The organism is Flavonifractor sp. An4 (genome assembly GCF_002161755.1).
GTDB classification, from domain to species: domain Bacteria; phylum Bacillota; class Clostridia; order Oscillospirales; family Oscillospiraceae; genus Flavonifractor; species Flavonifractor avicola.
Genome location: NZ_NFIL01000020.1, coordinates 1 through 57671, shown reverse-complemented (window position 1 = coordinate 57671; position 57671 = coordinate 1). Strand labels below are relative to the sequence as shown.

Genomic DNA, 57671 nt, shown 5'->3' with positions numbered 1-57671 from the left:
TGGGGCTGAGGCTGCTGCTCCCCGCCGCTCTTCCGGCGGCGGCTGCGGCTCCGGCGGGACTCCTGAGCGGGGGCGCTCTCCTCCTCAAGGGCCGCGCTCAGCCCGGCCAGGGCGGCGTTAACGCTGCCGGTCAGGGTGCGGGGCTCCTCCACGGGAGTCACCTTCCGCAGCTTTTCCAGCTCCTGGGCGGGAGGCTCCACATAGTCCTCCGGCCGCTTACCCTTGCCGTTGCGGATCACCCGCAGCTCACAGTGGTGGAAGCACTTGGGGGTCTCGGGGGCGCTGTCCAGCCGCACCTTCACCGTCTCCTTCAGCAGGTCCACCTGGCACACATTGCCCGCCCCCTCAGGGGTCTCCACAAAGGACTCGTTCTTGGGCATCCGGTGGACCGCGTCCTCATAGGCCTCCTGCTCGTACTTCAGGCAGCACATGAGCCGTCCGCAGGTGCCCGAGATCTTGGTGGGGTTGAGGGACAGGTTCTGGGTCTTGGCCATCTTGATGGACACCGGCTGGAACTCGTCCAGGAAGGAGGCGCAGCACAGAGGCCGGCCGCAGATACCCAGGCCGCCCAGCATCTTGGCCTCGTCCCGGACGCCGATCTGCCGCAGCTCAATGCGGGCGTGGAACACCCCGGCCAGATCCTTCACCAGGGCACGGAAGTCCACCCGGCCGTCGCTGGTAAAAAAGAAAAGGATCTTGTTGCCCTCGAAGTTGTACTCCACCTCCACCAGCTTCATGTCCAGCCCGTGGGCGGCGATCTTCTCCTGGCAGATGGTGAAGGCCTTCTTCTCCTTCTCGTGGTTCTTCTCCACCGTCTCCAGGTCCTTGTCGGTGGCGATACGCACCATGGGGCGGAGGGGCTGCACCACCGCTTCGTCCTCCACCATGGTGTTGCCCTGGACGCACTCGCCGTACTCCAGGCCCCGGGAGGTCTCGATGATGACCCCCTGGCCGGGCGCGACCTGCTCTCCCTGGGGATCGAAATAGTATTGCTTGCCTCCGCTTTTGAAGCGGACGCCGATGATTTCGGTCATGGTTACCTCCAAATTGGAAATATTGGGGCCGGATTTACCGGCACAGCTGGGCCAGGCCCGCCCCCAGCCAGCCGGCCATATGGCCGGGGCCCACATAGAAGCCGCAGGCGGTGCGAAGCTGCTCCGTCAGGGCGGCGGCCCCAGTCAGGGCCTTGGGGGACAGGGCCTTGGCCCCCTGTTCCGCCAGCGTCCGGCGGCGGGGGTCGCTCTCATGGAGGGCCCCGGCGGCACACACCAGGCAGTCCCGCACCAGCAGTAAAAACTCATCCAGCAGAGCGTTGAGGGAATCCCGGTCCCACTTGTCCCGCTCCAGTCCGGCGCAGAACTCCAGCAGGGCCAGCTCGTCCTTGGCACAGAAGCGATCCAGCAGGGCTGCCGCCCCCTCCAGAGCCTTGCCGTCGGCGGCCTTGCCCTCCAGCTGGTCCACCGCCCGGCCCAGAATGCCCTCGCATCGGGCGGCGGCGTTGGAGATCTCCGCCGGGGAGCGGTCGGGATATCGGGCGGACAGCCAGGTCTCCGCCTCCTGTACCGTCACCGGGGAGAGGGCCAGTACCTCGCACCGGGAGCGCACTGTGGACAGCAGGGCGGCGGCGTTGTCGGTGAGCAGGAGGAAGGCGGCGTAGGCCGGTCCCTCCTCCAGCAGCTTGAGCAGCGCGTTCTGGCTGGGGTCCTTCATGTTCTGGGCCCCCTCCAGGATGTACACCTTCCGGGGGGCCTCGTTGGGCTTGATGTAGGCGTCGTTCCGGATGGCCCGGATGCGGGCCACGTTGAGCTCGTCCCCCTCCCCTCCGGCGTGGATCACGTCGGGGTGGATGTGGCCCAGGGCCTTTTTACAGCCGGAGCAGGCCATGCAGGGGACCTCCCCTCCGCCGGTGCATACCAGGGCAGCGGAGAGCAGGCCGGCCAGGGTGCGCTTGCCCGACCCCGCCGGCCCGCTGATGATGTAGGCGTGAGACAGCCCCCGCCGGGCAGTCTCCAGAGAGAGCTGCCGCTTCAGGGGGGCGTTGCCCGCCAATAAGGACAGGTCCATCTTATACCCGCTCGAACCGCTCGATATCCACCACAAAGATGGTGGCGCCGCCTACCACAACCTCCACGGGCATACTGGGATAGTAGCCGTAGCTCATCTCGGTGGTGGTGGGGATCATCTGCTTGCGGGAGTGGGAGTGCTCCTTGATGATGTCAATGACGTTCTGCACCTTCTCCTCATCCACGCCGATGAGGATGGTTACGTTGCCCGCCATGAGAAAGCCGCCGGTGGTGGCCAGCTTGGTGGACGAAAAGCCCTTTTTCGTCAGGGCCTGAGTGACAGTGTTGGCGTCGTCGTGATTGATGATAGCCAGAACCAGTTTCATGGGTATCCCTCCTGCTCAAAGATGCCGGAAGTCCGGCGCTGAGGCCGCTTTTCACAGGACGGCCACAGAAACATCTTCCAGTGTATTATAACCTATTTGTTTCAAATATGCGATACTTTTTTTGTCCACCCGCTCCCCCGGCGCAATGACGGGAACCCCTGGGGGATAAGGGGCTACCTGGCAGGCGGCCACCTGTCCCTCCGCCTGTTCCAGGGGGAGGCTTTGCCGGGGCGCAAAGAGGGCCTGCCGGGGGGTGAGGGCCATCTCCGGCGGCTCCGGTGGGGCGGGATAACCGGGGCATGGCCCCAGATCCACCTGCCTCAGTGCCTCTTCCAGCCTCGCAAAGTCCGACCGGCTGTCGGCACAGGTGGGGATGAACACCACATGGCCCCCGTCGGCCATTTCGGGCCATACGTTGCGCCCCTCCAGGGCATCCTGGGCGGCGTAGCCGTCGGGGGCGCACACCACCAGCCGGGTGGGGTCCAGAGGGGCCACTTCCTCCGTGAGGGCGGGGAATGTATTTCGCAGCCGGGCCACTTCCTCCACCGTTTTGCGGTAGGCATCCGCCCCTCCCTCCAGCATATGGGCCCGGCACAGGTCCAGTGCGGCCATCATGGGATAGGAGGGGCTGGAGGAGCCGTAGATGCTGGCCGCCCGCCGCAGCCCGGCGTGGGAGAAGGTACCGTTTGAGAACAGCAGGGCGGTCTGCCCCGGGGCGGGGAGAGTTTTGTGGGCGGACACCACCAGCAGATCGGCGGCATTCAGCCCGTAATCCCCCAGAAAGGGCAGATGGGCCCCGTGGGCCCCGTCCACCACCAGTACGCCCCCGTGGCGGTGCATGATCTTCGCCAGAGCGGGCAGGTCGGACAGTACGCCATAATAAGTAGGAGAGGTGATGCACAGGGCCTTGATCTCCGGGTTGGACTCCAGCAGCTCCTCCACCCGTTCCGGGGAAACCGGCCCGGTCACCCCCGCCTGGGCCAGCCAGGGCCGGTCCAGATACACCGGCTTTAAGTCCAGCAGGGCCAGGGCGTTGTAGGCCGAGCGGTGGCTCCCCCGGTCCAGCAGCACCCTGTCCCCCGGCCGGCAGGCCAGGGTGAGGGCGGCCAGCACTCCCTGGGTGGAGCCGCCGGTGAGGAAGAGGCAGCTGTCCATATGCAATGCCTCCGCCCACAGCGCCTCCGCCTCCCCAATGGCCCCGCCTCCGTCAAACAGGTTGCCGGTGGGGGGCAGTTCGGTGAAGTCGATGGCGGCCAGATTGTCCAGTCCCAACAGAGGCTTGCCCTTATGGCCGGGCATATGCATCCGCAGGGGGTCCCGGGCCGCAAAGGCGGTCAGGGCGTCATACAGCGGTGTATTTTCCACAGGGTTTCCCTCCTTTGTGGAGCATCATCACATGGCCCCTTCGATCCAGGCCGAACCGGCCACGGTGTCCCCCAGATAGAACACCGCCAGCTGGCCCGGTGTGGGGGCACGAGCGGGGGCCTTCATCTCGATGCGCACCCCGTTTTCGTGGGGGTAGAGTACGCCCTCCGCCTGGGTGCGGGAGTGGCGCAGGCGGACGGACACCTCCAGAGGTTCCGTCAGCCCCTCCACTCCGATCCAGTTGGGGGAGGAGCCAAACACGGTGAACTTGCCCAGGTCGGAGCCGTCGGACAGCACCACCTCGCGGGTGTCGGGCCGCAGGGCGGTGACGAAGTACCGGTGAGGCCCCGATACCCCCAGCCCTCTCCCCTGGCCCAGGGTGTAGTGGTGGATCCCCTTGTGGCGGCCCAGAACCTTGCCCTCTTTGTCCACAAAATTGCCCGACCGTGTGGAAAACCCACGGCGGTCCAGCCAGGCGGCATAGTCCCCGTCGGGGATGAAGCAGATCTCCATGGAATCCGGCTTGTCGGCCACGGGAATGCCGAAGTTGTGGGCCAGGGCCCGAACCTCTGTCTTTTCGTAATTTCCGAGCGGAAAAATAACTCTCTGTAATTGTTCTCTGGTCAATCGGGCCAGCATATAGGACTGATCGTTGGCGGGTCTCCCCTTTTTCAGCACCCCGTTTTCCACATTGGCGTAGTGTCCGGTGGAAACATAGCGGGCCCCGATTTTGTCAGCCAGCCGGAAGAGGGCGGGGAATTTCACCGTGGGGTTGCACAGGGCGCAGGGCAGGGGCGTGCGGCCGCTCTGATAGGCGGCGGCAAAGGGGGCGCACACCTGCTCCTCCAGATCGGCCCGGATGTCGGCCACCTCGAAGGGGATGGACAGACGCTGAGCCACCGCGGCGGCGTCCTCAGCTCCGGTGCCACCCAGGCCGATGTCCAGATAGAGGCCGGTGACGGCAAAGCCCCCCTCCTTTAGCAGACTGGCCGCCACGGCGGAGTCCACCCCGCCGGACAGGCCCAGAACGATTTTTTCCATATAAACTCCTTATTTCTCCAAGGCCACCATCAGCACGGCAATATCCGCCGGGCTGACGCCGGAAATGCGGGAGGCTTGGCCCAGGTTCAAAGGCCGGATCTGGTCCAGCTTCTGCCGGGCCTCCAGCCGCAGGCCCTCCATGGACAGGTAGTCCAGGTCGGCAGGCAGGGGCTTGTCCTCCATCTTCCGCTGCTCGGCCACCTGCCGCAGCTGCCGGTCGATGTACCCCTGATATTTTACCGAGATTTCCACCGCCTCAGTCACTTCTGTGGATAACTCCGGCCGGTTGGGGTCCACCGCGGCCAGACTGTGGTAAGTATTCTCCGGCCGGCGCAGCAGGTCCACCAGACGGCCCTCCGCCGTGCCGGTGTGGGTGAGGCGCTTGATCTCACGGTCCACGGCGGCGTATTTTGCTTCCACCGCTGCCATTCTCTCATCGCTCACCAGCCCGATGGCGTGGCCGATGGGACACAGCCGCCGGTCGGCGTTGTCCTGCCGGTGGAGCAGCCGGTACTCGGTGCGGGAGGTCATCATGCGGTAGGGCTCGTTGGTGCCCTTGGTCACCAGGTCGTCGATGAGCACCCCGATGTACCCCTGGTCCCGCCGCAGGATGAGGGGGTCCCGGCCCAAAATCTTCAGGGCGGCGTTCACACCCGCCACAAAGCCCTGGACGGCGGCCTCCTCATAGCCGGAGGAGCCGTTAAACTGGCCCGCGCCGTAGAGACCCTTCACCTTCTTGTGCTCTAGGGTGGGCAGCAGCTCGGTGGGGTCCACACAGTCGTACTCGATGGCGTAGGCGGGCCGGGTCATTTCGGCGTGCTCCAGGCCGGGGATGGTGTGGAGCATCTGGATCTGCACCTCCTCGGGCAGCGAGGAGGAGAAGCCCTGAAGGTACAGCTCCTCGGTGTTCAGCCCCATGGGCTCCAGAAAGAGCTGGTGCCGCTCCTTGTCGGGGAAGCGGACGATTTTGGTCTCAATGGAGGGGCAGTACCGGGGGCCCACCCCCTCGATGGTGCCGTCGTACAGGGGGGAGCGGTCCAGATTGGCCCGGATGATGTCGTGAGTTTTTTGATTGGTGTAGGTCAGCCAGCAGATGGCCCTGTTTTCCGGGGGTGTTTTGGTCTCAAAGGAGAAGGGCACCACCTGCTGGTCCCCCGGCTGGACCTCCAGCTGGGAGAAGTCCACGCTGCGGGCGTGGATGCGGGGAGGCGTGCCCGTCTTGAACCGGCGGAGGGTGACCCCCAGCCCTTTCAGGCTGTCGGTCAGGGGCAGGGCGGCGGCCAGGCCGTCGGGGCCGGAGTCCCTCGTCACCTCGCCGATGATGGTGCGGCCTCCCAGGAAGGTACCCGAGGCCACCACCACCGCACGGACCTGATATTCTGCGCCGTACACCGTGCGCACGCCGGACACCTGGCCGTTTTCCGTCAGAATATCGGTGACCTCCGCCTGCTTGACCCACAGGTTGTCCTGGTTTTCCAGGGTGTGCTTCATGACCTCCTGGTACCGGCGGCGGTCGGCCTGGGCCCGGAGGGACCACACCGCCGGGCCTTTGCCCCGGTTGAGCAGCCGGTACTGGATGCAGGCCTGGTCGGCGGCTCTGGCCATCTCCCCGCCCAGGGCGTCCAGTTCCCGGACCAGATGGCCCTTGCCGGTGCCGCCGATGGCCGGGTTGCAGGGCATATTGCCCACCGCGTCCAGATTGACGGTAAAGCACAGGGTACGCAGGCCCAGCCGGGCGGCGGCCAGCGAAGCTTCAATGCCCGCGTGGCCCGCTCCAATCACAGCAATATCAAAGGTTCCAGCGTCGTAAGTCGTCATATTAGGTCCAAGTCCTTTTATTCCAAAATAAAATCGTGGGGACAGGCGTTACGCCCCGTATACGATGGTCACCGCCTGGTGGCAGTTGGCCACCTCCACCACCCGGTGATCCCCGCCGTACTCCCCGTCCAGGGTCCAGGCCAGATCCTGGTCGCTGATGATGCGCAATTTGTTGGCCCGGAAGCAGGTCACCAGCCCCTTGTCGTCGCTCTCCACATTGGTGAGGGCCTTCAAGATCCGCTGGAGCTGGAGCAGAGTCTTGGGCTGGCGCACCAGCATCACCTCAAACAGGCCGTCGTCCAGGGCGATGGGCCGGTGAGGATTGGCCTGGATACCGGCAATGGAGTGGCTGTTGGACACAAACCCCAGACAGTAGCTGCCCAGTTCCACCTTGCCGTCGTGCTCCACCGTCATGGAGTAGGGCTTGATGGACCCCAGCCGGGAGAGCACCCCCATCAGGTAGGCCATATGGCCGAAAATGTGCTTGACCTGCTGGGGGGTGTTGTAGGACAGGTCGGTAAAGGCCCCGAAGGCGGCCACATAGAGGAAATCCTGATCGTTGAACTTCCCCACATCCACCGGCCTGGGCTTCCCCGCTGCCGCCACCACCGCCAGCTCCTCCAGGGTGCGGGGCAGTTCCAGGTTTTTGGCAAAGTCGTTGGTGGACCCGGCGGGTATGTAGCCCACCGTGGGCCGCGCCTCGGGAGGCAGTTCCATCAGACCGGTCACCACCTCATGAAGGGTGCCGTCGCCGCCGGAGCATACGATGCGGTCAAACTCCCCCGCCCGGTCCCGGGCCACCGCCGTGGCGTCCCCCGCCCCACGGGTAGGATGGACGGTCACGTCCCACTCCGCCGTCAGCTCATCCAGAATGGGGGCCAGACGTCCCCGCAGGGTGCCCTTGCCCGCGTACAGATTGTAGATAAATAACAGCTTTTTCATCTCGCTCGCTCCAAAAATGGGACGCCGGTGGGTCCCAGCATAACATTGTTCCATATTATATACCGCCCCGGTGGAAAAACACAACTCTTTTACGCATAAACTGCCTATATTCCCTTAAAAACAGAAAAATCCACAGCCCCACTTGCTTTTCTGCGCTAAAGTGTGTAAAATATGGATTTAATCTCAGCGCAAAGGAAGTGTACGCTATGGACCGCAAAGCCCTGTCCGCCGCCTTTCCGGTGACGGTGCCGGTGCTGATGGGCTATCTGGCCATCGGCATGGCCTTCGGCTTTATGCTCCAGGCCGTGGGCTATAACTTTATCTGGGCCTTTTTCATGTCCCTCACCATCTATGCCGGGTCGGGCCAGTACCTGGGGGTGACCCTGCTGGCCACCGCCGCCTCCCTGGGTACGGTGGCCCTCATGACCCTGCTCATCAATTTCCGCCACCTGGTATATGGCCTGTCCATGCTGGAGAAGTTTCGGGGTATGGGCTGGCGGAAATTCTATATGATCTTCTCCCTCACCGACGAGACCTACGCCCTGCTCTCCTCCGCCCAGGCCCCGGTGGGGGTGAACCCCAGGAACTTCTATTTTGCCATCGCCCTGCTGGACCACAGCTACTGGATCATCGGCTCGGTGATCGGCGCGGTGGCGGGGGCCCTCATCCCGGTGGATACCAAGGGCATCGACTTTGCCATGACCGCCCTCTTTGTGGTCATCGCCGTGGACCAGTGGAAGGCCTACCGCAGGCACCTGCCCGCCCTGCTTGGATTTGGGGTGACCATCGTATTTCTCATCATTCTGGGCCAGATCTTCGGCCAGCAGCAGATGCTCATTGTCTCCCTGGGTGTGATCGTACTGCTGCTGCTTATCCTGCGGGATAAGCTGGAGGAAAAGGAGGAAGAAAAATGCTGACCACCGCCGGGGCCATTGCCGCCATCGCGGTCATGGCTGTTGTCACCTTTCTCACCCGGGCCCTCCCCTTCCTGCTCTTTGACCGGGGGAGCGCGCCCCCCAAGATCATCCTTTACCTGGGCCGGGTGCTGCCCCCTGCCGTCATTGCCATGCTCATCATCTACTGCCTGAAGGACATCTCCTTTGCCCAGGCCGGAAGCTGGCTCCCCCAGCTTATCTCGGTGGCGGTGGTGGTGGTGCTCCACCTGTGGAAGCACAACAATCTGCTGAGCATCTTCGGCGGCACCATCCTGTACATGGTTCTGGTCCAGGCCGTCTTTGTGTGAAGGCGGCCTTCCACAGGGCCGTTTTTCCACCGGCGGAAGGGCCGGGGTTAGCTTCGGCTCATTTTCCAACCTGCCAGATCATGATTGCCCCAACCCATTGGGGCACAAAGGTTTGAAAGAAAAACAGAAAGAAGGGGCGCCGTCCAGCGGCGCCCCTTCTATTTACCTAAGAAAAGAGTTTTGCACATTATCCACATGGTTTTCCACATAGGTTAATGAAGCAGTGCCTGGTACTCCTCCGCCTTGCCTACCCGGCCCACGGCGGACAGGGAGGCCTGGGACAGATCCATCAGCTCCTCCGCCAGCGCGCGCACATCCTCCCGGGTGACGGCGTCGTAGGCGGCGATGATCTCCTCCTCGTCCAGCACCCGGCCCACCAGCATCTCCCCCCGGCCCAGGCTGCTCATATGGGCCTGGGTGGATTCCAGCCCCATCAGCACATTGGCCTTGGACTGCTCTCTGGCCCGGTCCAGCTCCTCCTGGGTGACGCCGTGTTCGTTGAAGTCCCGGATGACGGCCAGAATGGTGTCCAGAGCCTGGCGTTCGGTCTCCTTGCCCAGGGCGGTGTAGATACCGAAGTACCCCGCGTCGTCGTGGCAGGTGCCGTAGGAATAGACGGAGTAGCACAGCCCCTTCTGCTCCCGCACCTGCTGGAACAGCCGGGAGGACATCCCGCCCCCCAGAATGGAGGACAGCAGCTGGAGGGTGAACCGCCGGGGGTCGGAGAAGGACAGTCCCGGGAAGGCCAGGGTCAGGTGGTTCTGCTCGATGGCCTTCTTCTTGACCACAATGCCGCTGCGGTAGGCGGCGGGCTTGCTGATGATGGGTTTGCGGGGTTCCAGCACCGAGAACCGGGCGGCCAGATCGTCCACGCCGGCCTGGGTGAACCGGCCCGACAGGGCCACCACAATGGACTCCGGGCCGTAGTGGCTGTCCTTGTACTGCCGAAGCCAGGCCCCGTCCATCTGTTCCAGGGTGGCTTTTTTGCCCAAAATGGGCCGGGCCAGAGGGGAACCCTGAAAGACCACCCCGGCCAGCCGTTCGGCGCACAGGTCCTCGGGGTTGTCCTCGTACATTCCGATTTCCTCCAAAATGACCCCACGCTCGGTCTCCACGTCGCCGTCGTCAAATTTGGAGTGGAAGAACATATCGCACAGGATGTCGGTAGCCATGGGCAGATGGGTGTCCAGCACCCGGGCGTGGAAGCAGGTGCACTCCTTGGTGGTGAAGGCGTTGACCTGCCCGCCGATGGCGTCCATCTCCTCCGCCAGCTGGGCGGCGGTGCGGGTGGCCGTGCCCTTGAAGAGCATATGCTCGATGAAGTGGGCGGCGCCTCCCTCCCCCGGCTTTTCGTGGCGGGAGCCGGTGCCCACCCAGATGCCCAGGCAGGCCGAGCGCACACCGGGCACCTGCTCGGTGAGAATACGCACCCCGTTGGGGAGCGTCCGTTTTTCATACTTCAAACAAAAGGACCTCACATTCATTTGTGTGGGGATCAACCCCGGAGGGCGATCAGGAGCAGTACCACCCCGGTGATCGCCAGGACAAGGGCCAGGTATCCGATGACTTTCATTTTCATGCTATGCCGCTCCTCTCCTCAGATTGCCCTGCACGGCATTATATCATACCTGAAATGGCTTGTCAGCCGAAAAACAAAGGGCCCAGGGGGCAAAATAGAAAATTCTGTGAAAATCGCCTCCTTTACGATGGGGCTGGAAACGAGTATACTGAGTTTAGTAATCACAGCCCCAGAGGCGGAAAGGAAGTTGGATTATGAATCAGGAAGCGCTGAAGGTACTGGAAGAGCGGCGCAGCTGCCGGGCCTACAAGCCGGAGCAGATCACCGAGGAGGAGCTGCAGGCGGTGCTGAAGGCGGGCACCTACGCCCCCACCGGCATGGGCAGACAGTCCCCCATCATTGTGGCCGTGCAGGACAAGGAGATCATCGCCGCTTTGAGCAAGCAGAACGCCGCCATCATGGGCAAACCGGATATGGATCCCTTCTACGGCGCCCCCACCGTGCTCATCGTGCTGGCCAACAAGCAGTTCCCCACCTGGTTCTATGACGGCTGCTGCGTCATGGACAACCTGCTCAACGCCGCCGAGGCCGTGGGGCTGGGCTCCTGCTGGATCCACCGGGCCAAGGAGGAGTTTGAGTCCGCCGAGGGCAAAGCTCTGCTGGCCAAGTGGGGCATTAAGGGCGACTACGAGGGCATCGGCCACTGCATCCTGGGCTACTGGGCCGACGAGAAGCCCGCCGCCCCCGCCCGCAAGGACAACTACGTCTATTATGTGCGGTAAAAGCCGTCAATAAGCAAAAAGCGCGCCGAAAGGCGCGCTTTTTGTGTTCTAAAGAAGTTGTGGTCGGTCCCGATTGGTGTTAATCAATCCATATTTTTTAAGCTTGTATTGCAGGGTGCGTCTGGAGATGCCCAAGGCGGCCGCAGTTTTTTCTCGGTGTCCGCCGTATTTTTCCAGTGCGTTAATAATGGACATCATTTCCTGTTCGGAGAGGGAAAGCTCCGGTGCATTAAGGGATGGGCACGGCTGGTTGACAAAGCAGCGGTCGGTTACATAAGTTGGAATGTCATGGATTTTGATATAAGGGCCTTCGGCCATGGCTACCGCACATTCTACCGCGTTTTCCAACTCTCGCACATTTCCCGGCCACTCATACTGGTGGAGGATAGCTACCGTTTCATCGTCAAACCCTCTGATATTCTTTCCGTTGAGTTCCGCATGGGTATGTAAAAAGCCCTGGGCCAGCTCATCCACGTCGCCCAGTCGTTCCCGCAGGGGAGGAATGTGGATTCGAATAATATTCAGGCGGTAGTAGAGATCCTCACGGAATTTTCCCTCCCGCACCTGGTCTTCCAGGTGCTCATTGGTGGCGGCAATGATCCTTGCCTTGACAGGCAGCTGAGCCACGCCGCCTACCCGGGAAAACTGCCGCTCTTGCAGGACTACCAGCAGGCGGGATTGCAGGCTGAGGGAAAGAGTACCAATTTCATCCAGAAAAAGGGTTCCCTCTCCGGCCAGTTCAAACTTGCCTTTCTGCTGGGTAACAGCCCCGGTAAAAGCGCCCTTTTCGTGACCAAACAGAATACTTTCAATCAGGGTAGGCTGAATAGAGCCGCAGTCCACATGAACAAAGGGTTCCTTGGCCCGATTGCTGGCAAAGTGGATAGCTTTGGCTACGACGCCCTTTCCAGTGCCGCTTTCACCGGTAATCAATACATTTGATTTGAGGTTTTTAATTTTTTCAATGGTGTTGCGGATTTCGTTGACTTGAGGCGAAGAGCCCCAAAAGGCTGGTGTTTGGTCATCTCCGATCCGCTTGTGAAGGACCTGATGGGAGGGAAGCAGCCGGTTGATCTTATTGAGCAGCTGGCTGACATCAAAGGGCTTTGTAATGTAGTCGCTGGCCCCCAGCTGCATAGCTTTTACCGCGCTTTCAATGCTGCCGTATGCAGTCATCATAATGATGACGGGCTTTCTCCGGACAGTTTTAAGATGATCCAACACCTGAAAGCCATCACACCCGGGCATCTGGATATCCAGGAGCAATACATCAAAGCTCTGTTCATCAAGGAATTGTTTGGTTTGCTTGCCGTTATTGCTGACTGAGACAATAAAACCCACTTGCTCCAACTCGTGGCGCAGAATATGACAAATTCCCTGCTCGTCATCCGATATCAAGACTCGCGTGTTCATTTGGCTCGCTCCTTTTTATCCGCCATCAGTCTGCTTTGAAACCGGCAAGCGGATCAAGCATACCGTTTTTTTGTCCTTTGAAGAAGTAATCGAGATTTGACCGCCATATTTCTCCAATGTTTGTTTAACAATAAAGAGACCCAGGCCGGTACCGGTGCGTTTGGTGGTTACATAGGGGTTGAAAATCTTGTCGCCCAGTTCCGCTGGGATGCCGCTGCCGGTGTCGGTAATGGCTACATTAATTATTTGCTGCTGGGGATCATAGCAGCTTTTTACATGGATCTCGCCGCTTTGCTGAATGGCCTGCATAGCGTTGAGCAAAACATTCAGGAAAATCTGCTGGATATGGATGCTGTTGGCACGGATTTTGGGGGTCGCCGGATCCAGATCCACATCAATTTTCACCAGACGATCAAACTTTTGACGCTCAGTCATAGTGACACAGGCAGAAATAGCGGCGTTCAGGTCAATATCACTTACCTGACTGCTCTCAATTCTTCCGTAGGAGAGCATTTGATCCACCACCGCGTCAATCCGGCTGGCGGAGTACTGAATGATCCGCATAGACTCCATACGGGTCTGCTCGGTGCAAGTGTTGGAGAGGGCGATTTTAGAACACCCCATAATGTTCATCAGGGGATTTTTAATGTCATGTGCCAGTCCCGCTGCAATATCGCCCAGTACACCAAATTGACGTAGCTGCTCCAATTCCAGTTCCATCATTTTTTGCCGGGTGACATCCTGTACCACCATAACAGCGCCGCTGATCTGCTCTTTACTGTTTTTCAGGGGCGAAATGACAAAATGAAAGATTTTCTGTTTGGTTTCATGATAAATGGTCAGATTTTTTCCGGTAGCGTCGCTTTTTCCTTCTGCCAGATCCTTGATGGTCTGTGCAATTTGGGTTGAGGCGGCGTCATCAAAGGAAGAGAAGAAATTAGTGCCTACATATTCCGTGGGCAGGTCAAACATATCAATGGCATATTGGTTGGAAAGAAGAAGACTTCCATCGGTTTGCAGCGCCAATACAGCAGAGGTGATGCTTTCAAAGACAGCGCCAATCAGTTCCTGGTTCTGGATAATCTCATTGTTGAGTCTGGTAATTTCCAGATTGACTTTGGAGTAGCTTTTCAGCCAAATAATATCTTTTTCGTCAAAAGGCCCGTCTTTTTTGCAATAGACGTTGTAACAGGCATACTTGTCGGTCTCTCGAAAACGGATCACCAAAATATAGACGCCGCGATACAGGATATTTTCCACCGATTCACCATTGCTGAGTCGGTGCTTATTTTTTTCCAAAAACTCTTCAGGGATCTGCCGGTCCACCCCGTTCAGGTCCTCCCAGGCATCAACATAAATGGTTCCGCGAAAAGAAATGGTGGTAATAGAGACCCAATCTGCTCCAATCAGACGATAAATCCCACGCTCTTTCAGTTTCAAAATAGTTTCATTAGCAATACAGGAAGGATCAGGGAACAGCATAATATTCACCTCGAAACAGTCAGTTTGTAGTAGACAAAACCTGCTTTAAACCCTTTTTGTACGGGAATTGAGATGATTTAACGGAGCTGAGGGCCGCCTTTTGATGTATATCGCTAGTATATCAGATTTATTTTCTCTGTACAATCCACACTTTTGCAGCGTCAAAGAAAAAAGAGTTGCACTTGAAAGAAAAAGAGGATGTGCAATTTGTGCAATTTCTTGTTTGGTGCACATGGCAAAGTGCAAATTTTTGCACAATATCTAAAGTGCACTTTTTTGACCTGCGGTTTTGTTTCCGGCCGGAACTGATTGCCGCACAGGGGCTGGCAAACTTTTTTCATGTAAAGTGCAGTCTTGGCACACCCATTGCAATAATACTGGGGCAGCAGACGCGATTTGTATGCAAGGTACGATCTGATCTGACTCAAGAGAGAGAAAAGGAGGGAACCTTGGGCGCGGGAAAAGAGGTAAGAGCCTTGTGACGGTAACGAAAGGGGTTGAATGACCATTAAAGCGAAGAAATTGATCGGCGGCATTTTGGGTGTTGTTTTGGCAGTGGCCATCTCACTGTGTCCCATACCTGAATTTTTAAGTGAAGTGCTGACCCGAAATTCCTTTATTGCGTTAGGTTGTCTGGTAGGCGCGGTTGTCTGGATGCTGCTGGATGTTTTGCCGGACTACCTGGCCACCACCGCAATGTGCGTGGCCTGGGTGGTAACGGGTGCGGTTCCGCTTTCCACGGCGTTTATCACCTTCAGCGGTTCCACCTGGTGGCTGCTGTTCGGCGCGCTGTGTATCGGCGTGGCAGCCTCCCAGTCCGGTCTGCTCAAGCGCATGGCGCTGCAAATGATGAACATTTTCCCGGCAAATTTCCGTGGCCAGTCCATTGCCATGGTGGTTTCCGGTATTGTGATCTCCCCCCTGATCCCCAGCACCGCGGCCAAATCCGCCATTGTGGCGCCGCTGGCCCGCAACATCAGCGAATCCATGGGTTATGAGCCCTGCTCCAAGCCGGCCAATGGTATGTTTATGTCCTTCTACACCGGCTACGTCTCCGCAGGCATGGGCTTCCTCAGCGCATCGTTTATCAGCTACTCCCTGGTGGGACTGATGCCCGAGGGACAGGAGATCGGCTGGTTCGACTGGTTCCTGTATTCCCTTCCCTGGCTGGTGGTAGCCATCCTGCTGATGACCATTGCCATTCAGATCATGTACCGGCCCAAAAATGATCAGCCCGTCTCCAAGGAGTCCATTATCTCCCAGCTGAAAGAAATGGGTCCCATGACGGGCAAGGAGAAGATCACTCTGGCAGTCATGCTGGTTTGTCTGATCCTGTGGATGCTGGAAAAGACCCTGGGGATTTCTTCCGCCATGGTGGCTGTTGCCGGCGGTCTGGTTCTGATCGGCGCAGGGGTCTTTGGCCGTCAGGAGTTCCGTTCCAAAATTGCGTGGGACAGCATGATCTTTATCGGTACGTTCCTGTGTATCTCCGATGTATTTGCCGCCCTGGGCATCAATGACGCTGTGAAGATTCTGCTGGGCGACTCCCTGGCGCCCCTGATCCAGAATCCCTGGATTCTCATTCCCTCTCTGTGTCTGCTGACCTTTGTGATCCGTTTTGTGGTTGTGTCCTGGACCGCTTCCGCCGTCCTGATCACCACCATTCTGCTGCCCCTGTGCTCGGTCTACGGCGTGCATCCCTGGATCGTAGCCTTTACCTGCTACTGCAGCACCAATACCTGGAACGTGATCTACCAGAATACGCCCTACATTGCGGCTCTTGTTGCCACAGACAACAAGCTGGGTACCCACAACCAGCTGCTGCCCTTCTCCGTGGTATATATGATTACCTCCACCATCGGCTGTATGGCCTGTATCCCTCTGTGGATGCTCCTGGGCCTGTGCTGAAAAACGGGAAACTATTATCAACTTAAGATCAAACAATTTGTAAGGAGGAACCTGTAATGGCGAAGAATTTCTTGTTTAATCCCAGTACCTATACCGGCGAGGGCCTGGACGCCAAAACTGTAGAGGTCATGAAGAGCACCATCGCCCGTCTGGAGCATCACGGCCTGCGGGAGATGAAGATGGACGATGTAAACAACCGCTATGCCGAATACTTTGTCAAGCACGAGAAGGACATCGGCGCCTTCGCCCTGATGCTCACTCCTAAGGGATACGGCAAGGACCCGGAAAACGCCATGTTCGACCTGCGCCGCATCACCGAATACAACGAGATGCTCAGCTTCTATAACCTGGCCTGCCGCTATATTTTCCAGGTGTCCATTCTGGGCCTGGGCCCCATCTGGATGAGCGACAACGAGTATATCAAGAACAAGGCTGCTCAGGACCTGATTGACGGGCGCGTGTTTGGCTTCGGCTGCTCTGAGAAGGAGCACGGCGCCGACCTGTATGCCAACGAGATGTGCATCACCGAGCTGCCTGACGGCAAGATGCGTACCGACGGCGAGAAGTACTATATCGGCAACTCCGATCGGGGCCTGATCTCCACCTTCGCTCGCTTTAAGGACAAGGACGGCAACTGGGGCGACTGGGCCTGGGTGCAGGCCGATCCCAAGGACATCCACTACAACGACAGAAAGCACATCAACGCCTCCTACCTCCACACCGGCTATGTGGGCGAGTACCTGCTGGTGGACTATCCCACCGATGAAAAGAACCTGATCACCCGGGGCCAGAAGGCCTGGGACGACGCTCTGGCCACCGTCAACATTGGCAAGTTCCAGGTGGGCGTCTCCCCCATCGGCGTGGCCACCCACGCGTTCTACGAGTGCCTGCACCACTCCTACAACCGCTGGCTGTACGGCCATCGCGTCACCGATATGCCCCACGTCCGCAAGATGTTCGTAGAGGCCTATCTGCGTACCGTCGGTATGCGTCTGTTTGCCTTCCGTGCCATTGACTACTTCAAGTCCAGCTCCGCCACCGACCGCCGCTACCTGCTGTTCAACCCCGTCTCCAAGATGAAGGCCGCCCTGGAGGGCGTGACCGCCGTGTACCAGCTGTTTGACGCCGTGACCGCCCGGGGCTTCGAGTCTGAGACCTATATGGAGCAGGCCACCCGCGATATCCAGTCCTCTCCCCGCCTGGAGGGTACCGCTCACGTCAACCTGGCCCTCATCCTCAAGTTCATCGACGGCTACTTCTTCCACCACGAGGACTACCCCGAGCTGCCCAAGCTGGGCCAGAGCGACGACTCCTGCGTGTTCCACCAGAGCTACGGCAAGATGAGCGACGTGACCTTTGCCGACTACCGCAAGGTGCTCAACGCCTGTGAGCTGCCCAACGTGAAGGCCTTTGCCAAGCAGGTTGAGGCGCTGCGGACCCTCTTCGAGAAGTATCCCATTCCTCCCAAGGAGCGCACCAACCGCCAGAACATGGATTATATGCTCAACCTGGGCCATATGTTCACCATGGCGCCCTATGCCCAGCTCATTCTGGAGGCGGCCAAGCTGTACGACATCGAGGACGAGATCATCAACCAGATGTTCAGCTTCTATGTGACCGATATGGCCACCTATGCCACCAAGCAGCTGTCCAGCCAGGAGAACGGCGAAGGCAGAGACGCCCTGCTGCTGGAGATCATCAACACCAAGCCCGTTCACGACAAGGCTGAGTATGACCGCATTTGGGACGAGACCATCCTGCCCCTCACTGACGCCTATATCATCAACGACGCCACTCGTTACTCCACCAACTGGTAACCACGGGATCGCCCGAACCAGCGGATGCTAACACGCCTGCCTGCCGGAGCCCCTGAGCGTTTTCCTTCCATCCGGCAGGCAGGCGTTCTCATTCCCGGCAAAGTGCAAACCAATATCCTAGAACAGACGGGAGACGTTTCTATGGAATTTGAGCATTTTACATTAACTGTAACGGATGATATTGCGGTATTCACGGTGAATCGTCCCCAGGTTCGCAACGCAATGAACGAGGCCTGCTGGAAGGAGCTCTCTGCCTTTCTGGACTGGGTCGACCAGACGCCCACATTAAAGGGCATCATTATTACCGGCGCCGGTGAGAAGGCCTTTGTGGCCGGCGCTGATATCAACTTCCTGAAAGAACGCACCATGGTGTCTGCGCTGGAAGTGCTGGCCCAGCGTACCCTTCGCAAACTGGCTGCCTGCAAGCTGCCAGTGATCGCAGCGGTGAACGGTTACGCCTTCGGCGGTGGCTGCGAGCTGGCCATGGCGTGCGACATCCGTATTTCCTCGGAAAAGGCGGCCTATGCCCTTCCGGAGCTGGGGCTGGGCATTCTGCCTGCCGGCGGAGGAACCCAGCGCCTGGCCAAGCTGGTAGGCGTGGGCCGGGCCAAGGAGATGATCCTGACAGGACGCATCGTAAAGGCGGAGGAGGCCCTGGCCATGGGCCTGACCACCAAGGTGGTGGCGCCGGAGGAATTGATGGATGCCGCCTTTGAGACCGCCCGTTGCATTGCCCAAAAGGGACCCTTTGCGGTCCGTCTGGCCAAGCAGGCGGTCAACGCGGCCCTGTCCACCGACGAGGATACCGGTATGATGATCGAGACTCTCAGCTATGGCCTGGTCATCGCAAGCGACGACCGCATGGAGGGCGTGACCGCCTTCCTGGAAAAGCGCAGCCCTGAATTTTCCGGCCATTAACCGGACCCAATTACATTGTTACCCCCCAAAAACCTTTCATTAACTATCCTGCATAAGCAAAGGAAGTGAGGAACATCATGAGAGATGTTGTCATCGTTGCATACGGCCGCAGCGCAGTTGCCAGAGCCGGAAAAGGTTCCCTGAAAAACACCAATCCCATCGAATACAGCGCTCAGGTGCTGCGGGGCGTACTGGATAAAGTGCCTCAGCTGCCTGCGGAAGCCATCGAGGACGTGATTCTGGGCTGCGCCAAGCCGGAGCTGACCCAGCGCTACAACATCGGCCGCCTGGTGGCCCTCCGGGCCCAGCTGCCCTACAGCGTACCCGGTCAGACCGTCAACCGGTTCTGTGCCTCCAGCCTTCAGGCCATCTCCACCGGCGCCAATATGATCCGCAGCGGCGAGGCTGAGGTGATCGTGGCCGGCGGCGTGGAATCTATGACCGACATCCCCTACATGGGGATCGGCAACCCGGAGTTCCGCAACCCGTGGCTGGACGATCATGAGCCCGGCGCCTACATGAGCATGGGCATCACGGCGGAAAACGTGACCGAGCAGTACGGCATCAGCCGGGTGGAAATGGAGGAATTTGCCGTAGAAAGCCATCAGAAGGCGGCAAAGGCTCAGGACGCCGGTATTTTGGCTGAAGATATCATTCCTGTGGACGCCGTGGACGACGAGGGCAACAAGTTTGTGTTTGACAAGGACGAGTGCATCCGTCCCAACAGCAACCTGGAGGCTCTGGCCAAGCTGAAGCCCTGCTTCAAGCCTGACGGCGTGGTCACTGCCGCCATCTCCTCCCCCACCAACGACGGTGCCTCCATGGTGGTGCTCATGTCGGCGGAAAAGGCCCAGGCTCTGGGCATCCGGCCCCTGGCAAAGTATGTGGGCTATGCCGTCACCGGCGTGGACCCCTGCTACATGGGTATCGGCCCCATTTCCGCCATTGAAAAGGTTATGAAGCTCACCGGCCATACCGCCGATGAGATGGATGTGATCGAGCTCAACGAGGCCTTTGCCTCCCAGGCCATCGCCTGCATCCGTACGCTGAATCTGGATATGGCCAAGGTCAATATCAACGGCGGCGCCATCGCGCTGGGCCATCCGTTGGGCGCCACCGGCGGCATCCTGGTCAGCAAGGCGCTGTCACAGCTCCACCGTCAGAACGGCACCTATGCTCTGGTCAGTATGTGCATCGGCGGCGGTATGGGCGCTGCCGCCATATTTGAGGCCTGCTGAGCATCCGTCTGCGAATTGATAAAGGAGAATGTCGAATGGAAAAAATTCATAACGTGTGCGTCATCGGCGCCGGCGTCATGGGCAGACAGATCGCCTTGAACGGGGCTGTAAGCGGATTTCAGGTGGCACTGACCGATTCCTTCCCCGCCGCACTGGAGAAAGCGGGAGCATGGGCCAAGTCCTACCTGACCACCTCGGTGGAAAAGGGCAAAATGACCCAGGAAGAGATGGAGGCGGCGCTGGGCCGTCTGACAGTGGATCAGCCTCTGGAGGATGCGCTGAAGCAGGCGGATCTGGTGATCGAGGCCATTATTGAGGAGGAGGAGGCCAAGCGGGAGCTGTTTACCACCGTCAGCAAGATCGCGCCCGCCCACGCCATTGTGACCTCCAACTCCAGCTACATCCCCTCCTCCGTATTTGCTCCCCTCTTTTCCGATCCCGGCCGGCTGGCCAACCTGCACTACTTCAATCCCGCTATGCGGATGAAGCTGGTGGAGATCGTCCGGGGTGAGCACACCGCCGATGAGACCATCGATACCCTGAAGGAGTTTGTGTCCGCCGTGGGCAAGACCTATATCGTGGTCAACAAGGAGATCGAGGGCTTTGTGGTGAACCGTCTGCTGCGGGCGGTGCAGGACGAGGGATACTTCCTGCTGGAGAACGGTATTGCCTCCTTTGAGGATATCGACAAGGGAGCCGAGCTGGGTCTGAATTATCCCATGGGCCCCTTCCGGCTGATGGATCTCACCGGCCTGGACATCAACTACTACAACCGCCAGCGGCACTATAAGGAGACGGGCGACGAGGCCGACCGTCCCCCCCGTGCGCTGGAGGAGCGCTTCCTCCGGGGAGACTACGGCAAAAAGACCGGGAAGGGCTGGTATTCCTATGAGTGACCCTGTGGGCAATGAATTGCTTCGGGTTAGCCGCAGCGGAGCCATCGCGACGATTACGCTGAACCGGCCGGAGGTCAGCAATGCCCTTGCTTCCGAATCTTATACTGCGGTGGCGGAAGCTCTGGAGGCCTGTGGAAGAGATCCGGAAGTCCGCGTTGTCGTTATCACCGGTGAGGGAAAGCACTTTTCCGTCGGCGGCGATATCCGTAAATTCCGGGGTTATATTGAAAGCGGAACCTTCATTCAGCGGGAAAATGTGATTCGGGCCGGCAGAATGACCCAGGCGGTCCGTACCTGTCCCAAGCCGGTCATTGCCATGGTCAATGGCGCGGCGGCGGGCGCAGGCTGTGCGCTGGCTCTGTCCTGTGATTTCCGGATCATGACCCCCAAGAGCAAGCTGGGGATGTCCTTTATCAATATGGGCCTGTCCGGCGATACGGGATGTATGTATTTCCTGGAACGCATGGTAGGGGCGGCAAAGGCCTGCGAGCTGATGATGCTGGGCAGTATGGTGGACGGCCAGGAGGCGCTGCGCCTGGGGCTTGCCAGCGGACTGGTACCGGAGGAGCAGCTTCAGGCGGAGACGCTGGCGCTGGCGGAACAGCTGGCCCGGATGCCCACCCAGGCCATTGCCCGTCAGAAGCGGTTGAGCTATGAGTTCTTCTACCGTGATCTGGCGCAATTCAACCTCCGGGAGGCCGATTATATGTATGAGACCTCCCGCACGCCGGACTATAAGGAAGCGGTCTATGCCTTCCTGGAGAAACGAAAGCCGGAATTTACAGGACAGTAAGGAGGGTGTAATGTGAAACAGATGTTATCTGATATCAAGGTTCTGGATCTGACCACCACCGTGGCCGGAGCGGGTGCCGCCGCCATGCTGGCCGACTACGGTGCCCTTGTGGTCAAGGTGGAGGGTCCTGACGGCGATCCCCTGCGGAAAATGCCGCCTTTTCTGGAGGGTGAAAGCCTGGTCCACTGCTGGTTCAACCGGGGAAAGCAGTCTGTAGTCCTGGATCTGGAGACAGAGCGGGATGTTGCTGTCCTTGGTCAGATGATGAACGGAGCCGATGTGGTGGTGGAGGACTTCAAGCCCGGATATCTGGCCCAAAAGGGGCTGGGTTACGATGCGGTCTCGGCCGCCAATCCGGGACTGATCTACTGTTCCGTCACTCCCTTCGGTCAGACAGGCCCCTACCGGGATAAAGAGGGCAATGATCTGATGTCTCAGGCTCTCTCCGGCGTCATGGAGATCACCGGAGAGATGGACGGTCCCCCGGAAAAGCACGGTACGCCGGTGGGCGATTACGCCGCCTCCCAGAGCGCGTACTCCGCCATTGTGGCGGCCCTCTGCCTGCGGCTCAAAACCGGTGAGGGACAGGCCATCGACGTGTCCACCATGCGCAACCTGATCTGGCTCAACAGCGCCGTGGACCGGATCAATGTCAATGTCTACACCACCAGAGAGGGCAACCACCATCCCGCCCTGTCCCCCTTCGGCCTGTTCTACGGCAACAACGGCCAGAGCGTCATCATCTGCGGCCTCAACGCCAAGATCTGGAGCTCTCTATGCCATATCATCGGCCATCCGGAGTATATCGACGATCCCCGCTACTCCACCGTAAGCCAGCGTACCGCAAACCGCTTTGAAGTAGTGGAGATGCTGGAGACCTGGCTCAAGACCTTTGACAACATCCAGGACGCCATCAAGCTGCTGGAAGAGGGCAACGTCCCCTCCTGCCAGGTCTATGGCGCCAAGGAGGTCTTTTCTGATCCCCACTACACCGATGCCCAGGTGGGCTGGCTGGTGCAGGCGCCTACCCCCACCAGCCTCCAGGCCAAGGGAAAGGCCACCTATCTGACCCACAGTACCAACGCCAAATTCTCCAAAACCCCCGGCAAGATCGGACAGGCGCCCGATCTTGGCGAACACGACAGCGCTGTCACCGCACAGTTGGGGCTGAGGGAATGACTGTCATCCCATGACGCGATGTGTAAAGGAGGAAAAACGATGCAAGACCTGCTTTCGGGACTGAGAGTCTTGGACTTCACCACCAATGTGGCCGGGCCGGTGGCCACCGCCATGCTGGCCGACTACGGCGCTTCCGTAATCAAAGTGGAACGCCCGGTGCGGGGCGACGATAACCGCAGCTTTCCCCCCATGATGGATGGCCAGGGCTTTATCCATTTCTGGTGCAACCGGGGAAAACAGTCCATTACCATCGATCTTGGCGATCCGGACGGAAAGCGTATTGTCGAACAGCTGGTCCGGGAGTGCGATATCGTGGTGGAGAGCTACCGCCCCGGTATCATGAAAAAGTTCGGCATGGACTATGAGAGCTTTGCCGCCATAAAGCCGGACATCATCTATTGCTCTGTGTCTGCCTACGGGCTTGTGGGGCCCTACTCCAAGCGGCCCGGCTATGATCTGATTGCCCAGGCCATGTCCGGCCAGATGGATCTAAACGGCGAGGCCGATGGCGCACCCATGAAAAGCGGCATGACTCTGGGCGACTACTGGGCCGGACTGAATGCCTATTCCGCCCTGGTGACCGCCTGGTTCCACCATATGAGAACCGGCGAGGGACAGATGATCGACGCCTCTCTGCTCCAGAACCTGTTGTTCAACAACGACACGGTGCTGGACTACAACATCGGCCAGTACAAGACCCGCTCCGGCAACGATCACCCCTACCACGCCCCGTACGGTCAGTTCAAGGGACCGGACGGACGCTACCTTATTATCTGTGTGGAACGGGACGATGTCTGGGCCCGGCTGGCCGGCCTGCTGGGCCATGAGGAGCTGGCGGGACTGACCGAGCAGGAGCGTATTGATCACCGCCTGGTACACCGGAATATGATCGAGGAGTGGCTTGGGGGATTTGAGACCACGGATCAGGCGCTGAAGGCCCTGGAAGAGGCAGAGATCCCCAGCTGCAAGGTCAGCAACATGAAAGAGGTCAGCACAGATCCCCATGTACTGGAGAATGAGTGGCTGACCCAGGTGGACCTACCGGAGGATATCACCACCCTCCGTTCCTGGCTGACCCGCAACGTCAACGTCACCTTTTCCAAAACGCCCGGCGTTTCCAAACCCTCTCCCGCGCTGGGCAACTGCAACTACAGTGTACTGGAGCGGCTGGGCATGACGAAGGACGAGATCGATCAACTGCAGAAGAAGTGGAATCCGTAATTCAAACCGTTGGGTGCCCCAGCCAAGTATACCTGAGGAGGTAATGTTATGCCCCAGCTGGTCATAGCGCTGATCATTACTGTGCTGGTTATCATCTCTTTTGCCGTACAGGTGATACCCCTGCCTCTGACTGCCATGTTGGGGGCTCTGGCAATGGTGGTTTTTGGCATCATTGAACCTGCCGACGCCATCTCAGCTTTCGGTTCTGATACGGTTATGATGGTGGCTGGGGTGATCATCATTGGCAATGCCATTTTTGAGACAGGTCTGGCAGAAAAGCTGGGCGCTTCCATCCTGAATCTGCCTATCATCGGCGGCAAGGAAAAGCGGCTGCTTCTCATTGTAATGATCATTATTACCGTGTTGTCCGCCTTTGTCAGCAATACCGCCGCCGTAGCCATGTTCCTGCCTCTGGTGGCCTCCATTGCCCAGAGCTCCAACGGGAAGATCAAAAAGAAGAACTGCTATATGGCCATGGGTATTGCGTCGGTGGTAGGCGGTTTCTGTACCCAGTCCGGCTCCACGCCCCAGATGGTGGCGCAGGAGATCCTGCTGGAAACTGATGGCCTGCGGGGACTGACCTTTTTTGAACTGACCAAGATTGGTATCCTCATTGCCATTGTTATGTTCATTTACTTCCTCACGGTTGGCTACGGGCTTCAGGAGCGGTGCTTCAATTTCCCTGAGGTTCCCAATACCAGCACGACTCAGCAGAAAGTTTCGCAAAGCACCTGGAAGCAGGCTGTTTCCGGCCTGATTTTGGTTGGCTGCGTCATTGGCTTTATTTCGGGTGTCCTTAGCTTTGGCATTATTTCTCTGTTGGGTGCCTGTGCCTGTATTCTGACCGGCTGCATTTCCCAAAAGCGGGTGTTTGAGACCATGGACTGGTCTACCATCATTGTGCTGGGCGGGTCCATCGGATTTGCCAACGGCATGGAAGAGAGCGGCGCGGTTAACCTGATCGGCGATGCGCTGGTCAACAGCTTCGGCCAGAATGGCGGAAATGTTCTGTTGGTCTTTGGAATGATCATTCTGCTGACTGCCCTGTTGAGCAATGTGATGTCCAACACGGCCACAGTGGCGGTATTGGCCCCTCTGGGCATTGATGTGGCGCTGAAAATGGGCGCTGATCCCATTACCTTTGTGATCGGAATTATTATTGCCAGCAATCTGGCCTTTGCAACGCCCATCGGAACGCCGCCCATGACCATGGTGCTGATTGGCGGCTACCGTTTCTCGGACTATGTGAAAGTAGGCGGACTTTTTAACATCATCGCAGTGATTGTCACCATATTTGCCGTACCGCTGCTCTATGGATTTTAAGATGCTACATTCCGGAACGGAAAGGAGAACTTATGATGAAAGCCTCTGCGCTCTGTGACCTGCTTCAAATTCAGTATCCCATCATGCAAGGAGGGATGCAGTGGCTGGCGACCCCGTCTCTGGCCGCGGCAGTCTCCAACGCAGGAGGGCTTGGTACCATAAACGCCTCTCTTTCCGAGAACCGGCAGGAGTTGATTGCGTTGATCCAACGGACCAGGCAGCTGACCGACCGTCCATTTGCACTCAATATATCCATGCTTCCCCATCTGGCGGCCGGAGATCGCACCGATGAATTTATGGAGGTGGCGATTCAGCAGCAGGTACCGGTCATCGAGACCTCAGGCAGATCGCCGGCGGACTACGTGCCCGCGCTGCACCGGGCCGGGTGTAAGGTCATCCATAAAGTAGCCTCGGTAAAGCACGCCCTCAAAGCGGAGGCTGCCGGCGTGGACGCTATCAGTATGATCGGCTTTGAGGCCGGCGGACATCCCGGCATGGACTATGTGGGTACCTTTGTGCTCCTGCCCAGTATTGTGGCTGCGGTCAAGCTCCCCGTTCTGGCGGGCGGCGGTATTTGCGATGGAAAGAGCTATCTGGCTGCCCGGGCCTTGGGGGCCAGCGGCGTGATTATGGGTACCCGCTTTTTGGCTTGTAAAGAGTGTCCTCTGCATGAAAACTTCAAAAATGTGATGCTCCAGGCCACGGAAAAAGACACTTTCCTGGTACAAAAGACCATTAAAAATGCCTGCCGAGTCTGGAAAAATCAGGCGTGTACCACGCTTTATGAACTTGAGGCCCACGGAAATCCCACTTTGCAGGATGTGCTTTACATTGTCAACGGCCGCCGACAGCGGCAGTGCTATGAAAGTGGAGACGTCCAAAGCGGGTCTTTCCCGGTGGGACAGTGCGTCGGACGCATCCACTCCATCCTCTCTGCCAAAGAGATTATCGAGGAGATGGTGAGAGACGCGGAAGAGCAGCTTAACGCACTGCTGTAGCGCCGGAACGCCCACAGACACTTCTACGCAATGTCAGAACCCATGTATCAGCAAGCTGCCGGTATCTTGCGGCCTGTCTTCAGTCTGCCGCCGACTTGCATTTTCCCGTAAATCCACTTGGGAGAGCATCCCAACATCGGTTCCGGTTCCGTAAGGTGTGGCTGCAAAAAGCGGAGATCCAATGGTCTTTGCACCTTCCCCCGGGTGCATGGTCATGTGCCCGGGGGAAGGTGCATTTTGTACCGCTGTGCCGGGACTTCTTTTCATCCATCCCGTTGTGCAGAAAGGAGGGCCAGCAGATGCTGAAAAGATGGAAACGAAAAAATAATCTGTTTCTTTTGAAGGACAGGGTAACATTAACCAAACTGGCCCTGGCCTCCTATATCGGCTTCTTTCTGGTGTGGGCCCTGGGTTTTCAGGCCACTGCCAGCATCAGCGTCAGCGCCATCATGACCATTCCCCATGGCTCCACCGTAAGCAGGACCAGCACCTACATACGAAAGCGGATGCTGGCGCAGGTTATTGGCGTGGCTGTGGCCTATCCTCTCTATCTGTGGTTTCGGTGGGTTCCCTGGCTGCACGACTCCCAGCGGCTGGCTCTGCCTATGACATTGTCCCTTCTTATCACAGCGGCCATCAACCGAAAATTGCGTCTGAACATTGCAGATATCACCATGCTGATGCCCGGCTATCTGGTGATCCTCATGACCCCCGGCTATGAACTCTATCCACTGATGCGGCCGGTTTATGTGCTGCTGGGCGTACTGATCGGATATGGCCTGAATGTGGTGCTCTTTGCGCCGGATTACGGCATCCTGGTGGAAGACAGTCTGAAGGAGCTGCAGGAGCGGCTGTGCCCGCTGATGGAGCAGACGCTGCCCCTTTCCCAAGTACAGCGGACAGATCTGCTTCGGACCTCAGTGCAGTTGAAGAATACCAAAACATACCTGCTTTATCTGCGGGAAGATAAAAAAAGGTATGCTGCTTATGAAAGCAGGCTGGCCCAATTTGAGGCCCATCTGGGGGCATGGGAGGCGGTATCCGGCGTTTTACAGATGGATTTGCCGGAGGGAGACTGTGACTATTACAGGACTGTCCGAAGGCTTTTTGAGCAGCACAGAGGTATCCTGGACGGGAAAAGTGCCGCCCTGGATGAACTGGCCTATCCATCCGGGCAAATGCTCTCTCACGGAGTTCCCCTGGCTCGGCTGATCTGTTATGCCCAAGCATTGTCTGTTCTTTCCGGTGTAGTGGAGCCCCCCCTTCAAATAGGAGTGCAAATATAAAGACGCTTCCTGAAACCAGGAAGCGTCTTTATGGAGTATTGCCGGGCTTTACGCCAGGGGGATCTCCACCCCGCAGACTGAGATGGAGGCCAGGTTTTCCACGTCCAGGGGGGTGTCGGGGCGGCGGACCAGATGAATCCAGCCGTCCTCCGTGGGGTCTGTGCCGCCGCTGCACCCACTACAGGCTTGGTCGTCCATCATAGGAATGGCGGTGCCGTCCTTGGTGTAGAGGGTGATGTCCTGGTACTCCACACAGCCATACCAGCCGTCGGGGGCGTTTTTGGGGACCCAGCTGTGGTGACCCTTGAGGGCCTCCCCCTCGATATGCACATACACACTGAGGGGAGATACCACCACTTCCGTAATGGTGGCGTCCACGTCCAGGGTGTGGACGGAGACATTGGGCTCCAGCCGGATGATGTGGTCCGGGTAGTTCAGGGTGGTGCGGAAGGTCCAGGTCTCGTCGCAGTCGTAGATCTCCTCATAGGAATATTCGTTACCGTTCCAGCCGGCATAGTGAAAGAGCTTGCCCAGCGTGACCTCCATGAGCTGACCGTGCAGGGATTCTTCATAGGAGGCGTAGTAGCTGGTGAGCAAAAAGCGGATCTGGTTGTCCGTAGGATCGTCGTCCTCCAGTTGGGTGTAGGTTCCCGCGCTGCCGTACTCCAGCTCCGGGAAGGTGGGGGAACCCCATTCGTCAAAGAAATACCCATTTTCCCAGTCCAGCACCGTCCCCTCCGGGGCGGTGAGGGTGACCCCCAGGTAGATGGTATAGTCGTCAGCCATGCAGTCGGTGAGAGTCATGGTCCAGCCGTTTTTGGTGATGGACTCCCCCAACTTCATGGCGCTCTGCCGGTATCCGGCGCTGTCGCCGAAGTAACTGCGCACCACCGGCGGCACCACCACCGCCGCACCCACCGAGCCCACCAGCACCGCCGCAAGCACGGCGGCCGCCACGGCGGTGCGGCTCCACCGGCGGCGGGGTCTTTGGGCGGGCTGTTCCTGCCGGGCTGCCAGAGCCCGGGCCAGTTCCTCCCTGCTCTCCTTCGTCAGCCTGATCTGGTCCAGTTCGTCCCGATAGCGTTCATCCATCATAGCAGTTCCCTCCCAGCTGCTGCCGTAGCTTGGCCTTGGCCCGGGCCAGGTGGGTGCTCACCAGGGCGGGACTCTGGCCCAGCAGGGCGGCGATCTCGTGTACCTCGTAGTCCTCATAGTACCGCAGGTAGAGCACCTGCCGGTATTTGGGGGGCAGGCGGTTGACCTGCTCCAGCAGGGAGCCGTCCTCCGGCTCCGGAGCCTCCACGCTCAGGTGGAGCCCCTCCTCCAGCGGCGCCCGGCGGCGGAACCAGGCGCTCTTTTTCCAGTTCTTGCACTGGTTGATGGCCACCCGCACCACCCAGGCCCGCTCCTGTCCCCGGTCAGGGAAGGTGCGCCCGTCGGCCAGCAGCTTAAGCAGCACCTCCTGACAGATGTCCTTGGCGTCGTCCAGGTCCCCCAGCCAGGTGTAGCCCAGGCGAATGATGGCGTCGGCATAGCGGTCCACCAGCTCCCGGGCCCGCTGTTCCTCCATGGCCCTCCCTCCTTTCACCCTTATAACAACACAGACCGGCCTAATCTGTCAAAAGGCAGAAAAACCCGGCGCGGCAATTTGCCGCGCCGGGTTGCTATATATGGTGTAGATCAATCCAGCTTCAGATCTCCCTCTTTGATCCAGCCGATCCTGCGGAAGAACAGGCCGAACAGCCAGGTAAGGACGGCGGGGAGCACAAAGCAGATCAGGATCATTCCCGTCCAGTCGAAGGCGGTGATGGCGGCCTTGGCCCCGGTGGCCACGTCGTTGACCCAGCCGGTGTATACCCCGATGGGGCCCACCATGCCGCAGGTGCCCATGCCGGAGGCCACGCCGGAGGCCGGGTCGTTCATCTGGAATCCAAAGACACAGGTGGCCAGAGGCCCGGTAATGGCGGAGGTGAGAATGGCAGGCAGCCAGATTTTCGGATTTTTCACGATGTTGCCCATTTGGAGCATGGAGGTGCCCAGGCCCTGACTCACCAGGCCGCCCCAGCGGTTCTCCCGGAAGGAGAGCACGGCGAAGCCCACCATGTTGGCGCAGCAGCCCGCCACCGCGGCGCCGCCCGCCAGTCCGGTGAGGCCGATGGCGGCGCAGATGGCCGCCGACGAGATGGGCAGGGTGAGGGCGATGCCGATGACCACCGATACCAGAATGCCCATCCAGAAGGGCTGGAGGACGGTGGCCCACTTGACGAAGTCACCCAGGGCGGAGGCCGCCGTACCGATGGCGGGGGCCCACAGGGCGGACAGTCCCACGCCGGAGAGAATGGTCACCAGAGGGGTGACCAGCAGATCGATCTTGGTCTCTTTGCTGACCACCTTGCCCAGCTCGGCGGCAATGACGGCGATGAAGAGCACCGCCAGAGGTCCGCCGGCTCCCTTACCGCCGTCCAGGGTGGTGGAGCCCAGGGCGTTGGCGGCATAGCCCACCGTGGCCAGGGAGAAGAGCACCAGGGGGGGCGACTGGAGGGCGTAGCCAATGGCCACCGCCATGGCCGCGCCGCTCATGGCCGAGCAGTAACCGCCCACCTCCACCAGGAAGGCCAGCCCCAGCTGTTTGCCCAGGGTGTCCAGGATGGTACCGATGAGCAGGGAGCAGAACAGACCCTGAGCCATGGCTCCCAGGGCGTCCACGCCGTACCGCTTGGCGGAAATCACAATGTTTTTCTTTTTGAGAAATGCCGAAATCTGTCCCATAACCAGTTCCTCTGTCAAAAAGTCATTACAGGTGTCATGACACCTTAATGCACTATTATAATGCGTATTGAACAAAGCCTTGGCTTTGTTCAGGTGCAAGGTTTTTGGACAAAATATTTCAAAAACCTTGCACCTTCCGCTGATGCGTTGAGACGCACCAGCGGAAATACGCATTGTAACAATGGCTGAATTCCATAAAAGCGGCTTTCTTAAGCCGTTTTTATGGAATTGCGCGGCTATCGCCGCGCGAATAAACCGATTTACGGTTTATTCAATAGACATTATTATACCGGCGGAGGAGATTTTGTCAAGGAAAAGATGCCCCCTTTGGGGGAATGTGGTACAATGAAGAAAACACGCCAGAGAAAAAGGGAGAACGCATATGACATTATCTGATCGTCTCGGTTCCCGGGCGGACATCACCGCCGGGGTGATTACTACCTTCCGCACCCTGTCCCGCCATCCCCACCCCTCTCACCACGAGGAGGCAGTGGGTCAGGACTACATGGAGTTTCTCCGGGGCCTGGGCCTCTCCCCCGTCCGGGATGAGGCGGGCAACGTGATGGCGGACTGCCCCGCCACCCCCGGCCGGGAGGGGGAGCCTCTGCTCATCCTCCAGGGCCACATGGACATGGTGTGCGCCGTGGCTCCCGGCAGCGGGTTCGATCCCCTCACCGATCCGGTGACCATTCTGGAACAGGACGGATATCTGTGTACCGACCGCCGCTCCTCCCTGGGGGCGGACAACAACCTGGGCAATGCCGCCGCCCTGTGGGTGGTGAGCCGGGGGATAAGTCACGGCCCCCTGCGCTTCCTCTTCACCGTAGGCGAGGAGATGGGCCTGGAGGGGGCCAAGATGGTGGACCCGGCCTGGCTGGCGGGGGCGGCCTTTTTGCTCAACACCGACGGCTTCCACCTGGGCAGAGCCATTGTGGGCTCCGCCGGAGGCCGGCGGGAGTGCTGGACCCGGGCTCTGGATACCTGCCCCGCTCCAGGGGGTGAGGCTTGGCGCATTTCTCTCACCGGCGGCACCGGCGGCCACTCCGGCGACGACATCCACCTGGGCCGCATCAACCCTATCAAGGTGCTGGCCGCTTATTTGAAGGACCGGCCCGCCCTGGCGGTGGCAGATTTCACCGGCGGCTCCGCTTTCAACGCCATCCCCGCGGCGGCAGAGGTTGTGGTGGTGGGCCAAAAGCCCGACCTGGGAGCGCTGGAGGAGGCCCTTCTCCCCTTCCGGGCCACCGATCCCAACCTGAAACTGGACCTGTCCCCCGCCTCCCGGCCCGAGACGGTGTGGACGGCAGATTTCCGCCGGGAAGTGCTGGACCTGCTCACCGCCCTGCGCCACGGTGTGTACGCCATGGACCCCCAGTTCCCCGGCGTGGTGGGGGCCTCGGTCAATCTGGGCGTGGCCCGGCGGGAGGAAAATACCTTCGCCGTCCGCCTCTTCCTCCGGGCTGCCCGGCAGGAGGACGAGGGAGCCATGGCGGCGGACAACTGCCGGTTGGCGGAAGAGGCCGGCTTCTCCCTCACCGTCACCGGCTATCCAGGCTGGCCGGGAGATAAAAACAACCCCCTGGCCCAGGTGCTGGACCGGGTGTACCGGGCCCAGACCGGGCGGGGGCTGGAAATCAATATGGTCCATGTGGGGCTGGAGCCCTCGGTGTTCCGGGCGAAAGCGCCGGGACTGGTGATGGCCTCCACGGGACCGGATATCATGGACGCCCACTCGGTGGACGAGCGGGCGCCGCTGGCGGGGCTGGCGGATTACGCCCTGCTGCTGGCGGGGCTGCTGGAGGAGCCCCTCAGCTGAGCAGCTCCTTGTACAGGGCGGGGGCGTCGGCCTTGCCCACGTGCTCGGCCACCGACAGCACCTCCACTTTCACGGTGCGCTCGCCGAAGCGCAGCTCCAGCACGTCGCCTACCTTCACGTCGTAGCTGGCCTTTACCGGCCGGCCGTTGGCGGTGACCCGCTGGTTGTCGCAGGCCTCGTTGGCCACCGTCCGGCGCTTGATGAGCCGGGAGACCTTGAGCCATTTATCCAGGCGCATATTGAGTCCTCCTTGTTATAAAAAAACGTAATATTACAAAAGTGCCAGTCCTTCCGGACTGGCACTTTTTATCAGGTCAGATTACTGAGCCACGACGTCCTTCAGGGCCTTGCCGGGCTTAAACACGGGCACCTTGGAGGCGGGGATCTTGATGCTCTCCTTGGTCTTGGGGTTGCGGCCGGTGCGCTCGGCACGGCACTTCACCTCAAAGGCGCCAAAGCCCACCAGCTGGACCTTATCGCCCTCGGCCAGGCACTGGGAGATAACCTCGATGGCGGCGTTGAGCACGGCCTCGGTATCCTTCTTGGACAGGCCGGCCTTCTCGGCGGCCGCATTGATCAGTTCAGCCTTGTTCATTTGGTGCGTTCCTCCTGTTTGCTCTGTTATACTTGATATTTACTTAAGGCGGTGCGCCTTTAAGTTTCTTTGGCGTGTTCCCATAGCTTGTCCAGTTCTTCCAGAGTCATGCCCTCCATGGACTGATTCTGGGCGGCGGCCTGTTCCTCCACCTTGGCAAACCGGCCGATGAACTTGTCGGTGGCCTTGCCCAGCGCCACCTCCGGGTCCACCTTCAAAAAGCGGGAGACGTTGACGGCGGAGAAGAGCAGGTCGCCCAGCTCCTCCTCCACGTTGGTGCCCTCAGCCACGGCGGTTTTCAGCTCCTCCAGCTCCTCGGACAGCTTGTCCAGAGCGCCGGAGATATCCGGCCAGTCGAAGCCCGCCTTTTTGGCCTTCTTCTGCACCTTCTCGGCCCGCCACAGGGCGGGCAGAGAGCGGGCCACGGCGTCCAGGGCGTCGGTGTTGGTGGCCTGGCCCTTTTCCTTGCGCTTGAGCTCCTCCCAGTTGGTGAGTACCTCACCGGTGCCCGATACGCTCACATCCCCAAACACATGGGGGTGGCGGTAGATGAGCTTTTTGCACACGCCGTCGGCCACATCGTCCAGATTGAACCGGCCGGCCTCCTGCTCCATGCGGGCGTGGAAAAGCACCTGGAGCAGCACGTCCCCCAGCTCCTCCTTCAGGTGGTCGGGGTTCTGCTCGTCGATGGCCTCCACGGCCTCATAGGCCTCCTCCAGGAAGTTGCGGCGGATAGACTCATGAGTCTGTTCCGCGTCCCAGGGGCAGCCGCCGGGGGCGCGGAGGATGCGGACGATCTCCTCCAGGTCCCGAACGTCATAGAAATCCTTATACTGAAAATCTACCATATTTCAAGGCCTCCTGCAACCTCTTTTTCCAAAAAAGTCAGCGAATCCGCAAGAGTTTCGCGATCTTGTCCCCCTTGGGCATCATTTCCAGATCCTCCTTGGACAGCACCTTCAGCACCACGATGAGGATGACGTACACCACCGCGCCGGCCAGGATGCCGCCGCCGGTGGCGATGGCGTTCTTGATAAAGGAGCCGGAGAAGTACCGGGCCAGCAGGCCCTGGCAGCCCCAGGCAGCTGCAGCCATAACGACCGAGGCGATGAGGGGCTTGACAAAGACGGGAATGAGCCGGGGGGGATTGGGCACCATGCGCTTGATGACGATGAGGTTGAGCACCGACACGATCACGAAGCAGGTCAGAGTGCCGATGGGGGCGCCGAAGATCATGAACTTGGGGTTGCCCACCAGGGTGTAGCTGACGATGACCTTGGCCACGCCGCCGATCACCATGGTGATGATGGGCAGGTTGACAATGCCGTTGGCCTGGAGGATGGCGGAAGCCACCACCTGGATGCACACGAAGAGGGCGGCGATGCCCAGGATGGACAGCAGGGGTCCGGCAATGGTCTCATCCACGTTGCCCACGGTGAGCAGCTGGATGATGGGGGTGCCCAGGGCGAACAGGCCGAAGCCGCAGGGCAGGGCGATGAGAGCGGAGATGCGCATGGCGGACTCGGTGGTGCGCTGGGCGCCCCGCCGGTCCCGCCGGGCGATGCAGGCGGACACGCCGGGCACGATGCAGGCGGTCAGCGGTACCATCAGGTTGAAGGGCAGGTTGTAGATGCTCATGGTTTTGCTGTACACGCCGTACAGCTCCCGGGCGGAGTCCAGAACGGGGTTGAGCTGGGTGTCCGGATTGGTGAGCACCTCGGCCTGGAAGGCGGCCAGGTTTTCCTGGAAGATGGCCACGGCCTTGGGGAAGATGTCCAGCACGCTGTTGGAGATGCCGGTGAGGCCGTCCTGAATGGCGGTAAACACGGTCTGCAGCTGGCTCTGCACCAGGCCGGTGTCGATGAGGTTGACGATGGTCAGGGTGCAGGAGCTGAGGGTGATGGGGATGGCCAGCTTGAGCAGCCGGGACAGGATCTGTTTGGAGGTGTCGGGGGTGTCGTTGGAGGTAATCCGTTCCCGCCTGTTGGTGCGGATGTGGTTAAAGGCCAGGAAGGCCACCGACAAAATGGAGCCGATGGACACGCCCAGCAGGGCGCCGGAGGCGGACAGGCGGCTCTTCAGATCCTCGTCGGGGATGGCGGAGTTGAGGATGAGGAAGGCCAGCGCCAGGCCCAGGAACATCTTGGACACGGCCTCAATGACCTGGGAGATGCCGGTGGGCACCATGTTCATGTGGCCCTGGGCGTAGCCCCGGAAGGCGGAGCAGATGCAGGTGCACAGCACCGACGGGGACAGGGCCAGCACGGCAAAGACGGCCTTCTCATTCTGCAGCACATACTTGGCCACAATGGGAGAGAACACCGACATACACACGAAGCTGAACAGGCCCATGAACAGGAAGGCGAAGAAGGCCACCTGGAACACCTTGGCCTTCTGGTTCTGGCGGCCCAGGGTATTGCACTCGCTTACCGTCTTGGACAGGGCCACAGGCAGGCCCGCGGTGGAGATGGTGAGGAAGAAGGTATAGATGTTGTAGGCAGCGTTAAAGTCGCCGTAGGCCTCGTCAGGCAGCAGGGCGGTCAGCGGGATCTTGTAGATGGCGCCGATGACCTTGACGATGATGGTGGTCATGGCCAAAAAGGCCGCCGCGCCGTAGAAGGTATTTTTTTTCTGCTGGTTTGACAACGGTAGTCCCCCTTAGTTGTTCTGGAACAGCAGGGGCAGGGCGTAGTCCGCCACTTCCCGTCGTACCCGCTCCAGGTCGATGGTCAAAAAGTCCCCATCCTTGTATATGACCTTGCCCCGGGCCATATTCATGCACACATCGGAGCCGTGGGCGGCGTAGGCCAGGTTGGAGATGACGCTGTGGCAGGGGGTCAGGTTCAGGTGGGAGAAGTCCACCAGGATCAGGTCGGCCTCATACCCGGCCTGGATGACGCCGGTCTGGCGGCCCAGAGCCACGCCGCCGTCCCGGGTGGCCATCTTCAGAGCGTCCAGAGGCAGCAGGGCCAGGGGATCGCAGTTAGCCCCGTTGTGGAGGATGGCGGCAAACTTCAGGTCGCTGAAGAAGTCGGTGCAGTTGTTGGAGGACACGCCGTCGGTGCCCAGGCACACGTTGACCCCCGCCTTCTTCATGGCGGGCACCGGGGCGATGCCGCTGCCCAGCTTCAGGTTGGAGATGGGGTTGTGGATGGCGGAGATCCCCTTCTCGGCCATAATGGCCCAGTCCTCCGGGGTGGTCCACACGCAGTGGGCGGCAATGGCCCGGGTGTCCCACACGCCGTACTCGTCCAGGGTCTGGATGGGGGTCTTGCCGTGGCGGGCGATGCAGGCCTCATGCTCGGCGCGGGTCTCGGAGATGTGGACGTGCATCCCCAGGCCGTGCTCCCGGGCATAGCCGGCCATCCACTGCCACAGCTCCTTATGGGAGGTGTACTCCCCGTGGATGGAGGCGTCGATGCGGATCTGGCCGTCGTTGTAGTTGTGCCATTTTTCGGTGAGCTCCCGCTGGGCCACACAGTCGCCGTGGGTGGCGGGATCGAAGGTGTCCCCGAAGAGCACGCCGCCGCAGCACAGGTTGGCGCTGATACCGGCGGAGGCAGCCTCCTGGGCGATGATGTCGGTGTGCATATACATATCCGCGATGGTGGTGACGCCGGAGGCGATCATCTCCGCCAGACCCAGGGCGGTGCAGGACCGGACGGCCCGGTCGTCCCAGCGGGCCTCCACCGGGAAGATGTAGTTGTTCAGCCAGTCCTGCAGGTTGTTGCCGTCGCCGTAGCCCCGCATGGCGGTCATAGGCACATGGGTGTGGGCGTTGACAAAGCCGGGCATGAGTACGTTGCCCTTGCCGTCGATCTCCTGGTCAAAGGTCCCCTGAGGGCGGACGGTGCCCACGGAGACGATCCTGGTCCCCTCCACCGCCACATAGGCGCCGGGCAGGACGGTGCCCGCCTCGTCCATCAGCACGGCGGTGCAGTTGTGAATGAGAATGGACATAAACTGTTGATCTCCTTTATTTGTGATACAAGACCTTCCCCTGACTGGGGGAAGCTCCGTCTTACCCGATCTGCTTCAGGCAGGCCAGTACCAGCCGGGAGAACTTGTCCTTGCAGGCCTCGGCGGCCTCCAGCACCTCCTCCTCGGAGAGGGGCTGATCCAGGATGCCGGCGGCCATGTTGGAGAGCAGGGTGAAGCCCAGCACCTGCATCCCGCAGTGGCCTGCCACGATGACCTCGGGGGCGGTGGACATACCCACCGCGTCGGCCCCGGCGATGCGGGCGAAGCGCACCTCGGCGGGGGTCTCGTACTGGGGGCCGGGGAAGTACATATACACGCCTTCCTTCAGCGCAATGCCCAGCTCCCCGGCGGCCTTCCGGGCCACATCCTGGAGGGCGGGGGTGTACAGGTGGGAGGCGTCGGGGAAGCGGACGCCGAACTCGGGCAGGTTCTCGCCCCGCAGGGGGGACTCCATGAAGATCTTGATCTGGTCGGTGATGAGCATCAGGTCGCCCGCCTTCCAGCTGGTGTTGACGCAGCCGGCGGCGTTGGTGACAATGAGGGTGTCGCAGCCCAGCAGCTTGAGCACCCGGACGGCGTAGGCCACCTCCTCATAGGAGTAGCCCTCATAGTGGTGCATCCGGCCCTGCATGACGGCCACGCTCTGGCCCTCCAGGGTGCCGAACACCAGGCGGCCCTTGTGGCCGGGGGCGGTGGAGGCCTTGAAGTGGGGGATCTCCCCGTAGGGCACGGCCACGGCGTTCTCTACAATATCCCCCATGTAGCCCAGGCCGGAGCCCAGGATCATGGCCACCTTGGGGGCAAAGGTGCCGATCTTGCTGCGGATGTAGTCGGCGCTCTCCTGATACTGCGCAAAGGTATAGTGCATAACAGATCCTCCTTAACAGCGGATGAAAGTAAAAGTTTTCGGTCCTATGAAAGGTTAATCTATGCAATTATACACCTTGTAATAGGAAAAAGCAATGAGGATTGCAGGACGGAATGGGGAACAAAAGTTCCAGAACTCCCCTCTTGACTGGTACGTTTGTTCGATATATAATGGGGCCAAAGGGGGGAGTACGGTGGATCTGATGGACAAGCTGACCATTCTGGCGGACGCGGCCAAGTATGACGCTGCCTGCACCTCCAGCGGGGTGGACCGGCGGGGCGGCAAAGGCATGGGGAGCACTATGGCCGCCGGGTGCTGCCACTCCTTCTCTGCCGACGGCCGGTGTATCTCCCTTTTGAAGGTACTGTACACCAACCGCTGCATCTACGACTGCGCCTACTGCATCAACCGCCGGTCCAACGACCTGCCCCGGACGGCCTTCACCCCCCGGGAGCTGGCGGAGCTGACCACCGGATTCTACCGGCGCAACTATATTGAGGGCCTGTTTCTCTCCTCCGCGGTGTGGGTCAGCCCCGACCGCACCACCGAGGAGATGATATCCGCCCTCACCCTCCTGCGGCAGGAGTACGGCTTTCATGGCTATATCCACGCCAAGGCCATCCCCGGGGCCGACCCGCTCCTTACCCAGCGGCTGGGCCAGCTGGCCGACCGGCTTTCGGTGAATATTGAGCTGCCCAGCGAGGACAGCCTCCATAAACTGTGCCCGGACAAGGAGAAAAAGGCCATTCTGGCCCCCATGGCCCAGATCCGGGACGGCATCACTCAGGCCAGGGGGGAGCTGGTGAAGTATAAGCACGCCCCCCGCTTTGCCCCGGCGGGCCAGTCCACCCAGATGATCATTGGGGCCACTCCTGAGAGTGATAAGCACATTTTGACCCTGACCCAGGCATTATATGACCAGTACAAGCTGAAACGGGTGTTTTTCTCCGCCTATATGCCGGTGTCCGACAGTTCCCTCCTCCCTGCCCGGCAGGACTTCAAGCCGCCCCTGCTGCGGGAGCACCGGCTGTACCAGGCCGACTGGCTGCTGCGGTTCTATCACTTCCGGGCGGAGGAGCTGCTGGATGAGGCCCACCCCAACTTCGACACCCGGGTGGACCCCAAGTGCGCCTGGGCTCTGGGGCATATGGAGCAGTTCCCGGTGGAGGTGAACCGGGCCGACTATGAGACCCTGCTGCGGGTGCCCGGCATCGGGGTGGTGTCCGCCAAACGGATTCTCACCGCCCGGCGGGTGGGGCCCCTCACCTTCTCGGGCCTGAAAACCCTGGGGGTGGTGCTGAAACGGGCCCAGTATTTCATCACCTGCTCGGGAAAGATGCTGGAGGGGTTAAGGGTGAACCCAGACGGGGTGCTCCGCCACCTGGTGGCTCTGGAGAAGCCCGCCCTGGCGGGAAAAGAACCGGAGCAGTTGTCGTTGTTTTGAAGGTTAAGCCCTTTTGAAAGGAGGTCCCCATGGACTGGCCCAGGTTTTCCTATTCTTATGACGGCAGCTTTGCCGGGTTCCTTACCTGTGTGTTTATGGCCTACGCCAACAAGGAGGAGCCCGCCTGCTTCCTCACCTACGGGGACGGCCGGGTGACTCTGTGGCCCCAGCGGACGGTGGACACCGACGACCAGAAGGCCCGGCGGGTGTACCGCTCTCTGGACCGGAGCATGGGCCAGCAGGGCCGCCGCCTGGTGACCTACGGCTTTCTCACCTGCCTGGAGGAGCGGGAGCTGGCCCTGTGGGACTTCCTCCGGCTGGGCTATGAGCGGGGGCCGTCGGTGGTGCGGGATCTCACCGACCCCCGGGTGGCTGTTCTGGGCAAGGCGGTCCAGCACCTGACCCACGAGGCCCACCTGCTCAAGGGCTTTACCCGCTTCTCCGACCAGGACGGGGCCCTGGTGGGAGAGATCGAGCCAAAAAACTGGGTGCTTCCCCTGCTGCGGCCCCACTTTGCCGCCCGCTACCCCGGCGAGACCCTGGTGCTCTACGACCGCACCCACCGGGAGGCCCTGTTCTGCCAGAAGGGGAAGTGGGCCATTGTGCCTCTGGACCGGTTCGACCTGGCCCCGCCCGGGGCAGGTGAATTGGATTACCGGGCCTTGTGGCGGCGGTTTTACGACACCATCGCCATTGAGGGCCGCTATAACCCCAAATGCCGCATGACCCAGATGCCCAAGCGGTACTGGGGTACCATGACCGAGTTTCAGCGGGAGGAATCCCCTGCCCCCGGCGCCATGGAACAAATTTGAAGGACGCGCTGCAATTTTGCAGCGCGTCCGACCTTTTCCCGGGAAATCAGGCAGGAATGGATTCTTCCGGAGACGAATTTCCTTGACAGAAGGAGCGGACAGCCTTAAAATAGATTCGGTGCATTTTTTGAAGAGCAAGGGGTACGCTCTTCAAATTTTTGTGCGGGTCGGACAAATCCTTGCCCGCCGCCCACATGGGAATTGAACAAAACGATTGAAACAAAAATCAAAACAGATGGAGGTGTAAACCCGGCTCATGTTGCCTGTCATATTAGCAGCCGTCATCGCGTTCGTGGTCGCGGCTGTGGTGTTTTTTGTGCTCGGCATCCAGTACCGCCGCCGCGTGGCAGAGAAGGAGATCTCCAGCGCGGAGGAGGAGGCCAAGCGCATCATCAACGAGTCCATCAAGAGCGCCGAGAGCAAGAAGCGCGAGGCCCTGGTGGAGGCCAAGGAGGAGATCCTCCAGGCCCGCAACGAGTACGAACGGGAAGTAAAAGAGCGCCGGGCCGACCTGCAGAAGCAGGAGCGGCGCTTGCAGCAGAAAGAAGAGAACCTGGACCGCAAGACCGAGAACATGGAGAAGAAGGAGGACACCCTGCAGCGCAAGCTGGCCGAGCTGGAAGAGGCCCGGGAAGAGGTGGCCACCGTCAAAAAGACCCAGATGGAGGTGCTGGAGCGCATCTCCGGCTTTACCGCCGAGGAGGCCAAGGACTACCTGATCAACCAGCTGGCCGAGGAAGTGACCCACGAGTCGGCCATGAAGGTGCGGGAGATCGAGGCCCAGTTCAAGGAAGAAGCCGACCAGCGCGCCAAGGAGATCCTGTCCCTGGCCATCCAGCGCTGCGCCGCGGACCATGTGGCGGAAGCCACCGTCTCTGTGGTACCCCTGCCCAACGATGAGATGAAGGGCCGCATCATCGGCCGCGAGGGCCGCAACATCCGCACCCTGGAGACCCTGACCGGCGTGGACCTGAACATTGACGACACCCCCGAGGTGATCACCGTCTCCTGCTTCGATCCCGTCCGCCGGGAGATCGCCCGGCTGGCTCTGGAGAAACTGATCCAGGACGGCCGCATCCACCCCACCCGCATTGAGGAGATGGTGGAGAAGGCCAAGCGGGAGGTGGACGCCACTATCAAGGCCGAGGGCGAGCGGGCCGTCTTTGAGACCAACGTCCACGGCCTGCACCCCGAGCTCATCAAGCTGCTGGGCCGGATGCGCTACCGCACCAGCTACGGCCAGAACGTGCTCAACCACTCCATCGAGGTCTCCCACCTGGCGGGGCTGCTGGCCGCCGAGATCGGCGCCGACATTACCGAAGCCAAGCGGGCCGGCCTGCTCCATGACCTGGGCAAGGCCATCGACCACGAGGTGGAGGGCTCCCACGTCCAGATCGGCGTGGAGCTGGCCCGGAAGTACCGGGAGAGCGAGAACGTGATCCACGCCATCCAGGCCCACCACAACGATGTGGAGCCCCAGACGGTGGTGGCCTGCCTGGTTCAGGCGGCCGACGCCATCTCCGCTGCCCGGCCCGGCGCCCGGCGTGAGAACCTGGAGAACTACATCAAGCGTCTGGAGAAGCTGGAGGAGGTCACCTCTTCCTTCCCCGGTGTGGAGAAGTCCTACGCCATCCAGGCGGGACGGGAGGTCCGCATCATGGTGGCTCCCGACAAGGTCAGCGAGGACCAGATGGTGCTGCTGGCCCGGGACATCGCCAAGAAGATCGAGGAAGAGCTGGAATACCCCGGCCAGATCAAGGTGAACATGATCCGGGAGACCAAAGTGGTGGATTACGCCAAGTAATCAGAGGGATGAAACCGGCGGGCTGCGTCAGCGGCCCGCCGGTTTAGACTGTCGAAAAAGACCCCTGGCCAAAGGTTTCGGAGGGAAGGATAGTGTGAAAGGGAACCGTCAGGGTTCCCTTTCGCGTGCAATCAAACAACTTTTGAGGACTTATGGAAGGCCTCAAAAGTTTAGCAGACAGTCAAAAAAGTGGCCGCAGCCACTTTTTTGACTGTCTGAACCGGCGGGCTGCATCAGCAGCCCGCCGGTTTTTGTTTAGATGCCTTTGTATTTTCGCCGGGTGGCGATGCCTCCCCGGATGTGGCGCTCGGCCTTGTTCTCCTCCAGCACCCCCTTTACCTGGAGGTACAGGGGCCGGTTGAAGGAGGGCAGGCGTTCACTGAGGTCCTTATGTTTCGTCGTTACGAATTAGAACGGTTTCGTCCAAGCCCAAATCACCGAACAGGCGCAGATAAATATCCACGTTCCCGTCCTTATCCACTTCGATCTTCTGGATGATCCGCTTCAGTTGGGCGTTGGTCATCTGCCGTACATCGGCAATGTCCTCAATCTCCTTGAAGGTTTGATGCAGGATGGTTTCCAGCTGCTCCCCCTTGGTGAGGTGGTAGGACACCATTTTCAGCTCATTTTCCAGCCGCTCGATCTCTTTGCGCATTCCGCCAATCTTGTCGTTGAGTTCCTCCCGGCTAATCAGATCGTCAGCATACATATCCATGTATTTCTGCCGGGTCTTTTGCAGCTTGGTAAGCTGGGAAGTCAGTTCCTTTTCATAGTTCAGGTTTTCATCCTTTGCCCTGTAGACCCGCTGGAATTCCCCTACCACATAGCGGATGACATTCTTCTTTGCTTTCAGCAGCCCGGCGAAGTATTCCTGCAAAACCTCAATGAGTTCCTCCTCGTCTACCGTCACAGCGTTGGGACAGTTGTCTGCCCCTTTGCCGTTGTGGCCGGAGCAGACCCAGCGGACATAGGTGTTCTTATAGGTGCGGACAGTCCGCCGGAAGGACCAACCGCATTCTTTACATCGAATCAGAGTGGAGAACAGATACTTATTGCTTTGTCTCATTTTTTCCACTTTGAACTGACGTCCTCGCTCCTCCATCATACGCTGAGCCTGTTCAAAGGACTCCGGGTCAATAATACGCAGTTCCGGACGTTCTACGACCATCCATTCCGAGACATCCTTGTCTGCCCGCTGGCCGGTCAAAAAGTCAGTGACCTCCTGTTTGCCGTTGATAATCTTCCCCGTATAGAGTTCATTGGTCAGGATACGGCAGACGCCAGCCTGGCTCCATTGGCAATTTCGCTTGGTACGCAACCCCCGCTCGTTGAGCAGGATAGAGATTTTAGCTGCACCGTAGCCATCTTTGAGGTACCACTGGTAAATTTGGCGGATCACCGCAGCCTCTTTCTCATTGATAGCAAGATTGAAGTAGTCACCAATGGTCTTATCGTACCCGTAGACAATGTTGGGGACGCGGCCTTTTTCCGCGTTCATCTTCTTGCCGAATTTCACGCGCTTGGAGGTGTTGGCGCTCTCCTCCTGGGCCAGAGCCCCGAAGATGGTCAGCACAAATTCGCTGTTGCCCATGCTGGTCATGTTGGCGGTCAGGAACTGCGTTTCAATTCCTAGTGCCTTTAATTTACGAACATTTTGTAAGAGGTCAACGGTATTTCTAGCAAAGCGTGAAATGTCTTTGACTACCACCATCTCAAAAAGCCCATGCTCTGCATCCGCCATCATCCGCAGGAACTCCTTGCGGTTCTTTATTTTTGTCCCGGAAATACCCTCGTCGGCATAGAGGCGCACAAGATTATCTCCAGTGCGTTTGGTATATTCGGAAAAGAACTCTTTCTGCGCTTCCAGGCTGTTGAGTTGATCTTCCTTGTCGGTAGAAACGCGGCAGTAAGCAGCGATGTTCATAGCAAAACCTCTCTGTTAAAATCAAGCCTTCCTGTTGCATCTTTATTTTATCATGAAGTGATTAATAGTACAACAGGAAAAGGGACACCCCACTCATGCAGGGTGTCCCTCACTGTCCTTTTTTCTGGCGTCATCCGGCCCATCGGCGGCTTGCTGTATGGCAAGCCGTGCCTTTTCCTGACTTGCTTCCACAAAAACTTTTAATATGTAATCAGCGGTGGCTACCGCTGAATTTGGATTGTGAAACCGGTAATTTAGCCTGCGCTCCTTCACAGCAGTAGCTCACCTCCTGTTTCCAAGGCTTTATCCCCAATATATGCGTACCGTTGTAAAAAATGTCCCCTCTCTACGGGCTACATCTGTGATATAATAAGTAATAGCAACCTTTATCGCCTCAACATGTGGTCAATTTCCAGGTCTATCTGGGGACGCAGGATACGAGCCTTGTTTTGTGCCTCTAGTTCCCGCCTGCGCGCTCCGGCAGGTGTGATCTCTCCTCGCTGTTCCTTTTGCCAATCCACTAACGAGAGATGGTTGACTGGTTCTCGGCCATAGCGACCTTGCACGAAGAGACTTTCGTGGCTGACTCGGACATCTAGACCGTTGCGCTCATAGGCTAGATTTTGGACAAGTGCCCATTGCTCCCGCCAGATATCAATGTATTTCCGCTTATTGTGTTCACGGTCTTTCCTCTTGCTGAACCCATCCAACTCTACTGTGCGGGTGGGAACGATGATATGAACATGGGGATTATTCCTTGAAGGATCTTGATAGTTGCGTCCTTCGTGTATTGCAGCGATTGCACATAGTCCTCGACTCAAGAAGTTTGTCTCTATGAATTCACTGATGATCTGAATTAATTCCTGCCGGGGGAGTTCGTTTGGGAGTGACCCTTTAAACTCCCTTGCAGTTCGGGCATCATAGCGGTGCTCTGCTTCCTCAATGGCGTTGCAGAGATGCTGGAGGTCGTGGAATGCAGGCGGTGCATTGGCAGGCTGGAATATATTGTAATATAGTACATCTTTTCGCTGCTTGTAGTAGGTCGTACTCTGATAGGGGTCGCACAGTCGTTTACCACTGATATAGTTTGCCAAACGAGTAACAGAGCGGCCCTTGCCGCGGCTGATGACTTGCACTTCGAGATGGTAGTTAGCCATGGATACCGTTCCTTTCTCTAGACTTTTTTCTGCCTGTCCACTTACACATCGATGTCCTAGGAGATAGTTGACGCTTTGCTGCTGGCATTATCTTGGAGCTGCTGAACCAGATCACGCCTGTTGGAGAGGTAGGACAGGAGGACTTCTATATGTCGAAATCGTTCCTGTGTTTCAGTCTCTGTTCTTTCTGGGACGATCTCGCTCAGCTCCGGGAAGTATTTCAATACCAAGCCGCCGAGGATATACTTAAGCTGATCCTTCTGTTTGCGCTTATTATCGTTGGCCTGCTTTTGAGCCAGCCGTCTCTGGTGTTCCATAGATCGGGTTCGCCTATCAGCGTTCTTTATCCTCTCCTCAATCATGAGTATCACTGCTCCCTCGTTGCAAAAGAATGGGTTCGAGTGGGTATTGGTAAAGCTCCTAGAAGGTACATTAATTTCACTTGGAGCAAACTTTTGTACGCGCAAAAAACCGTGCGGAGTTAATAGCAGAACATCCTTTAATGTGGCAAGTTCGTGGGGACAGACCATCCAGTCCCTCACCTCGCTAGTCTGAATACTGTACTCAACAGTGTCCTTCATGGAAGTACCTAGTTGCTGGCTGACGCTATGATGCCGTTGGATGCGCGTTCCGATCAGCTTGCAAAGGGTTTCTTGGGTCTCTGGGTCATTAGCCCGCAAAATGGCTTGGAACTGGCAGTTGTCCAAGATGATGCGTCGCTCTGATTCCCCGTAGATTGCATCGATCTGGGCGATACTCTGAACCATGAGACAGATGTTGACCTTCTTGCTCCGCAGAGTAGCCATGGCAGCCGGGAGCATTTCCAGCTTTCCAAATCGCGCAAATTCGTCCAGCAGTAAGAGCGTCTGTGGGATTTGTTCTGCTTCCAGGCAGTATTTCTCTGGCCGCCGCTCCAAGTAACGCAGAAGTTGTGTCAACATAAGATTGACTGCTCCGCCCCACTGCTCCACTTTGTTTGCCGGAATATGCAAGAAAATATTGGTGTGCTCCAGATCATTCCAGTTAAAGCACATGGCCCCCTCTCTCACACCTCGGAAGGCGTGACCGATGTAAGGATCACTGGCGAAAAGCATGAGTTTATTACGCAGGCCACGGTCGATTGCAGCCAGTACATCAGCTTTCAGAGCCATAGGACTTCCTAGGAGCATCTTTACCTGAACGTCCTCGCTGACAGAGATCGTCTCACATAGAGAAGAAATGTCGGTACTCATAATTTCGCAGACTGTTTCACTGAAACTCAGGCCAAGTTTGAAAAAATAGAGGAGTGACGCAGCGAATAGGGCTTGCTCAGACTCAACCCAGAAGGGCTGGTTGTCCTCCATAGCAGCGGGGACAATCGCCAGGACAATTTCCCAGATATTACTCATAAGATTGCTTGCAGAATCCTCCAACAGCCACCAGAATGGGTCATAACTGGGACCATCCGTTTGAGTGGGATCGAAGATAAGGTATGGACGGACAGCGGTTCCGCTTTGGTATAACACTTCGTACCGCTTAGAGAGCTCGCCCTTTATATCTGTCGCACAAATCGCACCGTGCCAACTTTTTAGTGTAGGCGCTGCGACTCCGTAACTTTTTCCGCTCCCATTTCCACCAACCACGAGGATATTTCCCTCTTCCCCTTCGGGTATCCCGACAAGAGAGTCTTGGTCATCCGCCTCAAGATAACCGAAAGTGAACCCACTGGCATCATCCTTGAGAAGCAGACAGTTAGGTGCTTCTCCAATATCACCCCTTTCTATTTGAAATTGATACTTTTTTCTTAGGGAAATTGCCCCCGCACGCTGTTCGTAGTCGTAGATGCCCGCTTTGACGGGTAGCTTGATTTTCTCCCTTTTGGACAAATGCATCACCTCTTCACTTGACTTTCTGGCTACAATTCTAGCCAATTTGAGCCGGGAGAGTTGGGACAAAAATTTTTGGAGGTAATCATGAAGACCTATTTCCCCGAAGACAGTGTGTTTAGCCGCACAAAGAACTTCCGTTGGAATTCAGCGCCCTTAGAGAAACAGTACCGTGAAGACAAAGATTGTTTTTTGGATCTGGAAATACTCGGAGAGGTGATTGCAAAATTTTGCGAAAACAGTTTTATTAAAGAACTCTCTCCATCAGAACGTTTGGATCGAGTCCTCCGAAAAATATATGATATGATAAAAAAGTCAGATTTGGCATCCCAGCTATTCTGTGTGGACTCTCCACTTGCACACCACGCTTATGAGGCATATGTATTTGCTGTATGTAGTTCCTTTTTGCACGCAAGTAAGCGAGTGAAAGCAATGACATATCTTGACTTTGTAAAGAAAAATCATCCACTCGATTTTGTAAATCCAGACTCTCCAAATTACAGGGAACCATTCCTGTTACAATCAGAGGCAGACAAACTGCGGAAATTCCGCCAGCGTCGCTTAAATCAAGGGCGGGTATATATCAAGGAAGGTACTCAGTGGAATGCGATAACCAAAGATAGCGAGTATGAATGGACTCGTTATTACGATTTGGAGGAAACAGATGATGTTGTCAGTAAAGTGGACAAACGCATCGGAAATCTTTACAAGGGAATCAAGGATGCTTTAAATACAGAGCAAGACGGCGGGTATCAAGATAGGGTGCAGAAATCGTATAAGAAATTCTTGTCGAAATTAAGGAAAATAAAATATGAAGATTTTTTAGAGCTTTATAAAGCAGATTTGACCCGTATTTGCAAAAGCACAAAAGATAATAAGTATCTTGGAATAAATCTATACAGACTTGAAAGACGGCTTCAGCCTCATAAAATCATAAATGAAGTAAAAAAATTGACGGAGTGCAGCTCTCCAGAATTAGAAGCTGAATTGTTGCTCAAAACGGTTTTCTTAAATGAAATCTGTTTCCCGAAGATCTACGAGGATCTCCTGCCTAACCCAGTTGGCCTCATTGATCGTTATGCAAATGAATTTTACTATACCTTGAACGACGAGATGGTAATCAGTAATTTGATTCTTGATGTGCTGGTAGAAAAAGGCTTTTTAGGGGAAGAGTGGGAGGCTATGCTCCTTAATAAAGTAAATGGAATGGCTGATGAAGTATTTTATAATCCCGAAAAAGCAAAAGAAGAGTTAAATACACGCGATTTTATGGCAGATCATGCCCAAGAGAAATTTATCCGGCTACTTCATGCAGGTGTGTTTATTGAAACTCACATGGCGTGTAATTTTAAGTTTAGCATTATGGATTTGTTGATTTAATTTTATAGAAACCATTTCCCAGTATTTCATTATGAAGCCTTGTCCACCGGGCGGTGAGATCCCAGAGCTGAATAAATTTTCCGTAAGCAACTGGATTTGCTTAAGTGGGGCAGTGACAATAAAGGTAAAGCTTATGGAAAATTTAGGCAGGGCTGGTGTCGAGGTGCCCGGTGGACAAGGGCTCTATTGCTGATATTTCAGGTATCTATACAAGGTAGCTTTTTTGATGCCCGTTAAGTCCTCGATTTCAGCCACGGTATGTTGGCCAGACACATAGAGCTTGAGTGCTTGGTTCAACCTATGCGGGTTGCACCGGGGCCGTCCACCTTTTCTACCACGGGCCCGGGCGGCATTTAACCCCTCCCGGGTACGCTCGGCGATTACATCCCGTTCAAATTGAGCCAGGGCAGACATGAGAGTGAAGAGTAGCTTGCCAGTAGAGGTGCTGGTGTCGATTTGCTCTTTGAGGCTCACCAACTGCACCCCTTTTTTGTTCATCTGCTCTACCAATTCAATGAGGTCTTTGGTGCTCCTGCCCAGTCTGGAAAGGGACTCCACAATGACTGTATCTCCTGACGCTATGTGGGAAAGCAGCTTGTTTAGCTCTGGCCGCTCTCGTTTGGTACCGCTCATTTTTTCCTGAAAGATAATTTCCGCTCCATGTTGCCGAAGCATGTCCAACTGCCGCTCCAGATTTTGGTCAGCAGTGGATACTCTGGCATATCCAATCAATTGGTGATGCATAGTTCCCTCCTCTGTCTCAAAAACGTATGGTAATTGATATATTGATTTTGATACGGGTTTTGCAACAGAAACAGAGGTACAAAAGGTGTCGTTTGACTCCTTTTCACTCTTGTCTTAAAAACGAAGGTTATTGAGACTACAGAAATTGTTCCTTAGGCCAGGTTACTATGTTGGGACTTTATCTATGTCTCGCTGAGGTATACCCTAACGATACCCCTGCCAGCTGGGGATTCCGTACAGCTCCTCCTCGATCTCATCGGTGGAGTACCCGGCCTCCAGCAGCTCGTCGATGTCCTCCGGCGTATAGCCCAGCGCGGAGGCAATGTTCTTGAGGGTGCGCAGATAGCTCCGGTCCGGCTGATACGAGCGGGCGCAGGGATGCCATGGGCGATAGATCGGATAGGTCATCATGAACTGTCCCGCCGTGGTCAGGCCATGCTTGTCCCATCTCAGGATCTCCCCGTCAGAAACCGGTACCTCCCGGAAGGGCTCCCCGGCCAGCCAGGTGCGGTTTACTGCCTGATGCAGAATGGCCAGGGTTGAGGCGTAGATGTACAGCCCCAGCCGCGGGTAATGCCAGATGGTCAGCGGGTTATCCCCCTTCACCAGGTACAGCCGGTCCTTATGGTCCAGCACCGTAAACACAAAGGAGCCCTCCACCGTCTCAGCCATCTCGCTCAGGCTGTCCGGTGTGAGGGCTCCCTGTTGCTCCAGCAGCTGCACCGCCACATAGCTGTCCGTCTGAATGTGGGTCTGGGGCAGCTTCTTACTCTTGCGCAGGCTCTTGTCGTTGTACAGCACCCCATTGTGGGCTAAGGCAAAGTGCAGCCTGCCCACCTTTCCCGCAAAGGGATGGTTATTCTGAGGGTATTTCGCGTCCCCCTGGGTCGTCATGCGGGTATGGCCCATTACCACTCTGGCGTCTCCCGGCACGAAGAAGCGGTGCTTGCGGGCGGGGCCTGGACCCTTGCAGATCTGGAGCCTGCCGCCGCTGTTGTAAGCGATGCCGGCGGCGTCCGTCCCCCGGACCTCGCTCTCCGCCGCCAGTGCCCGGATAAGCCTGGTCTTTTGCTTACCGGTGAGACTTCCGCTGTTGTCCATGATTCCAAAGAGACAGCACATCAGCTTTCCTCCTCGCTTTCCACAGGCTCGTTCACATAGAGCCGCCGTTCTTTCAGGTACTGCACCAGCTCCGGCTGCTGACAGCCGGATACAAAGGTAGTCCAGGCCATGCCTTTCAGCTCTTCATCAGACAGATGCACTGCTGCATCACAGATGCGGTCGATCAATTCCAAGGTAGCCAGAATGGTGTTGGTTTTTAGGGTGCCCCGGAACATCCGGAACTCCACCGTATCCGGGTTTTGCAGATTGACGCAGGTATACCGTCCCCCGTGGTAGCCCTTCTTGGCAAAGTCCAGAATATCCATGGGGTGCTCTTTGTAGCGGAACACAGAGAAGGGATACTGCGGCAGCTCTAAAAGTGCCGCCTTGTCCTCTTCCCAAAGTTCCCGGATGGGAACCTTGTGCTTGTAGTGGAGCCGGTCAGCGTCCTTTTCGCACCACTCCAAGAGCTGTTCATTAAATTCCTCAAACGAGGTAATGACTGGGACCGGGACAAACGCATTGCGGCGGCTGTAACCAACCTTGTTCTCTACATTGCCTTTTTCGTTGCCGGAAGCCGGATTGCAAAAATCAGCCTGGAAACGGTAGTGGAGCATAAAGCGGGTAAAGCCCTCCGTAAGGACACGCTCACCATCTTTTAGTACCTGAGCAACCGCCGTGGTCATGTTGTCAAACCGCAGCCTGGGAGGGACGCCGCCAATGTGCTCAAAAATCCGCTTCATGCCTTCCAGCAGGCACTCTTGGTTTTGAGACGGGAACGCTTGCGTTACTCCGTTGTTAGAGCCGGGGAATGAGATCGTCAGCGCATAGAACGGAAAGCGTTCTCCGGTAGCGGCCCATTCGCCTTCCGCAAGGCCAAAGTCCACCTGTCCCCAGCCTTTGGGGTGCTCCAGAGGGAGATACCCGGCACTCAGAGTTTTCATGACATATTTTTTCTTGCGGACATACTTCTTCACGGTGGAATAGCAGCCAGTAAACCCATGCTCATCACACAGGCGGTGGTAAATCCGCATTACTGTATGGCGCTGTTTCCTGGGGGCCTTTCGGTCCTCCTCCAGCCATTTATCAATGATGGGGATGAAGTCTTGCAGCACCGGATAGCTCTGTGGCTCAATATCCGGCAGATTGTCCTCGCTCCAGTTTTCCTGGTAGGCGTACTTGCGGACAGTCTCAAAGCTGTGGCCGGTTATGCGGCATATTTCCCGCAAACTTGCCTCTTCATTTTCGTAGAGGTCTTTGATATACTTGATTTGAGCCATTCGTAACACCTTTCTGCTACCCCCTTATGGTTATCCCACCTAAAGGGTAGCGTTTATTTCAGGTGCTGACAATGGCTCTTTTTATTTGCCATTGGGGTGCTCACTTTTTGAGTACCATTTGCTACATTTTCATTTTACCGAAAACAAGTGTATGGTGTAGTACACGGAAGTATCAAAAATCGTACAAGACTTTGAGATAGTGAGGTACAGGTATGGAGAAAGTAACGTGCTTACAGAGAACTAATTAGCAATATCAACTGGTGGAATGCAGCCAGCGAGTGGAGGCCCGCATAGAGACTTTTCCGGCTAATTACAAGTAGACAACTACCACAAACTGTCCAGAGCACATTTAGATGGTAAGCAGATGGGCACACGCTAGGCAAAAAGTTAATGAGCCACTGTATACGTTGCCCGAAAAGGAACCATAGGATTTTCTAGCGACAACTGACGAGCGTTATTGCATTAGGTTGTTTTAGATGGAGTAGTCTATCATGGAACTGATGCCAGGAGAACGCTATACCAAGCGACTGGAACTGTAAAGACCGGTTCTGGACGCTTTGTTGGTATGGGCAAATGAGTCCAGCGCCAAAACCGCGCCCAAGTCTGCCCTGGGCAAGGCCCTGCACTATCTGGGGGAGCAGTGGCCCTACCTGGTACGCTATCTGGAGGACGGCAGGCTGGAGCTCTCCAATAACCGTGCCGAGCGCAGCATAAAGCCTTTTGTAATGGGCCGGAAGAACTGGCTCTTTTCCAACACCCCTGCCGGCGCCCAGTCCAGCGCCGTGATCTACAGCCTGATTGAGACCGCAAAGGAGAATAACCTGGATCCCTACCGCTACCTGGTTTGGCTCCTGCACAACGCACCGGGGTTGAGCCAGACCGATGAGGCTTGGGCAGAATCTTTCCTCCCGGCGAACGCACCCCAGGAATGTAAAATTCCAAAACCATAATGAAAATGCCGACCGCCATCTCAATGCCTGCGCACTGAGATGGCGGCCTTTTTATACGCCCGGAGATTTTGTTAGCGCCGGGCGAAAACCGCCATTCCGGGCCGGGTGAAAATCGCCAATTTTGGCCGGACGAAAATCGCCAATCGTTATTTACAATTTGAGCAGTTCCTTTACACTGGGGGTATAGCCAGCCCCCGGTGAAAGGAGACAAGATGAAACAACCTAATTTCGCAGCCATGTCCCCGGCGGTGGCAAAAGCCATTGAGCAGATGATGGCCGAGCAGGGAGACAAGTTCTCGCTGGAGAAGGTCAATCTTGCAGAGCTGAAGCGCCGTACCGGGATTTCCCGCGCCAGACTGCGCCGGATGAAGGAGCACGGCTTTGTGAGGACACTGAGCACGCCGCAAAGGGCCGGAAAGCGAGCACCACGCTCCTGAGCGGCTATACAGGTATCCTGGATGGTCTGCTGAAGAACGGCGTGACAAACTCCGCTGTGTGCCTCAGCAGGCTCCGTGCAAACGGATATACTGGCAGCCAGACCACGATTAAAAACTACATCCTGGCGCACCAGCATCTCATTCCGCCTGCTCGCTATGCGGTTGCTCCGCAGGGAAACCGTGGGCGGCGGTACACCACCGGCCCCGGAGACGCGTTCCAGATGGACTGGGGCTTTACCAAGGTCCAGTCTTTCACCGGAGAAGAATACTCTGTTGCCTGCTTTGCTATGGTCTGCCACCACTGCGGTGAGCGGTATGTGGAGTTCTTCCCCAACGCCAAGCAGGAAAACCTGTTCATTGGTATGCTCCACGGGTTCCGGTAACAATTTGACGGTTACCTAAAAACAGAGTAACAAACCTTATGGTCGTGTCAACCTTATTGTATTGCCCATATAAAACATTCTAATTTATTACATCTGTATGTACGGTGGATTTGCTGATGCCGAACTGCCGGGCGGCGGCCCGCACCGTGGCACGGTTCTCTATGATGTAAAGCGCCAGCCGGCAGGCGCGTTCCTCGATGTTCCCTTTCAAGCAGCAACACTCCTCCATTCATTCACTGGTGGAGTATATGAAGGGGGACCGACAGATATTTCTGCTCCGGCAGGAAAGGGACTTGTAATGTAGAGCGGCTTGGTAGATAATAGAGGGGCCTCAAAGCGAAAAACAGGCCCTCTTATGGAAGAAAAAGGACAAAAACGGGCATGATACAGGAGCGCACAGCTCCAGAGCCCTTCCCTGCTGTTTGCCGCTGCGGAGGCCAGCGATTCTATTATGACGAAGAAAAGAGACACATCATGCAATTTAAGCAACTGACGCTGAGTGAGATTCCTCTTGTTCAGCCTTATTTCCGACAGATGAAATCCAGGACCTGCGACTTTACCGTGGGCGGAATGTTCATGTGGCGGAATTACTATAAAATGGAATATGCCATGGACGGGGAGATCTTTTATTCCCGTCTCCACGACCAGGACGGCCAGGTGTACTACAATCTCCCTCTGGGGGGCGATGTGGCCGGCGGCATCCAGGTGCTGAAGGGGCAGACCGAGGCCGGCCCGCTGCGGTTCTGCACCGTCCCGGAGTGCTATCTGGAGGAATTCCAGGCCATCTGTCCGGGGTGTGCCGTCAGCGAGCAGACCGATTTTGCCGACTATCTGTATCAGGCCTCCGATCTGGCCCAGCTGGGGGGCAAGCGGTACAGCGGCCAGCGCAACCAGATCAGCCAGTTCAAGCGGGGGGTGGAGGGGTGGTCCTTTGAGCCCCTGACCGCTGGAAACGTAGGGGCGGTGGAGGCCTTTTTCACCCAGACCTATCTGTCCGGCGCGGGCGCCGGGGCCACGGAGCGGGAGGAAAACGACCGGGTGCTGGAGGTGCTGCAAAATCTGGACCGGTACGGCATGGTGGGGGGCGTGCTCACCGCCGACGGGGCCATCGTGGGCTTCTCCCTGGGGGAGATCGTCAACGACACCCTGTTCACCCACATCGAAAAGGCCGACCGAAGCTGCAAGGGCGCCTATCAGATGCTGGTCAATCAGTTCGCCGCCGCCTATACAGGCGGAAACGTGACCTGTATCAACCGGGAAGAGGATATGGGGGACCCGGGCCTGCGGCGGGCCAAGCAGGCCTACCACCCCATAGAACTGCTGAAAAAATATGTGGTTGAGGTAATGTGACATGACGACCGGGATGCTGCGAGACTGTCATATGGAGCAGGTGATGGAGCTGTTCTGTCAGTGCTTCCAGGACGATCATTTCTACAAGCGCTCCTTCCCCTCGGAAGCCACCCGTATGCAGGATATGAGGAAGGCCTACGGGCCCAGCCTGCTGTACTGCCTCCGGCACGGAGACTGCCGGGGGATCTGGGACGGGGACACCCTGACGGCCTTTCTGCTCTGCTTTGATTACCGTAAGGTGCGGGGGGAGGACTTTGCCTCCTTCCGGATGATCTTCGCCGGGGAGGATGGGGGCGAGGGCCTCCCCTACAGCGCTTCCCTCCACGACGTGGTGGAGGGACTGCCCGGGGATGTGCTCTACCTGCTGTCGGTGGCGGTGCGCCCCGCCTGCCAGAACCGGGGCCTGGGGGCCTGCCTCATCGACCTGATCCTGAAGGACTATCCCCGGCACTACCTGGTCAGCGACGTGTCCAACCCGGACTCCCTGGGGATCTACCGGAAGCGGAACTTCTCCATCCGGGAGATCGACAAGGACTACAATCTCATCATCCATGCCCCCCAGGACCCCGCCCATACCTGCTCCATCGGCAGCACGGTCAAGCTGCTGCTCCCCTCCCCCGGCCTGCTGGAGCGGTATCAGATCCCCTGCCGTGTGGTGAAGGAACAGACGGCGGTGGCCGGGTACGGCACAGTGGAGGACCACGGCGTGGCCTGCTTTGTGGCCCGGGAGGGGGAGCTGGCCATGGGGTCCGTGGTGGAGCTGGACTACGACAGCTATTTGCAGTACCAGCGGCTCATCAACGTGGCCCAGTATGAGGAGCATATGGCGGGGGACCGGGTCTTTTATGTCCAGAAAACCCCCTATCCCGCCCCGCCCCTGATGAACCGTGTGCTGGAGGAGATGCTCCCTTCCCGCCAGGCGGAATGGGCGGTGATCCCCGATGTGTTTGTGTCGGTGCCCGTTCAGTACCGGTCCATGGACCTGCTGGAGGACTGCCCGGCTCAGCCCGACCGCAAAGCCGCCGCCCTGCTGAAGGACATGGACTTCCGCACCCACTATGAGGCGGGCGTCCCCTCCCAGCTGGAGGATGTGGACGATCTGGCCGGCTTCAAGCGCCGCATTAAGCGCTATTACCTGGGCAAGATTCCGGTCCAGATCACCAGAGAGGGAACGGTGGACTGCTACGACGAGGCAGGCGACCCCATCGGCGCTCCCGCCTTCGTGGATCTGTACATTTCCATTGACACCGACAGCAACTGCGGAGTGCTGACCTGGTACTCCCTCTCCTCCCCCTTCCTCATCAGCCACCTGATGGACAACATCATCCGCAACAATCTGATGGTGGTGGGAGCGGACGGCAGCCACACCAATTTCTTTGACTTTGTCAGCCTGAACTATGGGGTCATCAAGCGGGGCACCCCCAAGATCTTTGCGGTGATCCCCAAGGCCAAGAGCTGCCTGAAGTCCAGCCAGATCGCCTCCCTGCTGGCCGCCGAGACCATCTACCCCGACGGGGAGAATTTCGGTGAGATCGTGGACCGGGAGATCGTGGCCGCCATCAGCTCGGAAAAGGGCATGGGGCAGTATGACCGGGCCTTCGTGTGCGCCTACAGCAACGTGGTGCTCCAGTTCACCCCCGACTTTCAGGCCACCCTGCGGGACCGGCTGTGCGAGGAGTCCATCACCCTGTTTTACATCGAGCTCATTCTGCTGGAGGAGGCCGCCATCCAGATCGCCGACCGGGAGATCATCCGCCTCATTACCTCAAAGGCGGTGGACGAGCCGGTGGAGTTTCTCAAGCAGGTGGAGAATATCTACGACAATTTCTCCAAAACCATTGATTTCTGGGACATTCAGGTGAACTACCCCACCTCCCAGAAGTCCATCGATATGCTGCGCCAGGCCTTCAAGATCAAGGAGCAGCTGGCGTTCATGCAGCGCAATCAGGCCCAGATGCAGACGGTGTTTGACACCAAGTGCGACATCATCGACCGCAACGATTCCAAGCGGATGGACACCTCTCTGGCCATCATCTCCATTCTGGCCATCTTTTCCGCCTGGATCGACGGGTATGACTATATCGCCACCTGGAGCGATGTGTTTTCCGGCTCCGTAATCCATCTGCTCCAGCGGATCCTGTTTGTTGGGGTGGCCATCACCGCCGGGTATGCCATCTTCCATCTGTTTGGAAACAAGTTCAGACGTTTCCTCAACAGGCGGAGGGACCGCAGGCGGAGGCGGAATCAGAAAAAATGACCTTATCAACCGCAGAGCAGGACGGGCCCTGAAAAGGCCCGTCCTGCTTTTGTTGTCTCGGGCTGGGGAATGATGGTACAATGGAGAAAAAGTGAGACAAAATTTTCGCGGGATAAAACCGGCGGAGCCTTTTCCAACACAAACAGACAGAAACGTTCCAAAGGGAGGAAGTCATATGCAGCTTTTGTCCGATTTGTCCAACACCGAGGCGGTAGCCCGGCTTCGGGCGGGGGATGAGGAGGTCTTTACCCGGCTGTATCAGGCCTGTTATCGCATGGTCTATCTCCAGGCCATGAAAATCCTGGGGCAGGCCGATCAGGCCGAGCAGGTGGTGCAGGACGTATTCATCGCCGTGTTCCGCTCCATCGACAAGCTGAAGGACCCGGAGTCCCTGCGGTCCTGGATCGGTGGCATTGCGGTCCGGCTGGCCCTCCATCAGCGGAAGATGCAGACCGACTCCCGTGAGTTCGCTCTGGAGGAGGAGGCTATGTTTGACCTTCTGGATTCCGGCCCACCCGTGTCCTCGCCGGAGGATACCCTGTGCGAGCGGGACACGGGCCTGATTTTGGGGGAGCTGGTGGACCAGCTCCCCGACGAGCAGCGCACCGCCGTCATGCTCTACTACTACGACCAGTGCCCCATTAAGCACATTGCGTCCATTCTGGAATGTGCCGAGGGCACCGTCAAAAGCCGCCTGAACTACGCCCGCAAGGCGCTGGAGAAGCTGATCCTCCAGCGGGAGCAGCGGGACGGCGTGCGGCTCCATGCCCTCAACCCGGGACTGCTCTTCCTGGCCATGGTGCTCCAGGAGCAGAATCTGGCGGTGGACCCGCAGACCATGGAGCGGGGGCTGCTGGCCGTCAAGGGGGCTCTGGGCCTCACCGCGGCGGCAGCGGCAGGCTCCTCTGCTGCGGCGGCCACCACCGCGGCTTCCACCTCGGCGGCTTCCACCGCAACTGCTGCCGCCTCCGCTTCGGCGGCGGTTGGTGCCGGGGGCGGGGGTCTGACCCTGGGCAGCAAGGTGGCCATTCTGCTGGTGGCGGCGGCTGTGGCTACGGGAGGCGGCGTGTTTCTGGCCACCCGGCCCCCGCAGGAGCCTCAGCCCAGTGTCCCGGTGATAGCTGTGGTCTCCCCCACTCCCACAGCTACGCCGTCGGCCACCCCCAGTCCCACGCCCACGGTC

The 57671-nt window shown here is 58.2% G+C and carries 52 protein-coding genes and 2 pseudogenes (1 of these 54 running past the window's edge); 26 read left to right on the top strand and 28 right to left on the bottom strand.

Translation table 11 applies throughout. The annotated features are described in order from the left end of the window. The 7 genes in view from ricT to B5F94_RS10000 are tightly spaced (at most 51 nt apart) and all read right to left on the bottom strand, a layout consistent with a single transcriptional unit that may run on beyond the window. Positions 1-1034, bottom strand: the 5' portion of a protein-coding gene (ricT, locus tag B5F94_RS10030) for a regulatory iron-sulfur-containing complex subunit RicT (protein ID WP_087329856.1). Its footprint begins 232 nt before the window's first position; only the first 1034 of its 1266 coding nucleotides appear in the window; the start codon lies at positions 1032-1034; its stop codon lies beyond the left edge, outside the window. Between the two features lie 34 nt (positions 1035-1068). Continuing rightward, positions 1069-2064, bottom strand: a complete 996-nt coding sequence (locus B5F94_RS10025) for an ATP-binding protein (RefSeq protein ID WP_087329854.1) — start codon at positions 2062-2064, stop codon at positions 1069-1071. 1 nt (position 2065) lies between these two features. Then, positions 2066-2389 carry a cyclic-di-AMP receptor gene (locus B5F94_RS10020; protein WP_087187235.1) on the bottom strand — a complete coding sequence of 108 codons (324 nt, stop codon included), beginning with the start codon at positions 2387-2389 and terminating at the stop codon, positions 2066-2068. Positions 2390-2440: 51 nt separating this feature from the next. Continuing rightward, positions 2441-3754: an aminotransferase class I/II-fold pyridoxal phosphate-dependent enzyme gene (locus B5F94_RS10015; RefSeq protein WP_087329852.1), complete on the bottom strand. Its 1314-nt coding sequence runs from the start codon at positions 3752-3754 to the stop codon at positions 2441-2443. 27 nt (positions 3755-3781) lie between these two features. After that, positions 3782-4795, bottom strand: a complete 1014-nt coding sequence (gene mnmA / locus B5F94_RS10010; protein ID WP_087329850.1) for a tRNA 2-thiouridine(34) synthase MnmA — start codon at positions 4793-4795, stop codon at positions 3782-3784. Between the two features lie 9 nt (positions 4796-4804). Further along, on the bottom strand, positions 4805-6613 hold the full coding sequence (gene mnmG, locus B5F94_RS10005; RefSeq protein ID WP_087329848.1) for a tRNA uridine-5-carboxymethylaminomethyl(34) synthesis enzyme MnmG: 1809 nt from the start codon (positions 6611-6613) through the stop codon (positions 4805-4807). 48 nt (positions 6614-6661) lie between these two features. After that, positions 6662-7555, bottom strand: coding sequence for a diacylglycerol/lipid kinase family protein (locus B5F94_RS10000; RefSeq protein ID WP_087329846.1), 894 nt, complete (start codon positions 7553-7555; stop codon positions 6662-6664). A gap of 206 nt (positions 7556-7761) precedes the next feature. Here B5F94_RS10000 and B5F94_RS09995 point away from each other — a divergent pair, with 206 nt between their 5' ends. Further along, positions 7762-8472, top strand: coding sequence for an AzlC family ABC transporter permease (locus B5F94_RS09995; RefSeq protein ID WP_087267725.1), 711 nt, complete (start codon positions 7762-7764; stop codon positions 8470-8472). Further along, complete coding sequence (locus B5F94_RS09990) at positions 8466-8798, top strand: branched-chain amino acid transporter permease (RefSeq protein WP_087267728.1); 333 nt, start codon at positions 8466-8468, stop codon at positions 8796-8798. Before B5F94_RS09995 ends, B5F94_RS09990 begins: the two co-directional genes overlap by 7 nt. 212 nt (positions 8799-9010) lie before the next feature. On the opposite strand, the gene B5F94_RS09985 is transcribed toward B5F94_RS09990, so the two are convergent. Next, positions 9011-10261 carry a M16 family metallopeptidase gene (locus B5F94_RS09985; RefSeq protein WP_242959460.1) on the bottom strand — a complete coding sequence of 417 codons (1251 nt, stop codon included), beginning with the start codon at positions 10259-10261 and terminating at the stop codon, positions 9011-9013. 310 nt (positions 10262-10571) lie between these two features. On the opposite strand from B5F94_RS09985, the gene B5F94_RS09980 reads away from it, so the two are divergent. After that, positions 10572-11099, top strand: a complete 528-nt coding sequence (locus B5F94_RS09980; protein ID WP_087329844.1) for a nitroreductase — start codon at positions 10572-10574, stop codon at positions 11097-11099. Positions 11100-11147: 48 nt separating this feature from the next. Here the strand turns inward: B5F94_RS09980 and B5F94_RS09975 are convergent, their stop codons facing one another. Together B5F94_RS09975 and B5F94_RS09970 are read right to left on the bottom strand one after the other, a co-directional pair. After that, entirely contained in the window at positions 11148-12512 is a 1365-nt protein-coding gene (locus B5F94_RS09975) for a sigma-54-dependent transcriptional regulator (RefSeq protein ID WP_087329842.1), read from the bottom strand. 15 nt (positions 12513-12527) lie between these two features. Beyond that, positions 12528-13994 (bottom strand): two-component system sensor histidine kinase NtrB, encoded by a 1467-nt coding sequence (locus B5F94_RS09970; RefSeq protein WP_087329840.1) that lies wholly within the window; start codon positions 13992-13994, stop codon positions 12528-12530. Positions 13995-14176: 182 nt separating this feature from the next. Here B5F94_RS09970 and B5F94_RS16225 point away from each other — a divergent pair, with 182 nt between their 5' ends. From B5F94_RS16225 to B5F94_RS09915, 12 genes are all read left to right on the top strand, one after another. Beyond that, positions 14177-14476 carry a hypothetical protein gene (locus B5F94_RS16225; protein ID WP_143383278.1) on the top strand — a complete coding sequence of 100 codons (300 nt, stop codon included), beginning with the start codon at positions 14177-14179 and terminating at the stop codon, positions 14474-14476. Between the two features lie 19 nt (positions 14477-14495). After that, complete coding sequence (locus tag B5F94_RS09965) at positions 14496-15902, top strand: SLC13 family permease (protein WP_087329839.1); 1407 nt, start codon at positions 14496-14498, stop codon at positions 15900-15902. Between the two features lie 56 nt (positions 15903-15958). Beyond that, positions 15959-17719, top strand: coding sequence for an acyl-CoA dehydrogenase family protein (locus B5F94_RS09960; RefSeq protein WP_087329837.1), 1761 nt, complete (start codon positions 15959-15961; stop codon positions 17717-17719). Positions 17720-17860: 141 nt separating this feature from the next. Then, positions 17861-18637 carry an enoyl-CoA hydratase-related protein gene (locus tag B5F94_RS09955; protein WP_087329835.1) on the top strand — a complete coding sequence of 259 codons (777 nt, stop codon included), beginning with the start codon at positions 17861-17863 and terminating at the stop codon, positions 18635-18637. A 77-nt stretch (positions 18638-18714) separates the two neighbouring features. Then, the gene (locus B5F94_RS09950; RefSeq protein ID WP_087329833.1) at positions 18715-19875 is read left to right on the top strand and encodes a thiolase family protein; all 1161 of its coding nucleotides are present in this window, start codon (positions 18715-18717) and stop codon (positions 19873-19875) included. A gap of 35 nt (positions 19876-19910) precedes the next feature. After that, positions 19911-20771: a 3-hydroxyacyl-CoA dehydrogenase family protein gene (locus B5F94_RS09945; protein ID WP_087329831.1), complete on the top strand. Its 861-nt coding sequence runs from the start codon at positions 19911-19913 to the stop codon at positions 20769-20771. Then, positions 20764-21564, top strand: a complete 801-nt coding sequence (locus tag B5F94_RS09940; RefSeq protein ID WP_087329829.1) for an enoyl-CoA hydratase/isomerase family protein — start codon at positions 20764-20766, stop codon at positions 21562-21564. Before B5F94_RS09945 ends, B5F94_RS09940 begins: the two co-directional genes overlap by 8 nt. A 21-nt stretch (positions 21565-21585) precedes the next feature. Continuing rightward, positions 21586-22743 carry a CaiB/BaiF CoA transferase family protein gene (locus tag B5F94_RS09935; protein WP_242965651.1) on the top strand — a complete coding sequence of 386 codons (1158 nt, stop codon included), beginning with the start codon at positions 21586-21588 and terminating at the stop codon, positions 22741-22743. A 39-nt stretch (positions 22744-22782) separates the two neighbouring features. Continuing rightward, entirely contained in the window at positions 22783-23964 is a 1182-nt protein-coding gene (locus tag B5F94_RS09930; RefSeq protein WP_158100275.1) for a CaiB/BaiF CoA transferase family protein, read from the top strand. Between the two features lie 48 nt (positions 23965-24012). Beyond that, entirely contained in the window at positions 24013-25287 is a 1275-nt protein-coding gene (locus B5F94_RS09925) for an SLC13 family permease (protein WP_087329823.1), read from the top strand. Between the two features lie 32 nt (positions 25288-25319). Next, a complete protein-coding gene (locus tag B5F94_RS09920; RefSeq protein ID WP_242965650.1) occupies positions 25320-26285 on the top strand; it encodes an NAD(P)H-dependent flavin oxidoreductase in 966 nt (321 codons plus the stop codon). Between the two features lie 299 nt (positions 26286-26584). Next, positions 26585-27571 carry a hypothetical protein gene (locus B5F94_RS09915; protein WP_087329819.1) on the top strand — a complete coding sequence of 329 codons (987 nt, stop codon included), beginning with the start codon at positions 26585-26587 and terminating at the stop codon, positions 27569-27571. A gap of 48 nt (positions 27572-27619) precedes the next feature. Here B5F94_RS09915 and B5F94_RS09910 read toward each other — a convergent pair whose 3' ends face one another. From B5F94_RS09910 to B5F94_RS09900, 3 genes are all read right to left on the bottom strand, one after another. Then, the gene (locus tag B5F94_RS09910) at positions 27620-28666 is read right to left on the bottom strand and encodes a DUF4179 domain-containing protein (RefSeq protein ID WP_087329817.1); all 1047 of its coding nucleotides are present in this window, start codon (positions 28664-28666) and stop codon (positions 27620-27622) included. Beyond that, positions 28656-29141, bottom strand: a complete 486-nt coding sequence (locus tag B5F94_RS09905; protein WP_087329815.1) for an RNA polymerase sigma factor — start codon at positions 29139-29141, stop codon at positions 28656-28658. Before B5F94_RS09905 ends, B5F94_RS09910 begins: the two co-directional genes overlap by 11 nt. A 110-nt stretch (positions 29142-29251) precedes the next feature. After that, positions 29252-30340, bottom strand: a complete 1089-nt coding sequence (locus B5F94_RS09900) for a PTS transporter subunit IIC (protein WP_087329813.1) — start codon at positions 30338-30340, stop codon at positions 29252-29254. Positions 30341-30722: 382 nt separating this feature from the next. Here B5F94_RS09900 and B5F94_RS09895 point away from each other — a divergent pair, with 382 nt between their 5' ends. Further along, positions 30723-32156, top strand: a complete 1434-nt coding sequence (locus tag B5F94_RS09895) for a M20/M25/M40 family metallo-hydrolase (RefSeq protein ID WP_087329811.1) — start codon at positions 30723-30725, stop codon at positions 32154-32156. Here B5F94_RS09895 and B5F94_RS09890 read toward each other — a convergent pair. The 6 genes from B5F94_RS09890 to B5F94_RS09865 all read right to left on the bottom strand — a co-directional run bounded on the left by B5F94_RS09890 (position 32149) and on the right by B5F94_RS09865 (position 37600). After that, positions 32149-32394, bottom strand: coding sequence for an RNA-binding S4 domain-containing protein (locus B5F94_RS09890; protein ID WP_087267740.1), 246 nt, complete (start codon positions 32392-32394; stop codon positions 32149-32151). The two genes, B5F94_RS09895 and B5F94_RS09890, sit on opposite strands and share 8 nt — an antisense overlap. Before the next feature lie 81 nt (positions 32395-32475). Further along, positions 32476-32751 carry an HU family DNA-binding protein gene (locus tag B5F94_RS09885; protein ID WP_087267743.1) on the bottom strand — a complete coding sequence of 92 codons (276 nt, stop codon included), beginning with the start codon at positions 32749-32751 and terminating at the stop codon, positions 32476-32478. A 59-nt stretch (positions 32752-32810) separates the two neighbouring features. Then, positions 32811-33599, bottom strand: a complete 789-nt coding sequence (gene mazG / locus B5F94_RS09880) for a nucleoside triphosphate pyrophosphohydrolase (protein WP_087329809.1) — start codon at positions 33597-33599, stop codon at positions 32811-32813. 37 nt (positions 33600-33636) lie between these two features. Beyond that, complete coding sequence (locus B5F94_RS09875; RefSeq protein ID WP_242965649.1) at positions 33637-35397, bottom strand: putative polysaccharide biosynthesis protein; 1761 nt, start codon at positions 35395-35397, stop codon at positions 33637-33639. Between the two features lie 12 nt (positions 35398-35409). Continuing rightward, positions 35410-36711 (bottom strand): amidohydrolase family protein, encoded by a 1302-nt coding sequence (locus B5F94_RS09870; RefSeq protein ID WP_087329807.1) that lies wholly within the window; start codon positions 36709-36711, stop codon positions 35410-35412. Between the two features lie 61 nt (positions 36712-36772). Then, complete coding sequence (locus B5F94_RS09865; RefSeq protein WP_087329805.1) at positions 36773-37600, bottom strand: purine-nucleoside phosphorylase; 828 nt, start codon at positions 37598-37600, stop codon at positions 36773-36775. A 193-nt stretch (positions 37601-37793) separates the two neighbouring features. Between B5F94_RS09865 and B5F94_RS09860 the strand changes: the two genes are divergently transcribed. From B5F94_RS09860 to rny, 3 genes are all read left to right on the top strand, one after another. Beyond that, on the top strand, positions 37794-39044 hold the full coding sequence (locus B5F94_RS09860; protein WP_087329803.1) for a putative DNA modification/repair radical SAM protein: 1251 nt from the start codon (positions 37794-37796) through the stop codon (positions 39042-39044). A gap of 29 nt (positions 39045-39073) precedes the next feature. Then, positions 39074-39856 carry a TIGR03915 family putative DNA repair protein gene (locus B5F94_RS09855; RefSeq protein WP_087329801.1) on the top strand — a complete coding sequence of 261 codons (783 nt, stop codon included), beginning with the start codon at positions 39074-39076 and terminating at the stop codon, positions 39854-39856. A gap of 256 nt (positions 39857-40112) precedes the next feature. After that, the gene (gene rny / locus B5F94_RS09850; RefSeq protein WP_087329799.1) at positions 40113-41660 is read left to right on the top strand and encodes a ribonuclease Y; all 1548 of its coding nucleotides are present in this window, start codon (positions 40113-40115) and stop codon (positions 41658-41660) included. 255 nt (positions 41661-41915) lie between these two features. Here rny and B5F94_RS09845 read toward each other — a convergent pair. The 5 genes and pseudogenes from B5F94_RS09845 to B5F94_RS09825 all read right to left on the bottom strand — a co-directional run. Further along, positions 41916-42062, bottom strand: a pseudogene (locus B5F94_RS09845) (sporulation transcriptional regulator SpoIIID); the annotation flags it as partial. Then, positions 42049-43584, bottom strand: coding sequence for a recombinase family protein (locus tag B5F94_RS09840; protein WP_087329797.1), 1536 nt, complete (start codon positions 43582-43584; stop codon positions 42049-42051). The gene B5F94_RS09840 and the pseudogene B5F94_RS09845, both read right to left, overlap by 14 nt. Positions 43585-43677: 93 nt before the next feature. Further along, positions 43678-43857 carry a hypothetical protein gene (locus B5F94_RS09835; RefSeq protein ID WP_087187215.1) on the bottom strand — a complete coding sequence of 60 codons (180 nt, stop codon included), beginning with the start codon at positions 43855-43857 and terminating at the stop codon, positions 43678-43680. Positions 43858-43970: 113 nt separating this feature from the next. Beyond that, positions 43971-44741, bottom strand: a complete 771-nt coding sequence (locus tag B5F94_RS09830; RefSeq protein ID WP_087187214.1) for a MobA/MobL family protein — start codon at positions 44739-44741, stop codon at positions 43971-43973. A 56-nt stretch (positions 44742-44797) separates the two neighbouring features. Further along, positions 44798-46606: a type IV secretory system conjugative DNA transfer family protein gene (locus B5F94_RS09825; protein ID WP_158094649.1), complete on the bottom strand. Its 1809-nt coding sequence runs from the start codon at positions 46604-46606 to the stop codon at positions 44798-44800. Between the two features lie 87 nt (positions 46607-46693). Between B5F94_RS09825 and B5F94_RS09820 the strand changes: the two genes are divergently transcribed. Further along, entirely contained in the window at positions 46694-47986 is a 1293-nt protein-coding gene (locus B5F94_RS09820; protein ID WP_087187212.1) for a hypothetical protein, read from the top strand. A gap of 183 nt (positions 47987-48169) precedes the next feature. Here B5F94_RS09820 and B5F94_RS09815 read toward each other — a convergent pair whose 3' ends face one another. The 3 genes from B5F94_RS09815 to istA all read right to left on the bottom strand — a co-directional run bounded on the left by B5F94_RS09815 (position 48170) and on the right by istA (position 51111). Next, positions 48170-48730 (bottom strand): recombinase family protein, encoded by a 561-nt coding sequence (locus B5F94_RS09815; RefSeq protein WP_087187211.1) that lies wholly within the window; start codon positions 48728-48730, stop codon positions 48170-48172. 204 nt (positions 48731-48934) lie between these two features. Next, entirely contained in the window at positions 48935-49852 is a 918-nt protein-coding gene (locus B5F94_RS09810; RefSeq protein WP_087329795.1) for a class II glutamine amidotransferase, read from the bottom strand. Beyond that, positions 49852-51111, bottom strand: coding sequence for an IS21 family transposase (gene istA, locus B5F94_RS09805; RefSeq protein WP_087329793.1), 1260 nt, complete (start codon positions 51109-51111; stop codon positions 49852-49854). The genes B5F94_RS09810 and istA overlap by 1 nt, the downstream gene beginning before the upstream one ends. A gap of 548 nt (positions 51112-51659) precedes the next feature. On the opposite strand from istA, the gene B5F94_RS09800 reads away from it, so the two are divergent. The 3 genes from B5F94_RS09800 (at position 51660) to B5F94_RS16705 (ending at position 52881) form a co-directional block, all read left to right on the top strand. Continuing rightward, positions 51660-52061 (top strand): IS66 family transposase, encoded by a 402-nt coding sequence (locus B5F94_RS09800; RefSeq protein WP_255396451.1) that lies wholly within the window; start codon positions 51660-51662, stop codon positions 52059-52061. Between the two features lie 212 nt (positions 52062-52273). Continuing rightward, complete coding sequence (locus B5F94_RS09795) at positions 52274-52498, top strand: hypothetical protein (RefSeq protein WP_204220802.1); 225 nt, start codon at positions 52274-52276, stop codon at positions 52496-52498. Positions 52499-52539: 41 nt separating this feature from the next. Then, complete coding sequence (locus tag B5F94_RS16705) at positions 52540-52881, top strand: hypothetical protein (RefSeq protein ID WP_204247480.1); 342 nt, start codon at positions 52540-52542, stop codon at positions 52879-52881. Positions 52882-52969: 88 nt separating this feature from the next. Here B5F94_RS16705 and B5F94_RS09790 read toward each other — a convergent pair. After that, positions 52970-53092: pseudogene (locus B5F94_RS09790) on the bottom strand (sporulation transcriptional regulator SpoIIID); the annotation flags it as partial. Between the two features lie 263 nt (positions 53093-53355). Between B5F94_RS09790 and B5F94_RS09785 the strand changes: the two are divergent. The 3 genes from B5F94_RS09785 to B5F94_RS17045 all read left to right on the top strand — a co-directional run. Beyond that, entirely contained in the window at positions 53356-54231 is an 876-nt protein-coding gene (locus tag B5F94_RS09785) for a DUF2156 domain-containing protein (protein WP_158100273.1), read from the top strand. A 1-nt stretch (position 54232) separates the two neighbouring features. Continuing rightward, positions 54233-56488 carry a GNAT family N-acetyltransferase gene (locus tag B5F94_RS09780; RefSeq protein WP_087329788.1) on the top strand — a complete coding sequence of 752 codons (2256 nt, stop codon included), beginning with the start codon at positions 54233-54235 and terminating at the stop codon, positions 56486-56488. Between the two features lie 175 nt (positions 56489-56663). After that, the coding region (locus tag B5F94_RS17045; protein ID WP_087329786.1) for an RNA polymerase sigma factor at positions 56664-57671 on the top strand (1008 nt) is incomplete at its 3' end.

Coding starts and splice junctions, on each gene's coding strand:
- B5F94_RS10025 (WP_087329854.1), bottom strand. CDS start 2,064: ATGGACCTGTCCTTATTGGCGGGCAACGCCCCCCTGAAGCGGCAGCTC.
- B5F94_RS10020 (WP_087187235.1), bottom strand. CDS start 2,389: ATGAAACTGGTTCTGGCTATCATCAATCACGACGACGCCAACACTGTC.
- mnmA (WP_087329850.1), bottom strand. CDS start 4,795: ATGGAAAAAATCGTTCTGGGCCTGTCCGGCGGGGTGGACTCCGCCGTG.
- mnmG (WP_087329848.1), bottom strand. CDS start 6,613: ATGACGACTTACGACGCTGGAACCTTTGATATTGCTGTGATTGGAGCG.
- B5F94_RS10000 (WP_087329846.1), bottom strand. CDS start 7,555: ATGAAAAAGCTGTTATTTATCTACAATCTGTACGCGGGCAAGGGCACC.
- B5F94_RS09995 (WP_087267725.1), top strand. CDS start 7,762: ATGGACCGCAAAGCCCTGTCCGCCGCCTTTCCGGTGACGGTGCCGGTG.
- B5F94_RS09990 (WP_087267728.1), top strand. CDS start 8,466: ATGCTGACCACCGCCGGGGCCATTGCCGCCATCGCGGTCATGGCTGTT.
- B5F94_RS09980 (WP_087329844.1), top strand. CDS start 10,572: ATGAATCAGGAAGCGCTGAAGGTACTGGAAGAGCGGCGCAGCTGCCGG.
- B5F94_RS09975 (WP_087329842.1), bottom strand. CDS start 12,512: ATGAACACGCGAGTCTTGATATCGGATGACGAGCAGGGAATTTGTCAT.
- B5F94_RS09970 (WP_087329840.1), bottom strand. CDS start 13,994: ATGCTGTTCCCTGATCCTTCCTGTATTGCTAATGAAACTATTTTGAAA.
- B5F94_RS09965 (WP_087329839.1), top strand. CDS start 14,496: ATGACCATTAAAGCGAAGAAATTGATCGGCGGCATTTTGGGTGTTGTT.
- B5F94_RS09960 (WP_087329837.1), top strand. CDS start 15,959: ATGGCGAAGAATTTCTTGTTTAATCCCAGTACCTATACCGGCGAGGGC.
- B5F94_RS09955 (WP_087329835.1), top strand. CDS start 17,861: ATGGAATTTGAGCATTTTACATTAACTGTAACGGATGATATTGCGGTA.
- B5F94_RS09950 (WP_087329833.1), top strand. CDS start 18,715: ATGAGAGATGTTGTCATCGTTGCATACGGCCGCAGCGCAGTTGCCAGA.
- B5F94_RS09945 (WP_087329831.1), top strand. CDS start 19,911: ATGGAAAAAATTCATAACGTGTGCGTCATCGGCGCCGGCGTCATGGGC.
- B5F94_RS09940 (WP_087329829.1), top strand. CDS start 20,764: ATGAGTGACCCTGTGGGCAATGAATTGCTTCGGGTTAGCCGCAGCGGA.
- B5F94_RS09935 (WP_242965651.1), top strand. CDS start 21,586: ATGTTATCTGATATCAAGGTTCTGGATCTGACCACCACCGTGGCCGGA.
- B5F94_RS09930 (WP_158100275.1), top strand. CDS start 22,783: ATGCAAGACCTGCTTTCGGGACTGAGAGTCTTGGACTTCACCACCAAT.
- B5F94_RS09925 (WP_087329823.1), top strand. CDS start 24,013: ATGCCCCAGCTGGTCATAGCGCTGATCATTACTGTGCTGGTTATCATC.
- B5F94_RS09920 (WP_242965650.1), top strand. CDS start 25,320: ATGATGAAAGCCTCTGCGCTCTGTGACCTGCTTCAAATTCAGTATCCC.
- B5F94_RS09915 (WP_087329819.1), top strand. CDS start 26,585: ATGCTGAAAAGATGGAAACGAAAAAATAATCTGTTTCTTTTGAAGGAC.
- B5F94_RS09910 (WP_087329817.1), bottom strand. CDS start 28,666: ATGATGGATGAACGCTATCGGGACGAACTGGACCAGATCAGGCTGACG.
- B5F94_RS09905 (WP_087329815.1), bottom strand. CDS start 29,141: ATGGAGGAACAGCGGGCCCGGGAGCTGGTGGACCGCTATGCCGACGCC.
- B5F94_RS09900 (WP_087329813.1), bottom strand. CDS start 30,340: ATGGGACAGATTTCGGCATTTCTCAAAAAGAAAAACATTGTGATTTCC.
- B5F94_RS09895 (WP_087329811.1), top strand. CDS start 30,723: ATGACATTATCTGATCGTCTCGGTTCCCGGGCGGACATCACCGCCGGG.
- B5F94_RS09890 (WP_087267740.1), bottom strand. CDS start 32,394: ATGCGCCTGGATAAATGGCTCAAGGTCTCCCGGCTCATCAAGCGCCGG.
- B5F94_RS09885 (WP_087267743.1), bottom strand. CDS start 32,751: ATGAACAAGGCTGAACTGATCAATGCGGCCGCCGAGAAGGCCGGCCTG.
- mazG (WP_087329809.1), bottom strand. CDS start 33,599: ATGGTAGATTTTCAGTATAAGGATTTCTATGACGTTCGGGACCTGGAG.
- B5F94_RS09870 (WP_087329807.1), bottom strand. CDS start 36,711: ATGTCCATTCTCATTCACAACTGCACCGCCGTGCTGATGGACGAGGCG.
- B5F94_RS09865 (WP_087329805.1), bottom strand. CDS start 37,600: ATGCACTATACCTTTGCGCAGTATCAGGAGAGCGCCGACTACATCCGC.
- B5F94_RS09855 (WP_087329801.1), top strand. CDS start 39,074: ATGGACTGGCCCAGGTTTTCCTATTCTTATGACGGCAGCTTTGCCGGG.
- rny (WP_087329799.1), top strand. CDS start 40,113: ATGTTGCCTGTCATATTAGCAGCCGTCATCGCGTTCGTGGTCGCGGCT.
- B5F94_RS09840 (WP_087329797.1), bottom strand. CDS start 43,584: ATGAACATCGCTGCTTACTGCCGCGTTTCTACCGACAAGGAAGATCAA.
- B5F94_RS09830 (WP_087187214.1), bottom strand. CDS start 44,741: ATGGCTAACTACCATCTCGAAGTGCAAGTCATCAGCCGCGGCAAGGGC.
- B5F94_RS09820 (WP_087187212.1), top strand. CDS start 46,694: ATGAAGACCTATTTCCCCGAAGACAGTGTGTTTAGCCGCACAAAGAAC.
- B5F94_RS09815 (WP_087187211.1), bottom strand. CDS start 48,730: ATGCATCACCAATTGATTGGATATGCCAGAGTATCCACTGCTGACCAA.
- B5F94_RS09810 (WP_087329795.1), bottom strand. CDS start 49,852: ATGTGCTGTCTCTTTGGAATCATGGACAACAGCGGAAGTCTCACCGGT.
- istA (WP_087329793.1), bottom strand. CDS start 51,111: ATGGCTCAAATCAAGTATATCAAAGACCTCTACGAAAATGAAGAGGCA.
- B5F94_RS09795 (WP_204220802.1), top strand. CDS start 52,274: ATGAAACAACCTAATTTCGCAGCCATGTCCCCGGCGGTGGCAAAAGCC.
- B5F94_RS09785 (WP_158100273.1), top strand. CDS start 53,356: ATGCAATTTAAGCAACTGACGCTGAGTGAGATTCCTCTTGTTCAGCCT.
- B5F94_RS09780 (WP_087329788.1), top strand. CDS start 54,233: ATGACGACCGGGATGCTGCGAGACTGTCATATGGAGCAGGTGATGGAG.